At 57.6% G+C, this 57,356-nt stretch carries 55 protein-coding genes, 1 pseudogene and 1 riboswitch (2 of these 57 only partly in view); of the genes and pseudogenes, 12 read left to right on the top strand and 44 right to left on the bottom strand.

Annotated elements, in window-relative coordinates; genetic code table 11:
• The 8 genes from ahpF to BLV11_RS08035 form a co-directional block, all read right to left on the bottom strand.
• Positions 1–1,339, bottom strand: the 5' portion of a protein-coding gene (gene ahpF / locus BLV11_RS08070) for an alkyl hydroperoxide reductase subunit F (protein WP_091812456.1). Its footprint begins 230 nt before the window's first position; the window shows 1,339 of its 1,569 coding nt (coding positions 1–1,339); it begins with the start codon at positions 1,337–1,339; its stop codon lies off the left edge, out of view.
• 216 nt (positions 1,340–1,555) lie between these two features.
• The gene (ahpC, locus tag BLV11_RS08065; protein WP_091812455.1) at positions 1,556–2,119 is read right to left on the bottom strand and encodes an alkyl hydroperoxide reductase subunit C; all 564 of its coding nucleotides are present in this window, start codon (positions 2,117–2,119) and stop codon (positions 1,556–1,558) included.
• 195 nt (positions 2,120–2,314) lie between these two features.
• Positions 2,315–2,497 (bottom strand): hypothetical protein, encoded by a 183-nt coding sequence (locus BLV11_RS08060; RefSeq protein ID WP_091812454.1) that lies wholly within the window; start codon positions 2,495–2,497, stop codon positions 2,315–2,317.
• 114 nt (positions 2,498–2,611) lie between these two features.
• Positions 2,612–3,463, bottom strand: coding sequence for a putative RNA methyltransferase (locus BLV11_RS08055; protein ID WP_091812453.1), 852 nt, complete (start codon positions 3,461–3,463; stop codon positions 2,612–2,614).
• Between the two features lie 112 nt (positions 3,464–3,575).
• Positions 3,576–5,555 (bottom strand): alpha/beta fold hydrolase, encoded by a 1,980-nt coding sequence (locus tag BLV11_RS08050; RefSeq protein ID WP_091812452.1) that lies wholly within the window; start codon positions 5,553–5,555, stop codon positions 3,576–3,578.
• 97 nt (positions 5,556–5,652) lie between these two features.
• A complete protein-coding gene (locus BLV11_RS08045; protein WP_091812451.1) occupies positions 5,653–6,063 on the bottom strand; it encodes a DCC1-like thiol-disulfide oxidoreductase family protein in 411 nt (136 codons plus the stop codon).
• Positions 6,060–6,875, bottom strand: a complete 816-nt coding sequence (locus tag BLV11_RS08040) for a hypothetical protein (RefSeq protein ID WP_091812450.1) — start codon at positions 6,873–6,875, stop codon at positions 6,060–6,062. The genes BLV11_RS08045 and BLV11_RS08040 overlap by 4 nt, the downstream gene beginning before the upstream one ends.
• Positions 6,872–7,816: a glutathione S-transferase family protein gene (locus BLV11_RS08035; protein WP_091812449.1), complete on the bottom strand. Its 945-nt coding sequence runs from the start codon at positions 7,814–7,816 to the stop codon at positions 6,872–6,874. Before BLV11_RS08035 ends, BLV11_RS08040 begins: the two co-directional genes overlap by 4 nt.
• Positions 7,817–7,970: 154 nt before the next feature.
• Between BLV11_RS08035 and BLV11_RS08030 the strand changes: the two genes are divergently transcribed.
• A complete protein-coding gene (locus BLV11_RS08030; protein ID WP_091812448.1) occupies positions 7,971–10,016 on the top strand; it encodes a dehydrogenase in 2,046 nt (681 codons plus the stop codon).
• A gap of 74 nt (positions 10,017–10,090) precedes the next feature.
• On the opposite strand, the gene BLV11_RS08025 is transcribed toward BLV11_RS08030, so the two are convergent.
• The gene (locus BLV11_RS08025; RefSeq protein WP_091812447.1) at positions 10,091–10,495 is read right to left on the bottom strand and encodes a GFA family protein; all 405 of its coding nucleotides are present in this window, start codon (positions 10,493–10,495) and stop codon (positions 10,091–10,093) included.
• A 247-nt stretch (positions 10,496–10,742) separates the two neighbouring features.
• Between BLV11_RS08025 and BLV11_RS08020 the strand changes: the two genes are divergently transcribed.
• On the top strand, positions 10,743–12,767 hold the full coding sequence (locus BLV11_RS08020; protein WP_091812446.1) for a PA domain-containing protein: 2,025 nt from the start codon (positions 10,743–10,745) through the stop codon (positions 12,765–12,767).
• 55 nt (positions 12,768–12,822) lie between these two features.
• Here the strand turns inward: BLV11_RS08020 and BLV11_RS08015 are convergent, their stop codons facing one another.
• The 5 genes from BLV11_RS08015 to BLV11_RS07995 form a co-directional block, all read right to left on the bottom strand.
• Positions 12,823–13,203: a phosphopantetheine adenylyltransferase gene (locus BLV11_RS08015; protein ID WP_091812445.1), complete on the bottom strand. Its 381-nt coding sequence runs from the start codon at positions 13,201–13,203 to the stop codon at positions 12,823–12,825.
• A 40-nt stretch (positions 13,204–13,243) separates the two neighbouring features.
• A complete protein-coding gene (locus BLV11_RS08010; RefSeq protein WP_091812444.1) occupies positions 13,244–13,639 on the bottom strand; it encodes a VOC family protein in 396 nt (131 codons plus the stop codon).
• A 93-nt stretch (positions 13,640–13,732) separates the two neighbouring features.
• Entirely contained in the window at positions 13,733–14,272 is a 540-nt protein-coding gene (locus BLV11_RS08005) for a redoxin domain-containing protein (RefSeq protein ID WP_175528309.1), read from the bottom strand.
• Positions 14,273–14,350: 78 nt separating this feature from the next.
• On the bottom strand, positions 14,351–14,506 hold the full coding sequence (locus BLV11_RS18300; protein ID WP_175528308.1) for a hypothetical protein: 156 nt from the start codon (positions 14,504–14,506) through the stop codon (positions 14,351–14,353).
• A gap of 38 nt (positions 14,507–14,544) precedes the next feature.
• Positions 14,545–14,970: a helix-turn-helix domain-containing protein gene (locus BLV11_RS07995; RefSeq protein WP_091812441.1), complete on the bottom strand. Its 426-nt coding sequence runs from the start codon at positions 14,968–14,970 to the stop codon at positions 14,545–14,547.
• A 78-nt stretch (positions 14,971–15,048) separates the two neighbouring features.
• Here BLV11_RS07995 and BLV11_RS07990 point away from each other — a divergent pair, with 78 nt between their 5' ends.
• Both BLV11_RS07990 and BLV11_RS07985 read left to right on the top strand, forming a co-directional pair.
• Positions 15,049–15,540: a DUF2938 domain-containing protein gene (locus BLV11_RS07990; RefSeq protein WP_091812440.1), complete on the top strand. Its 492-nt coding sequence runs from the start codon at positions 15,049–15,051 to the stop codon at positions 15,538–15,540.
• A gap of 36 nt (positions 15,541–15,576) precedes the next feature.
• On the top strand, positions 15,577–15,801 hold the full coding sequence (locus BLV11_RS07985; RefSeq protein ID WP_281242758.1) for a DUF2798 domain-containing protein: 225 nt from the start codon (positions 15,577–15,579) through the stop codon (positions 15,799–15,801).
• 149 nt (positions 15,802–15,950) lie between these two features.
• Here BLV11_RS07985 and BLV11_RS07980 read toward each other — a convergent pair whose 3' ends face one another.
• The 9 genes and pseudogenes from BLV11_RS07980 to BLV11_RS07930 form a co-directional block, all read right to left on the bottom strand.
• On the bottom strand, positions 15,951–16,289 hold the full coding sequence (locus BLV11_RS07980; protein WP_091812439.1) for a DUF2834 domain-containing protein: 339 nt from the start codon (positions 16,287–16,289) through the stop codon (positions 15,951–15,953).
• A gap of 173 nt (positions 16,290–16,462) precedes the next feature.
• On the bottom strand, positions 16,463–16,669 hold the full coding sequence (gene merF, locus BLV11_RS07975; protein ID WP_091812584.1) for a mercury resistance system transport protein MerF: 207 nt from the start codon (positions 16,667–16,669) through the stop codon (positions 16,463–16,465).
• A 101-nt stretch (positions 16,670–16,770) separates the two neighbouring features.
• Positions 16,771–17,469 (bottom strand): glutathione S-transferase family protein, encoded by a 699-nt coding sequence (locus BLV11_RS07970; RefSeq protein WP_091812438.1) that lies wholly within the window; start codon positions 17,467–17,469, stop codon positions 16,771–16,773.
• A gap of 477 nt (positions 17,470–17,946) precedes the next feature.
• Entirely contained in the window at positions 17,947–18,378 is a 432-nt protein-coding gene (locus BLV11_RS07960; protein WP_091812436.1) for a VOC family protein, read from the bottom strand.
• Between the two features lie 593 nt (positions 18,379–18,971).
• On the bottom strand, positions 18,972–19,316 hold the full coding sequence (locus BLV11_RS07950) for an excalibur calcium-binding domain-containing protein (protein ID WP_342707423.1): 345 nt from the start codon (positions 19,314–19,316) through the stop codon (positions 18,972–18,974).
• Positions 19,298–19,558, bottom strand: a pseudogene (locus BLV11_RS07945) (GFA family protein); the annotation flags it as partial. The pseudogene BLV11_RS07945 and the gene BLV11_RS07950, both read right to left, overlap by 19 nt.
• Before the next feature lie 190 nt (positions 19,559–19,748).
• A complete protein-coding gene (locus BLV11_RS07940; protein WP_091812433.1) occupies positions 19,749–19,958 on the bottom strand; it encodes a DUF3565 domain-containing protein in 210 nt (69 codons plus the stop codon).
• Positions 19,959–20,073: 115 nt separating this feature from the next.
• The gene (locus tag BLV11_RS07935) at positions 20,074–20,346 is read right to left on the bottom strand and encodes a hypothetical protein (RefSeq protein ID WP_091812432.1); all 273 of its coding nucleotides are present in this window, start codon (positions 20,344–20,346) and stop codon (positions 20,074–20,076) included.
• Positions 20,347–20,436: 90 nt separating this feature from the next.
• Positions 20,437–21,306, bottom strand: a complete 870-nt coding sequence (locus BLV11_RS07930; protein ID WP_091812431.1) for a LysR family transcriptional regulator — start codon at positions 21,304–21,306, stop codon at positions 20,437–20,439.
• Between the two features lie 93 nt (positions 21,307–21,399).
• Here BLV11_RS07930 and BLV11_RS07925 point away from each other — a divergent pair, with 93 nt between their 5' ends.
• Both BLV11_RS07925 and BLV11_RS07920 read left to right on the top strand, forming a co-directional pair.
• Positions 21,400–21,900: a lactoylglutathione lyase family protein gene (locus tag BLV11_RS07925; protein WP_091812430.1), complete on the top strand. Its 501-nt coding sequence runs from the start codon at positions 21,400–21,402 to the stop codon at positions 21,898–21,900.
• 307 nt (positions 21,901–22,207) lie between these two features.
• Complete coding sequence (locus BLV11_RS07920) at positions 22,208–23,335, top strand: zinc-binding dehydrogenase (RefSeq protein WP_091812429.1); 1,128 nt, start codon at positions 22,208–22,210, stop codon at positions 23,333–23,335.
• 350 nt (positions 23,336–23,685) lie between these two features.
• Here the strand turns inward: BLV11_RS07920 and BLV11_RS07915 are convergent, their stop codons facing one another.
• The 14 genes from BLV11_RS07915 to BLV11_RS07835 form a co-directional block, all read right to left on the bottom strand.
• Positions 23,686–24,126 carry a hypothetical protein gene (locus BLV11_RS07915; RefSeq protein ID WP_091812428.1) on the bottom strand — a complete coding sequence of 147 codons (441 nt, stop codon included), beginning with the start codon at positions 24,124–24,126 and terminating at the stop codon, positions 23,686–23,688.
• Between the two features lie 325 nt (positions 24,127–24,451).
• Positions 24,452–25,675: a DUF7151 family protein gene (locus BLV11_RS07910; protein WP_091812427.1), complete on the bottom strand. Its 1,224-nt coding sequence runs from the start codon at positions 25,673–25,675 to the stop codon at positions 24,452–24,454.
• A gap of 740 nt (positions 25,676–26,415) precedes the next feature.
• On the bottom strand, positions 26,416–26,799 hold the full coding sequence (locus tag BLV11_RS07905; RefSeq protein WP_091812426.1) for a hypothetical protein: 384 nt from the start codon (positions 26,797–26,799) through the stop codon (positions 26,416–26,418).
• Between the two features lie 831 nt (positions 26,800–27,630).
• On the bottom strand, positions 27,631–27,891 hold the full coding sequence (locus BLV11_RS07895) for a hypothetical protein (RefSeq protein ID WP_091812424.1): 261 nt from the start codon (positions 27,889–27,891) through the stop codon (positions 27,631–27,633).
• 94 nt (positions 27,892–27,985) lie between these two features.
• The gene (locus BLV11_RS07890) at positions 27,986–28,378 is read right to left on the bottom strand and encodes a VOC family protein (protein ID WP_091812423.1); all 393 of its coding nucleotides are present in this window, start codon (positions 28,376–28,378) and stop codon (positions 27,986–27,988) included.
• 153 nt (positions 28,379–28,531) lie between these two features.
• Positions 28,532–28,954, bottom strand: coding sequence for an MAPEG family protein (locus tag BLV11_RS07885; RefSeq protein ID WP_091812422.1), 423 nt, complete (start codon positions 28,952–28,954; stop codon positions 28,532–28,534).
• Between the two features lie 222 nt (positions 28,955–29,176).
• Positions 29,177–29,479 (bottom strand): type II toxin-antitoxin system RelE/ParE family toxin, encoded by a 303-nt coding sequence (locus tag BLV11_RS07875; protein ID WP_091812421.1) that lies wholly within the window; start codon positions 29,477–29,479, stop codon positions 29,177–29,179.
• A complete protein-coding gene (locus tag BLV11_RS07870) occupies positions 29,467–29,724 on the bottom strand; it encodes a type II toxin-antitoxin system Phd/YefM family antitoxin (RefSeq protein WP_091812420.1) in 258 nt (85 codons plus the stop codon). Before BLV11_RS07870 ends, BLV11_RS07875 begins: the two co-directional genes overlap by 13 nt.
• A 135-nt stretch (positions 29,725–29,859) precedes the next feature.
• On the bottom strand, positions 29,860–30,153 hold the full coding sequence (locus tag BLV11_RS07865) for a type II toxin-antitoxin system RelE/ParE family toxin (RefSeq protein WP_091812419.1): 294 nt from the start codon (positions 30,151–30,153) through the stop codon (positions 29,860–29,862).
• A complete protein-coding gene (locus tag BLV11_RS07860) occupies positions 30,150–30,374 on the bottom strand; it encodes an addiction module protein (RefSeq protein WP_091812418.1) in 225 nt (74 codons plus the stop codon). The genes BLV11_RS07865 and BLV11_RS07860 overlap by 4 nt, the downstream gene beginning before the upstream one ends.
• Before the next feature lie 136 nt (positions 30,375–30,510).
• Positions 30,511–31,041, bottom strand: coding sequence for a phospholipase D-like domain-containing protein (locus BLV11_RS07855; RefSeq protein ID WP_217634551.1), 531 nt, complete (start codon positions 31,039–31,041; stop codon positions 30,511–30,513).
• Positions 31,038–31,610: a hypothetical protein gene (locus BLV11_RS07850; RefSeq protein WP_091812417.1), complete on the bottom strand. Its 573-nt coding sequence runs from the start codon at positions 31,608–31,610 to the stop codon at positions 31,038–31,040. Before BLV11_RS07850 ends, BLV11_RS07855 begins: the two co-directional genes overlap by 4 nt.
• A 399-nt stretch (positions 31,611–32,009) precedes the next feature.
• Entirely contained in the window at positions 32,010–33,071 is a 1,062-nt protein-coding gene (locus BLV11_RS07840; RefSeq protein WP_091812416.1) for a ribonucleotide-diphosphate reductase subunit beta, read from the bottom strand.
• A gap of 140 nt (positions 33,072–33,211) precedes the next feature.
• Complete coding sequence (locus BLV11_RS07835; protein WP_091812415.1) at positions 33,212–35,971, bottom strand: ribonucleoside-diphosphate reductase subunit alpha; 2,760 nt, start codon at positions 35,969–35,971, stop codon at positions 33,212–33,214.
• A 164-nt stretch (positions 35,972–36,135) separates the two neighbouring features.
• Positions 36,136–36,350, bottom strand: a riboswitch (cobalamin riboswitch).
• Positions 36,351–36,478: 128 nt separating this feature from the next.
• Between BLV11_RS07835 and BLV11_RS07830 the strand changes: the two genes are divergently transcribed.
• Positions 36,479–37,219: a DUF3047 domain-containing protein gene (locus BLV11_RS07830; RefSeq protein WP_091812414.1), complete on the top strand. Its 741-nt coding sequence runs from the start codon at positions 36,479–36,481 to the stop codon at positions 37,217–37,219.
• Here BLV11_RS07830 and BLV11_RS07825 read toward each other — a convergent pair.
• The 4 genes from BLV11_RS07825 to nhaB form a co-directional block, all read right to left on the bottom strand.
• Positions 37,213–37,995 carry a substrate-binding periplasmic protein gene (locus tag BLV11_RS07825; protein ID WP_175528307.1) on the bottom strand — a complete coding sequence of 261 codons (783 nt, stop codon included), beginning with the start codon at positions 37,993–37,995 and terminating at the stop codon, positions 37,213–37,215. The two genes, BLV11_RS07830 and BLV11_RS07825, sit on opposite strands and share 7 nt — an antisense overlap.
• 233 nt (positions 37,996–38,228) lie before the next feature.
• Positions 38,229–39,080, bottom strand: coding sequence for a universal stress protein (locus BLV11_RS07820; protein WP_091812412.1), 852 nt, complete (start codon positions 39,078–39,080; stop codon positions 38,229–38,231).
• Between the two features lie 54 nt (positions 39,081–39,134).
• Complete coding sequence (locus tag BLV11_RS07815; protein WP_091812411.1) at positions 39,135–40,622, bottom strand: SulP family inorganic anion transporter; 1,488 nt, start codon at positions 40,620–40,622, stop codon at positions 39,135–39,137.
• A 91-nt stretch (positions 40,623–40,713) separates the two neighbouring features.
• The gene (gene nhaB, locus BLV11_RS07810) at positions 40,714–42,219 is read right to left on the bottom strand and encodes a sodium/proton antiporter NhaB (protein WP_091812410.1); all 1,506 of its coding nucleotides are present in this window, start codon (positions 42,217–42,219) and stop codon (positions 40,714–40,716) included.
• 322 nt (positions 42,220–42,541) lie between these two features.
• On the opposite strand from nhaB, the gene BLV11_RS07805 reads away from it, so the two are divergent.
• The 5 genes from BLV11_RS07805 to BLV11_RS07785 all read left to right on the top strand — a co-directional run bounded on the left by BLV11_RS07805 (position 42,542) and on the right by BLV11_RS07785 (position 52,311).
• Complete coding sequence (locus tag BLV11_RS07805; protein WP_217634550.1) at positions 42,542–43,441, top strand: diguanylate cyclase; 900 nt, start codon at positions 42,542–42,544, stop codon at positions 43,439–43,441.
• Positions 43,442–43,507: 66 nt separating this feature from the next.
• On the top strand, positions 43,508–47,581 hold the full coding sequence (locus tag BLV11_RS07800) for a response regulator (protein WP_091812408.1): 4,074 nt from the start codon (positions 43,508–43,510) through the stop codon (positions 47,579–47,581).
• A 152-nt stretch (positions 47,582–47,733) separates the two neighbouring features.
• Positions 47,734–49,362 (top strand): AMP-binding protein, encoded by a 1,629-nt coding sequence (locus BLV11_RS07795; protein WP_091812407.1) that lies wholly within the window; start codon positions 47,734–47,736, stop codon positions 49,360–49,362.
• A 220-nt stretch (positions 49,363–49,582) separates the two neighbouring features.
• Entirely contained in the window at positions 49,583–50,104 is a 522-nt protein-coding gene (locus BLV11_RS07790) for a response regulator (protein WP_091812406.1), read from the top strand.
• 8 nt (positions 50,105–50,112) lie between these two features.
• Positions 50,113–52,311 carry a two-component system response regulator gene (locus tag BLV11_RS07785; RefSeq protein ID WP_091812405.1) on the top strand — a complete coding sequence of 733 codons (2,199 nt, stop codon included), beginning with the start codon at positions 50,113–50,115 and terminating at the stop codon, positions 52,309–52,311.
• A gap of 74 nt (positions 52,312–52,385) precedes the next feature.
• Here the strand turns inward: BLV11_RS07785 and BLV11_RS07780 are convergent, their stop codons facing one another.
• The 3 genes from BLV11_RS07780 to glmU all read right to left on the bottom strand — a co-directional run.
• Positions 52,386–54,266, bottom strand: a complete 1,881-nt coding sequence (locus tag BLV11_RS07780; RefSeq protein WP_091812404.1) for an LTA synthase family protein — start codon at positions 54,264–54,266, stop codon at positions 52,386–52,388.
• Between the two features lie 241 nt (positions 54,267–54,507).
• Positions 54,508–56,340, bottom strand: a complete 1,833-nt coding sequence (gene glmS, locus BLV11_RS07775; protein ID WP_091812403.1) for a glutamine--fructose-6-phosphate transaminase (isomerizing) — start codon at positions 56,338–56,340, stop codon at positions 54,508–54,510.
• Between the two features lie 49 nt (positions 56,341–56,389).
• Positions 56,390–57,356, bottom strand: partial view of a bifunctional UDP-N-acetylglucosamine diphosphorylase/glucosamine-1-phosphate N-acetyltransferase GlmU gene (glmU, locus tag BLV11_RS07770; RefSeq protein WP_091812402.1) — the 3' portion only. Its footprint extends 401 nt past the window's final position; the window shows 967 of its 1,368 coding nt (coding positions 402–1,368); its start codon lies off the right edge, out of view; its stop codon occupies positions 56,390–56,392.

Here is a 57,356-nt window from a genome sequence, read left to right as displayed (position 1 = left end):
CAAACACCCCTTCCAGATCGAGCTGATGGCTCTCACCACTGATGCGGTCGGTGTAGGTCAGGCCGCTGACCTTGCCGTCGGCCCCCAGCACTTCGGTGGTCTGGGCCGAGACCCGGATATCCACGTTCGGCAGGCTGCGCAGCTTCTTCTGCAGTACGTCATCGGCCCGCATCTGGTCACCGAACTCAATCAGGGTGACATGGCCGACAATACCGGCCAGGTCGATGGCCGCTTCAACGCCGGAGTTACCGCCACCGATCACCGCCACGCGCTTGCCCTTGAACAGCGGACCATCACAATGCGGGCAGTAAGCCACACCTTTGTTACGGTACTCGGCTTCACCGGGCACCCCCAGCTGGCGCCAGCGGGCACCGGTGGACAGGATCACGCTGCGGGCCTTGAGTGAGGCCCCGTTGGCCAGACGGATTTCGTGGTAGCCGCCGGCCTCGGCAGCCGGAATCAGCTTCTCGGCGCGCTGCAGGTTCATCACATCGACCTCATACTCGCCGACGTGCTGTTCCATCGCCGCCACCAGTTTGGGGCCTTCGGTGTACGGCACCGAAATCAGGTTCTCGATCCCCATGGTGTCGCTCACCTGACCGCCAAAACGCTCGGCGGCGATGCCGGTGGCGATGCCCTTGCGGGCGGCGTAGATCGCGGCCGCTGAACCTGCAGGGCCACCACCGATCACCAGCACCTCAAACGGGGCTTTCTGGTTGATTTTCTCCGCGTCGCGGGCTCCGGCGTTGGTGTCAATCTTGGCCACGATTTCTTCCAGGGTCATGCGGCCGGAACCCCAGGGCTCACCATTAAGGTAAACACTCGGCACCGCCATCACTTCCCGCCGCTCAACTTCGTCCTGGAACAGTGCACCGTCGATGGCGGTGTGTTTGATGTTCGGGTTGAGCACGCTCATCAGGTTCAACGCCTGAACCACGTCCGGACAGTTCTGACAGGACAGGGAAAAATAGGTCTCAAACTCGAAGTCGCCGTCCAGGCTCTGAATCTGATCAATCACCTCCTGAGCGGCCTTGGAGGGATGACCACCAACCTGCAGCAGCGCCAATACCAGTGAGGTGAACTCATGCCCCATAGGGATACCGGCAAAACGGACACCGATATCGCTGCCCACCCGGTTGATGGCAAAGGAGGGACGGCGCACATCGGATTCGCCCTCTTCACGCAGGCTGATCTGCTCAGACAGCCCTGCGATTTCGGTCAGCAAGTCGTGTAACTCACGGGCCTTCGCAGTGTCGTCCAGCGCTGCCACCAGTTCGATCGGCTGCTTGACGTTTTCGAGGTAGGCTTTCAGCTGCTGCTTGAGATTGGCGTCCAACATACTCTGTTCCCTTAAATAAAAGCGTGTCTTTAGATTCTTCCGTAACAAGGAATCTCTGTTAATTGCTGTCTACGATAAGTGGCAACCGGCAAAAGCTCAAATTGATTGATATTAAACTAACTATAGCTACTAGCTATTAACTGAAAGTGTATCGGGCACAGACAAAAAAGGCCCGCAGAGCGGGCCTTTCGATCAGGGTTTGCCATGAGGCAAAACTTAGATCTTGCCAACCAGATCCAGGGACGGAGCCAGAGTTGCCTCACCTTCCTTCCACTTGGCCGGGCAAACTTCACCTGGGTTGTTGCGAACGTACTGGGCCGCTTTTACCTTGCGCAGCAGGTCGTCAGCGTCACGGCCAATGCCTTCCGCAGTGATTTCAACCGCCTGGATGATGCCGTCCGGATCGATCAGGAAAGTGGCACGATCGGCCAGGCCCAGGCCTTCACGCATCACACCGAAGTTGTTGGTGATGGTGCCGGTCTGGTCGCCAACCATGAAGTAGTTGATCTTGCCGATGGTCTCGGAAGTGTCGTGCCACGCCTTGTGAGTGAAGTGGGTGTCGGTGGACACAGCGAACACTTCAACGCCCAGCTTCTGCAGCTCTTCGTACTTGTCAGCCACGTCGCCCAGCTCGGTCGGGCAAACGAAGGTGAAGTCGGCCGGGTAGAAGAAGAATACTGACCACTTGCCTTTAACATCGGCTTCAGAGATTTCAACAAACTCGCCCTGTTTGAAAGCAGTGGCGTTAAACGGTTTGATTTCGCTGTTTACAATTCCCATTTGAATAGCTCCAGAGAATGAATTTGAACGCCTAAGGTAGGCGATACGATAAAAATGCTCAAATTGATTGTTTTAAGACTAGCAATAGGATGGTTCTATTGGAGACCCCGGAAAAGGAAGCGCCCAACCAGATCATCACTGAAAACCAATAGCCGCAACCAATCGCCTGATACTACCCGATAGCTTGAAGGCCAGCTAGGGCGATTCGTCCGGCCAGGAATCCGGACCGTACTTGAGGCACTGCACATAAGCCTGGGGATCGGTCTGGAAGCGACACTGGTATCTCCGCTGTTCGTCAGCGAGGCTGGCGACCTCCGCAGAGACACACCCCGCAAGCACCAATGGCACCAAACACCCGCATAGCGTCTGCAGGATCATCACCGGCCTCCCCAGATTCCGTTACAGCCCTTCCGACTCTACCGACACGGCCCCCATTCCACCATAGCTTTTCTACCCTTTCCAGATGACGCTCAGGTTGCACCCGCAGTTACGTCAGTGGCTCCCGGTGATCCGGCCAAAACTCTGCACAACAACCTCAACCGTGACCGTCAGCGTCTTCAGCCCGGCGGCCCGTGTCCGTCCCTCCGCGCTCGCCCGGTACAGATGTGGCGTCATTGCCAGCAGGTCAGCGATTGCCTCCGGCTCCTGCAGGGCCAGCTCAAACCTCACCGTCTCACTGGTCAGACGCTCAAAGCCCGGAGGTACCGGCTTCTGGCCCTGATCCCGGGGCTTCAGGGACGGATAGACAATTTCCCTCAGTTGCCGCAAATGATCCGCACCCGCATCCACCTGAATCAGCTTACCGCCGGGTTTCAGCACCCGCGCGAACTCGTCATAGACCGGAAAACCAAACAGGCACAGCAGCCGGTCCAGAGAGTCGCTGGCCACCGGCAGGTTGGCGTTGCTGCCCACCACCCAGCAGACGCGGCGATCCTGTTTCGCCGCCGCCAGCACCGCCCATTTGGAGATATCCAGCCCCATCAATGCCAGGGTGCCGTCACCTTCTGTCTCCGCCAGCTGCCGCAGGTAGTAGCCCTCGCCACTGCCGGCATCGAGACAGGCCAGCGGCAGGTCCTGCGGATCATCCGCCAACACCTGACGGCTGACCGCCTCGGCAATGGGGCGGTAATAGCCGCCGTTCAGGAAGCGTTGCCGCGCCGCCACCATGTCCTTGCTGTCGCCCGGGTCTTTTGAGCGCTTGTTCTGAACCGGCAACAGGTGGGTGTAGCCCTGGCGGGCCGAGTCGTAACAGTGGCCGGCACTGCAGCGCCAGCTTCGGTCAGCAAGGGCAAGCGGAAGGCCATCGAGGGGACAGCACAGGTGTTGGAAGGGAATTATGTTCATCGGGCGCCGGTTTACAGGAAATGGGCCCTAAAAATACCGGAACCGGTGTCGCTTTGTAACTCTGCAACGCAAGGAAGCACGCCCCGTCCAGAGGACGGGGCGATTGACCCTGTTACAGGGCAGGCTCACTCAGGGTGCCCGAGAGCACCGGCAACTGAACGGTACCGGTCACATTGACCGAGGGGATCGCGGCATCCCGGGACCAGCTTTCCGGATACTGGGGGTGGAAGCCATACACCAGCAAGGCCACCTCGTCCCCGGCATTGAGCTGCTCGGCAATGCCCACCAGTTCAACATTGGCGTCCTGCTTCACGCCCCGCACCGGGGTGATCTGGTCGTCGACCAGCGACCACAGGCTCTCACCCTCGCCACGTTTGCCGATACCGACAAAGATAATCGGGTCACAGCCAGGGCTATACGGCAACGCGTCGACACAGGTATTCAGCGGGTTTATGGCATCCGTGACACTCAGACGGGCACTTGGAATACCCCCAATCACCGCACCCTCGGCACCCACCGTGCCCAGAGGCAAGACCGCAGGCGGCGCAGCAGGCGTTGCCGCGGCCAGAGCACCCGAGGTAATGGGCAGCCCGTTGGCAACTGACCGCTCGACCATGAACGGTCCGGTCAGCAGCTCACCCGTGGTGGCCGGAGCGGGGAATCCATCCATCGGCACCTGAACCGACTGGCCATCCGCCAGCGACAGGCAGACCTGATCTTCGCTGCCATCGAAATACCCCGGCAACGCGTCACCCAGCAGTTTATGACGCAACCAGTCGAGGGTAGCTCGGGCAATGGAGACCTCGCCGCAAGCAAAGGCGCCGGCGGCTTCCTGGAACGATGGAATCTGCAGAATCTGCGCCGTGGGGTCTACGTAATTGGCTGGTTGCAGCTCATCCGGGGCCGCCACTGGCAGGATGTGACCGCTCTGATGGGTCATCAGCCGCACATCACCGCCCAGAGCACTCAGGCACTGGTAGTTACGCCAGGCTTCGTTGAAGTTGAACAGGGTGTCTTTCATGCCCTGGGTCAGCAGCACATCCACGGGTTTGAATGCCTCCGGCGGCACGTCGTAGGCCGGTGGATTGATCTGGTAGGTGATCAGGCTGATGTCTTCGCGAGGCTCAATGGGCACGCCGGCGCAGCGGTAAAGCGGGCTGTGGTAGTAGATGAAATCCAGACCTTCCGCCGGGAACTGGTTGAGACTCAACCCCTGCAACAGGATCTCACGGATGATCGGATCGAGACCGTCGTTCTGGTTAGTCATCGAACCCGATTCCCCGCCAGCAACCAGCACCAGGTCCCAGCCGGACTTGATGACATCGCCCGGGTTCAGGCTGTAACGCAGATCATGCCAGGTGATGTCCGGCACCATCGCGTCCATACGCTGCTTCGGATCCAGGCCGTGCAACAAGATCTGATAACCGCCACCATAACTGCCCCCGATCGCGCCCACCACCAGGTTCGGGTTGAGCTCCGGCGGCAGGGCCGGGTCCTGCTGTTTTCTCAGGTAATCGAGATTGTCCTCGGCCCAGTCGAGAATCTGTACCAGATCCTCACCTTCAAATTCCGGGTCCATCACCCGCACGGTGCCGGTACTTTCGCCAAAGCCACGCTGATCAATGGAGATCACCGTGAAGCCTGCCTCCAGGTAATCATCGAAGCCGGACAGCGAACGGGATCCCCCGAAACCGTGACCATGGAGCACCAGCGGATGGCCCTGATTACAGTCAATGCCCCCGCTGGGCTCGAACACCTGGAAAGCGATGGTTTCGTCACTGGCAGACGTCAGGTAGACCGGGTAATTGCGCCCCCCTTCCAGAGCCTGGTCCTCGGAGCAGGAGGCCTGTGGCTGAGGGATGGTCGGCTCCGGTACGCTGTCGTCGCGACACTCGGCGCCCTGGCCGCCACCGGGGTTGCCGGAGGTATCGTCACAGGCTTGCGCCTGGTCACGAGAGGCGGAATCTCCGGCCACCGCTGACTGTTCCGAGGCAGAATCACTGCCACACGCAACCAGGGTGCCCGAAATCAGCAGTACGGCAGATAACTGACCGGCGCGGGCCAGCCAGGACATACGATCATGAGATGTCATGGGTAAGTATCCATCTTGTTGTTGTTTTCCCTTACCCACACGCACAAACCCTGATCAAAGTTCCATCAATCTGACGGGTTATTACGTTTTTCTGGCGTCAGAACCGCTCCCGCCCCGGCACCTCCAGATTGTTGATCCGGGTTTTACCCAGCCATTTCAGCAACAGGTTGCGGCACCACCGCAGCAGCGGATAGCTCACCGCCGACAGGCGCCGGGAGCGGAACAGCCAGAAGTTCAGCCGGTTGAAAAAACCGGAGCGGCTGCTGATCAGCGCCAGGGCATGAATGGCATCAGCGCCGTAATAGAGCTGACCATCCAGCTTCAGCACCATGCCCTGGTCGATGTCGAGGCCCTGGCCGGTGATCTCCGCCATCACCTCACTGTGCTCACGGGCATCCACCAGCTTCAGTTCACCGAGATCACGGCGGATACGCACCATACGGCAGTAGTTGTCACAGGCCGGGCATTCGCGATCATAGACCAGCAGGATTTCCCGGGTAACGGTCATGAGTCGGGCTCCGCATAAGTGTCCAGCCGGGCCAGCCAGCCCGGCAGCCAACGCTCGCGCTCAATCGGCCTGGCGGCATTGTGGGCCCGCCGTGTCAGGACCTCGGCGGCGGCGTCACGGAAGCGGTCCAGGGCCGGTATCTGTGGTTCTGTCGACATTGCCAGCAACACCTGCAACAACCCCCAGCCCTCGCCCTGATAGGCTTCATCCGGGGACAGTCCTTCGCCCTTGAAATTAACGTAGTCCATCAGTGCGTAGACCCCACCAGGGGTGGCCGACAAGGCGGCCAGGGCGTCGCGGACATCAGCGCGACGGGCGTCCGGTGCCGCTGCGACGACGTCCGCCAGCGAGCCCTCGGCGCGCTGGTAGATAAACGCCACCTGCTCACCCCGGGTACGATTGAGAAACTGCCGCAGCGAAGTCACCTCGTCGCTGCCCTGCTCGGTCATAAACGTCGCCCGGTCCGGCCACGGGGCGTCCAGGGACTCAAGGCTCGCCAGCCACTCCGGCAGTGCCACCGAACGGCTCTCCATGAACGCGACCAGCGCCGGAAAACTTTCCACAAAGCGCCCCTCGACACCGCTGGGGTACCAGATGAAATGGCCGATACCGAGGGACGGAAAGGCCTCCCCCTCGTTCCAGTGCACCAGGCATTCCACGCGGCCACTGCACTCATTGCGGAAAATCTGCTGCCCCACCCAATCCTGCTGGTCAGCCGTGAGCGTCAGCCCGGCTTCCGGGGCCTGGCCATCGCAGCCATTCAACAGCAACAGCCCCAAGACCAGCAACGTACTCCGCCACAACGCCTTCATGATGACGGATGCTCATCTGGCCAGAGCTCCGCCAGGGTGTAGCCCGCGGTGGGCAGGTGCACATGCAGGCGGCCAAGCATCGCTTCTTGCCGCTCCAGCACCCAGCACTCCGGGCCATGGCCGACCAGTACTCCGCCGGTGGGCGCCTGACCATAATCGCTGGGCGCAATACTGACCTCCCGGCCGACCAGGCGGCCGTGGCGCCAGTCGTGGGGAATCGGCCGCGGCTCCGCGTCCGTTGCCATCGCCAGCGCCTGCCCGGAGGTCAGCGGCTGCTCGCGACCATGACCGAACTCACGGATGCGGGCCATCCAGGCCTGCAGGTGTTTGAACCCCTCAAGCTGACGGGACTCTGCCAGGTCCCGCATGAACCAAAGTGAGTGATAGGTGGAGAAATCCGCGTGGCAAGGGCGATCCCCGAACAGGAAATCCTGATGCTGCAGGCGCTCGTCGGTGGCCCGCAGGTGCTCCCGTACCCTGGCCCGGGCATGACCAATACCGCGCACTTTCACCCGGGCCTTGCGCCCCATGTTGATCCGGTCCCACAGCAACCGGGCCACATCCGTCAGCGACATCGACGCCAGCACCTTGCGGCCCAGTTTCCAGGACCCGCTGGCCAGCAGGCAGCAGACGAACAGCTCCCGGTCAACATCGTCAACATAGGCCTGGACCTCCTCATCGCACTGGGCCAGATCCAGCTCCGGTTTGCCCGACAGCGCCGCAATTTCTGCGGCAATGGTGCGGGTATCGCAAAACACATCGGCGCCGATCTGGGCCACAGGAATCTTGCGGTAACCCCCGGCCAGCTGTTCCAGCTCGGGCCTGGGCGGCATTTCCCGGGTCAGCACGGAGTACCAGTCGAGGCCCGCATAGCCGAGCATGGCGCGGATTTTTTCGGAGAATGGCGACATTGGATAGTGATACAGAATCAGATCGGGCATTTCAGCTTCCTGCAGGATTGGCGGATAGAGCTCGGGCCGGGTCAGCGGCCCCAGGGCCCGCTCAAGCAGGTCAGAAATTGACCTGAAATAAGGCGGGCGGGCAAGTCTTATCTTACTCTGATAACAAGAGTAACTGCGATCATGGGGACGACAGATGAAAACGGTCTTCAGTATCAGCCTCGGGGCCAGCGACGACGATTACCGATTTGAGACAGACTTTCTTGATCAGAGCCTGCGGATCATCCGCATTGGCGTCAATGGTGACCTCAACCAGGCCGAGTCCCTGCTGCAGTCGGTGCGTGCCCAGGCAAACGCCATTGGCCTGAGTCTTAGCCATGATCACTACCGGGTGGGACCAGAGCAGCGCGAACACCCCGATACCATCCGCCTCAAGGCCTCGGTTCCGGACATCCCGGTCACCACCGGCACCACCCTGAGGGGGATCCTGCAGGAGTGGGCCGTGCGCCATATCCAGGCTACCCTCGGCCACTTCTTCGACAATGCCCGGGTGCTGTTCCTCAACGGCCAGGCCGGCTACCGCATTGCCCGGGCCCTCAGCGAGCACACAGACAACCTCTACTTTGCCGACCCCTATACCGATTTTGGTATCCCCCGCCTGCTGACCTCGCTGAAACAGCTCGACAGCTACACCAGCCTGACCGCCCCCATTACCGTTCAGCCGCTGGCCAGCCGGGTTATCGATTCGGTGCTGCACAGCCCGCTGTATCGGCTGGGCGAAGGTCTGGTCAAGGGGTCGCTCCATCATTCGGTGGCGGACTCCCACGTCATTGTTGGTTCGATCGAAGATCTGGAACCGTTTAGCCAGCACGAACTGGATGGCAAGACCGTCATCACCACCCGGGTGACCGAGGCCGCGCTGGCCTCGTTGGCCGAACGCCGGGTTGCCATGGTGGTGGATTACAGCCCCTGGTTTGAAGGCCGCCCCCTGGGTGTGAACGTGCTGGAGGCAATGATCAGCGCCAGCCTCTCCCGCAACCCGGAGCAGCTGAGCCCGGACGATTACCTGACAGTGATCGAGCGTCTTGGTATCGAACCACGGGTGCTCTATCCCAACGGATACCGGCGGGTGAACCGCTTTGCCTTTGTGATCCATCCGCTGTCGCAACAGTACCTGACCAAGACGCCACCGCTGGACTGGATTGCTCAGGTGTCACCACCGGCGGTGATGAACCTGGTGGAGAAGGCGGTGGCCTATACCCCGCCCTTTGTCTATTCGAAGGTCTCCGGCATCCGCTCCCCCACCGGCGACGAGGTCGAAGGCTGGCTGATTACCGTTGGCGGCACCCCGCGGGAAATCATGGCCCATGGCCCCGAGTTCACCTACAGCCGGCTGCTGGCCGCGGCAAAGCTGGCAAAAAAGCTCGGCGCCCAGATCATGGGGCTGGGCGCCTTCACCAAGGTGGTGGGGGATGCGGGCATCACGGTGGCCAAACGGTCGCCGCTGCCCATCACCACCGGTAACAGTTACAGTGCGTCCGGTGCCTTGTGGGCCGCTCACGATGCGGTACAGAAGATAGGCCGGGTACAGATCGGCAGCCGTGGCAAGATGACTGGCAAGGCCATGGTCGTGGGCGCCACCGGGGCCATTGGCTCGGTCTGCGCACGGCTGTTGGCCAAGGCCGTCGAGGAAATCTATCTGGCGGCACCGGAACCCGCCAAGCTGCTGGCGCTGAAGGAAAGCATCGAGCTCGAAACCCCGGGGGCCATCGTCCATATTGCCGGCTCCGCCGACCGCGATGTCGCCGCCATGGACATGATCGTCACCGCCACCTCCGGTGCCGGCAAACGCATCCTCGACATCACCAAAGTGAAGCCCGGCTGTGTCATCACCGACGTCGCCCGCCCCCTCGACATCCCAGCCGACGATGTCGCCAAACGCCCGGATGTACTGGTGATCGAATCCGGCGAAATCCAGCTACCCGGAGAAGCCCGCATGAAGGACATTGGCCTGCCCACCGGCATCGCCTACGCCTGCCTGGCAGAAACCATTGTGCTGGCGCTGGAGGGCCGCTTCGAGAACTTCACCCTGGGCCGCAACATCGAGTGGGAGAAGGTACGGGAGATCTACAAGCTGGGCCTGAAACACGGCATGAAGCTGGCCGCCATCTCCGGGGTCAACGGCGTGTTCAGCACGGAGGACTTTGAGCGGGTCAGGACGCTGTCCTCCGCCAGCGGGTAGGTTCAGGCTGCCACCGCCAGCGGCGGCACCCGGCTCAGAGCCCGGCCGTTCATCAAGTCGCGCCAGACGCGCTCTCAGGAGCGCGGCAACCCGTCAAAGGCCGGCACCTGCTCCAGGTCTTCGTCCCAGCCGGCCTTGCTGGCAACGAACAAATGTGCCGTCGGGCGCAGACGGATGTCGTCATCGAGACAGCCAGCCGGCACCACAAGAACCTTGAGTTCAGGCTGCTCCGTGGGTACCGCCGAGCCACACACCGAACAGAAACTTTTCACATGGCGGGTGGCAGGCAACTGGTAACGGCGCACCGTGTCAGCCCCCGCCAACCAACGCAGGCTTGCCGTGCCCGAGAACAGGTTGGCAGCGTGTGCCGAGCCGGTGTCCTTGCGGCAATGGGTGCAATGGCAGAGATAGAAACTCTCGAAATCGCCGTCGATTTCAAAACGAACCTGGCCACACAGGCAGGAACCTCGGGTTGTCATGGGACGGGCCTCCGGTAGTCGACTGTTCCAAACGATGGATTTATACCAAACAAGTATGACCGGAATTCAGAAGCAACCAAATGAACTAAGGCACATTGGCAAACCCTGCTATGTTTTTCACGGGTATGGCTGTTCGCTGTCATACCGGATGCAGCGAATACCAACGACAACAGGACGGTCATTGCACTGATAAAACCAGAAGCCGTGTCAAATCAGGGATGACACTTCCAAGAACAAGGATTGCATCATGGCCTTATTTCACGCTTGGCGTTCACTGGCAGTGATCGCCTTATCCACCACACTGACGACCCACACCCTGGCTGATCAGGAATTTGAATCAGACGGCGCGAAAGCCGACAACAAACACCTGCTGCACGATACCCCTCTTCCGGACGGACATGTGCCAGCCAATGTGAACTACGGCTTCAATGTCGTCGGCCGCGATACCCTCGGCGGCATTTCCAGCGGCCTGTACACCGATGTGTGGGCGCATGATGGCTACGCCTATATCGGCACCTTCCAGGAACCGGACTGTACCCGCTCCGGCGTCTACATTTCAGACATCCATGACCCGGCCAACCCGGTCACCATCGGCATGATCAAGTCGCCCCCGCAAACCCGGATCAATGACGTCAAGGTCACCCGGATCGGCGACCGGGATGTGCTGATCCATTCGCTTGAACCCTGCGGACCGCTGGTCGGTAATGGCCTGGCACGGGGTGGCGGCAATGGTGGCCACCAACAGGGGCAGCTCGGGATCTCCCTGTGGGATGTCAGCGACCCCGCCAAGCCCCAGGCGTTAAAGCAGAATTTTCTCGATTTCCCGGTTCACAACACCTTTGCCTGGACCACGGCCGGCGGCCAGACCTATCTGCTGATCGTTGACGACGTCGCCCTCAACGACCTGAAAATCGCCGATATCACCAAGCCACAATCCCCCAAACTGATCACCACCACCGGCATTGAGTCCTGGCTTGCAACCAACCCGGAAATCGCCAGCGACGGCCAGCTGTTCATGGGCAGTTTTGCCGCGCCGTTGCTGCACGATATCTGGGTCAACGACATGGACCCGGGACCCGGCGAAAACTGGCAGGCCGTGCTGTCGTACTGGGATGCCGGGTTTATCACCCTCGACATCAACGACCCGTACAACCCGATCCTGCTGGGCGATTCCACCTACCCGGAACCCGATCCGGTCCATGGCCTGTCAACGCCTGAAGGCAATGCCCATGCGGCGGTCTTTGCCGGCCCCGGCTTCGACAAGATCTATGGCGGCGACGAGGACTTCGACTCACTCTTCTCCGCCGTCACTGCCGGGGGTGAACGCTATCCCGCCAGCCAGGGCAGTGACGTCCCACAGATCGGTCCGGGTGCCGATATACCGGAAGTGGTGGGCCAGACCGCCTTTGTCGGCCAGGCCTGCGGCGACAACCTAGCCCCCGCCGCCGATGTCGGCGCCGGTATTGCCCTGATTGAGCGTGGCGGCTGCCCGTTCACCCTGAAAGCCCAAACCGTCGAAGCCGCCGGCTACAGCGCAGGCATTGTGTTTAACTCTGCGGTTCCGGGTAACTGCGAAGCCTCGGTTTCGATGCTGGTGGAAGCCGGTATTCCCATGTTGTTCGTGCCGCGCTCCTCAGGCTTTGCGATTCTGGGTATTGATGGCTACGACCCGGCCCTGTGCCCCGATGGTGAGGGCTCAAACCCTGCCCTGCCCGCGCCAGCCTCACTGGGGCTGGTGGCTACGCTGGGGGCCGTGTTCGATGGCTGGGGCTATCTCCACGCCCTCAACAACACCGCAAGTCAGGTCACGGTACAACGGGGCATGGGCCCAGATGCCCAGAGCGTCACCGTGGATTACCTGGGGGAGATGGGTTACTACGCCCCGGCCGAAACCACCGATCCGGCCCTGGCCACCGGTGCCGGGGATCTGACCATGCACAATCTGGAAATCGACCCGACCAATCCTAACCGGACCTTCATCAGCTGGTATTCCCTGGGCATGCGTGCGGTGGAGTGGCGCGAAGGGCACCTGCACGACAACAGCAAGGGGGAAGGCGTGGTGTCCTGGAACATGCATGAAGTCGGACGCTTTATTGCCGGCGAGGATTACGGCGACGCAGAAGGCTCGAATTTCTGGGGCGTCCATGTCACGGACGTGAACGGTGAACAGTACATTCTGGGCACCGACCGCAACACCGGGCTGTGGATATTCCAATGGACCTGTGAAGACGCCAATGATGTGCTCTACTGCAACGGTCCCGCAGGGCCCTAACCACGAATGACCCCGGGCGGCCCGATGTCGCCCGGGGAGTTCACCTACAGACAGGCTAACTCTGGTTGCGGCCGATAAGATGGATGGCCGCTGCGGCACTCAGGGCCACTATCGCAACAACATCGACAACCACCACCTTGCGGATAGCACCGTTGTAGCCGCCAACCGACCAGGCAAGGGCGATGAAGGAGACCACGCTGACGAAGCCGGCAATGATCGCCAGTGCTTGCAGCGACGGCGTGAACGCGGCATACACCAGGAAAAGCCCCAGAAGTCCAAACAGCACCGCCCGGTGCCGCATCAGGATTTCAAGATTCGGTTCACTGACTGAAACGCCATACAGGGCAGCCAGGCGTTCGACACCCAGCAATCCCGAAATCGGCAGCAGGTGGATGATGCCCACCAGAATGAGCAGGCCGGTTAGCACTTTCTCCATAATGACGAGCCCTCTGTGATAAGACGGTAAAGACCTGGCCCTAACTGGCCGCTGGCTGATGGAATTCGATGACATTTCTATCGGGGTCTCGTATGAAGAAGAACTTTGCCCCTTCAAACTCAACCTCACCGGTAATTTCAATGCCCAAGGCTTTTACTGACCTTAAGGCAGATTCAGCGCTCGTCACCTCTAAGGCAACATGGGTGTATCCGGTATGTTTTACGTCGACATCCATGAGTATATTTGACGAGCAGCCTGGGTCCGCATTCAGAATGAAATTGATATTAACGCCTGACGGATGTTCCATGATGGCCACTGGCTCAGGCCCGACGGGTCCCTTAATAAAGACAAACCCAAGTTTCTCGTAAAATGCTCTGGATGTATCCAGATTTTTGACCCTCAGCCCCAGATGATTGATTCGGGTTATCTCGTTCATTGTGTATCTACGCTCCCTGTGTCTACAGCTAACGCCGGCTCACTGACCAGCTTATTGATCGTAAGAGTGAATGCCTTTCAGGCGGCGCCTTTCCTACAAACTTTTCCGGGCTGGCAACAGACCAAGAACATCGTCAACCGACCATTGATCATCGGCATGAGTTCCATAGTTAACGGCCAGAATGTTGCCTGTCTCGTCCAGCAAGAAATCAGCGGGCAAACCAAGCTCCGCCTCTAAGCTTTGCGGGGGTTTTACGCCAAACTTTCGTATCCCTTTGATCGCTTTTTTGACGACATCACAACTGAACAGTGCTTTCCAGGAACTTTCTACGCCGAAATTTTTATAAAGCGTCCTGGACGGGTCAGCAATCAGATCGAAAGGAACATCGATCACGCTTTCAAGCATGCTCCGTTTGCTCGCATGGAACACAATGACTTCATGGACATTGTTTGCTTTCAGCTCATCTTCACGCCTAAAAAACGATTGCAGGTGAAGGTTACATACCGGGCAGCCTGCAAAGCGGCGAAACTGCAGATGTGTGTACTTCCCATCCTGCGGAATACTGACAGGTTGGTCATTTATGTTGATCAGGCCAGCCAGGGAAACGTTTTCGCCAATCGCCTTCCGCATCATTCTCATCCTTCCACAGGTTCTCAAAAACCCTATCATATCAGTCTGTTTTGCGTATTCTGCGTCAGCACTAACAAGCTGCTAGCCAGATACGGCCCACCCCAGAATCTCTCCAGTAGCCCCGCCGACCACAAGGCCGACCGCGACGCCTTCCTCACCGAAGCCGAAAAGAAAGCCGAGTATGCCACCCGCCAGGCCGCCAACTCCGCCACCAACCAGAAAAGCCTTTTTATGCACAGCCGCCTCCTCTGGCTGGAAACAGGCAATCTGACCGATCACCTCCGTCTTGGTCGTTTACCGGAGCCTTCGCCCTTGATCGCTCCAGCGGCGGCTAAGCCGAGCAGACGACGAAACGTTGGGCACTCCATGTGGTTGGGTGCAGAACAAACCGCTGCATGGCGAAGGCCCTCACGCATTGCCATCAGCGTTTGAATGGTCTTATCCAGTTCATCCGCCTTCTTTTCCAGCAACGCTCTATCAATATTGGGTTTTCCGTCAGACCCCAGCATATGGGCTATTTCATCCAGAGAGAACCCGGCAACACGCCCCAGAGCAATCAAGGCGAGCCTTTCTAAAATATCGCCCCCAAAAACCCGGCGTAACCCCTGCCTGCCCACTGAGCGGATCAGACCTTTTTCCTCATAAAATCGCAACGTGGAGGCGGGAACTCCAGAGCGCTTGGCCACCTCACCGATATCCATACTTTCCCTTGACTTAAAGTTGACTTGAAGTTGTACCGTAGCGTCAGTTCGACATCGAAACAAGCTACGGAGAGAGTCATGAACGATCTTTTGTTTATCGTGTTCACGGGTATTGGAGCAACGCTGGCCATGGACTTATGGTGCATCTTGAGAAAACCACTGCTTGGTCTTCCCCGCCCAAATTATGGAATGGTCGGGCGTTGGATCGCTTACATGACGCGAGGAAAGTTTCGTCATGACTCCATTGCAGCTTCTGCCCCGGTGCGGGGAGAGCACATGATCGGTTGGGTGACCCACTACCTGACAGGTATGACCTTTGCCGCCTTACTCGTCGGTATCTGGGGCACCGCCTGGATTCAGAGCCCAACCGTTGGTCCTGCGCTGGCTGTTGGCATCGGTACCGTTGCAGCACCCTTCCTGTTGATGCAGCCCGGCATGGGTGCTGGTATTGCCGCCTCCCGAACACCCAAACCAGGCTCAGCTCGACTGCAGAGCCTCATCACGCATGCGGTGTTTGGGCTCGGTTTATATGCATCCGCCCTGGTCGCCACACGTGCACTCTCAATCTAAACGTTGCTCTCAGAGCACTACACTCAGGAGAATAAAATGCGTATTCCCGCCCGTTTTGCCCCAATACTGTTCAGCGCCCTGCTTTCGGCCATCATGGTCTGCATCGTATCCGCCTTCGTTCTTGCCATCTCACAGGGGATTCATCCAGGATTCGCGAGACAGTGGGTCACAAGCTGTCTAACAACGTGGCCGGTGGCGTTTCCTACCGTTGCCATTGTGGCCCCGCTGGTCAGGAAAGCCGTTGCGAGAATGACGGCCTAAGCGCGGAGGGGCGCAAAACACAGCACGAGGATGGCAACTGAGACTGACCCAAAAGCGACTTTTAATGCGTTCTGCCCGGCACAGCGGTCATCCAGTTGCCTTTTTAGCTCGTCTCTCACAGCCGTGCCTTCATTCAGATCCCCCGATCGTTAGCCATCACGCCTGACCACCCTGATTTGTTTTGCGCGCAGCAGCAAATACAGAGCCAACCCGACTGCAACGCCCGGGACAATGCCAAGCAGCAGACACACCCACCCCTTGCGGACTGAGTACGCCTTCGCTTCGTAAACCACCCAGACCGCAAGAATGGCCCAGCAAACAAGGACGTCCATCGAATAGCCGCTGGAATATGGGTTTACAAACCCTGCGGTGAATGCGCCCCATACATCGGGGTTCTCAATCAGCGGAGGTAAGACAATCGCAGCAAAGAAGCCCGTAAAGAAAAGAGCAGCGACAACCAATATCGACTTAAAGACGGATTCTGACATTTAGCGATTCTCTCTGTGGCTAGGTATAACGACTGGTACATGCGCCGGTTTGGAGTGGTCAATCGGCGAAGCAATCATGGTCACTTCCCCAGGCGTCTGGTTGAGTAAGTGGCAACACCTGCCGACAGTTCGACGAGCCAAAAGTCGGCAGGGGCTGAACGTTGATCGCTTTGTTATTCTTTGTTTTCTCTCGCACTTTTTACGATGCCGATGAGCAGCAGCAAGACAAAAACCCCGAGCATCGGGAATAGGACAACATCCAGATAGCCGACCATAGCCGACAGGCCAAGAGCAGCAAACAGCCATACAAGCACGGGCGTAAAGCAACATAGTGCGGTTACAACGCTGCCGATCAGACCGGTTTTAGTGAGCTTATTCATCGGTTGCGCCAAGGCTTCAGCTGGAAAAAACAACGGCCACGTTCAGGTGCATTTGCAACCTGCTGTTAACCGCCGATTTTTCCAGACCGGTCAGTGTCACTTCAACCCGAAAATTTCTTCATTCGGTCTTTGTTTGGGACTTCAGGCGAGAAGTCACGGGCATCTTCAAACGCCTTCAGAAAGGCCGGACGTTTCGAAAGCCGGGACAGGTACCCGCGAAAAATGTCATCCTGGCACAGTTTGTAGCCCCGCGCCCAAGTTACATTATGGCCAATGACGATATCCGCGCCGGAAAATTCCTCCCCACAGATGAAGGCGTTCCGATCCAGCCTTTCCTTGAGCTGCGGCTCTACTTCTTCAACGAATTTTTGTCGGTATCGTTCGATGGTGCGCGAGTCAGCCTGTGCTGAAGGCAAAACGTGTTCGTGTATCCGAATCTGCCACAGCATCATATCCATCCAAGTACCTCCGAAATGCAGCATTTGGAGATAATCGGCTCGCTCAAGCGACAGCCCGGTGGGTGGCGAAAGACGCTGTTCGGGAAAGGCGTCGATAAGCCATTCCACCATCGCAACGCTTTCCAGCATTCGATGGACAGAACCATCTTCCATACTGATTTCAAGCAACGGCACGTTGTGATTCGGGTTTTTCAGCAAATAATCATCGCGATATTGCTCCCCGCTATACAGCTGCACAGTCTGAACCTCAAAATCATCGCCAACCGTTTCGTGCAAGGCCCATCGAACCCGTGCACTGCGAGTGGCTGGAAAATGATACAGCTTTAGTTTCTTGATCTTCATAAGGTCCAAACCTCGCAAGTCGATTATTTTTGACGGCTAACGCAGGGCATAGCGGCGGCTTGAATGAATGGTTAAAGCGCAGTCTCAGCACCTGAAGAAAAAATTCACAAACCCTAGAGCGAATCCGCCGAGCCACACGAGTACCATCCCAGCAAATCCGATGGTGATAACGATAGATCGAGAGACCCAAGGTTTGCCGCGCGAACGTCGGATGATGTAAGCGAAAAGCAGAATGCCAACGATGATACCTGTTGCGACAACAAGCCAACCCAGCACCTCGGTGAGAGGCTCCTTCTGGCCGAAATCCAGCGGGCACTGACTCGTCGCGTGTGCAGATGCGGAGTACATCAGCAGTGCTGCAAGGAGCGCACCCCCTTTTGAGCGAAGCCAAGAAATTCCCATGCGCCTTAATCCCTCTCACAGCGACTTGAGTTTACGAGCGTCCGGCAGCCGGAGGCTGCGTCGTGTTGCGCGTGGTTATGTGTTGATGCTGCCAACACCCGGGTTCGACAGATTGAGCTGCCAGGAAACGCCATACCGATCATTCAACCATCCAAATTTTTGGCTAAAACCGTAGTCATCCAAAGGCATCAGCTCTGAGCCACCGTCGGCGAGGGCCCGAAATGCCCTCTCTATTTCGCTCATTGATTCACACTCAACGTACAATGACATCGAAGGTGTAAAGGTAAATCGGTGGTCAAGATGGCTGTCCAGCGCCATAAACTCGGTGCCGTTTATCGTAAACCTGGCCATCTTGATAGAGCCTTCCGGTTCATGCTCGCCCGCTTCGTAGCGCTGAAGATCAATAATCTCTGAACCAGGGAATAGAGAGGTATAAAGCTTGATCGCCTCCTCGGCTTTTCCAGCCTGTTCCCCGACAAACATGAGCGAGGTCTTAATGGACTTCATCAGTTCCTCCTTTCTGTCTTGCACACATAACGCTGAGGTAACCGACGCCGGAGCGCCAGCGGAGGGACCCCAAAGCGCCACGCTTTTGGGATTCGGCTGACCGTCTGGTTATGTGGCACTTCGGTGCCTTGGATTGTGATGAGATATCACTGCGCCACACCATTTATTAATGGTTTTGCGATCCTCGAGACCAGGGTCATACTCAAGATCATGTGAAGGTGATGTGAGCATCTCGTCTCTGATATCGTTGTACTCTTCTTCTGTAATCTCGAAAGGCTTCCAGTAACAACCACCACTCATTCCCTGATCCGTGCCGCCTGAAAGCAGCTCCTCGTTCAAAATATGGAAAGGGGGGAATTGTTTAATGAGTGAGACAGACGTTGCCAGACGTGGCGAATAATGTACGAGAAATTCGTCAAAATTTACGATCTCCCACTTTCCGGCTGGGCTACCCACGCCGGACAAGATTTTGATCTTAATTTGCCTCATGATTTCATCTACACATAACGCAGAGCACGGCGGCGCGAGTTAACGAGCGTCCGGCGGTCATTTTATGGCCGTACGAGTGCCGTGACTTGGTATACCTGTCGCTATTAGAACCGGGAGTCGTTTTCACAAGGGATCCCGTCGCGATCACCATCCATTTTTGTGTTTGGACAGTTTCTGGTGAAAAACTCAGCTTCGGCTCTGGACGTCATTTGACTGCAATGCTGGCGCCCGTCACAGCTGAAATGAGGTTGGGAATGATCAATAGGCGCTTCGTTGGGAACCTCAGCCTCCCCAGACCAGCGGATCGTAGGGCTAGCCGCAGAATTTAGGTTATTTGTGTAGTAGTGCCACGCACCGAAACCTACCACAGCCAGAAGAAGAATCTTTTTCACACTCACGTCCCTGAATTGATTGCGCGATAACGCCAAAATTAAATGTCTTCTCGCCATTCTCGATGCTTACAGACGGTATCGTACTCAAGCCATGGCACGTCGTGCGACGCCCAAATATGAGCCTCTGGTCGTAAACCCGGATCATCGTCCAACGTGGCTGCCCGAACAATGACGTGCGGCTGCACAGGTCTCTCCGCGACCAAATGAGAACCGCAGCGTTTGCAAAAATGGCGCAATTTTCCAGGGGATGATTCGAACGTAGCGATAGAACTCATGCCACTGAGCCAACGGGAATTCTCGCTATTTCGTAACTTATCTCGCCACACAAACAGCTTCCCTTCAGTCCCACAGGGGATCTCCTTCTGTACACTTAACAACAAGGTTCATTTGCCGAGCTGAACGGCGGCTGAAAGCCGTCCAGAAAAGGCCGCCAGGCCGCGAACGCACGTAAGCGACTTGTCAGGTGGGCATGACACGTTGCGGGATGATCTAACCTCTCTCATCAGGTGGAGCGCCTTCCTTGCACTTCATGCAGTTTAGTCGATATCCGAGCATCTCATGTCGTGTTTCCAGCGTCTCTACCCAAGGCCGATTCTGCCAGGGAGGGTCGTGCCTTACGTGTTGAAAATGGCCGCAAGCTAATTCTGCAACCCAATCGTCGAATTCATCTTTGTGGAACCCCGAGATCGGTTGTTTCATAACCACCTAACGCCGAAAATAAGCAACAGCCTTGACAGAGCAACGCGGCGACAAGGCTGCCCGGTGCAGGGCCATCCTGTCCGAATCGAACTTGATTGACTGGCTATACACAAGGCTACCAGCCCCACCAACGCTCGATCTTGAGAATGCCACGCCAGATGCCCCCAAGAATCGATGGAAATAACTGTGGGAGCAGCAACGCCAATACTGCAAAGACGATGATAGTGGTGGCCAGATAGGTGCTGCCGAGAAACCCGCCCCAATATGCCAGTTCTTTGTTGACCCCAAGCCAGATGAAAACTGCGGTGGGAATGGAGAAAAACAGCGAAGCAAAGAGGCCGATCAACCTTGATTCAATTGGCCCGCCCTGGCCGCGATTCCTTGCCATAGTCTGTGACTACTCCTTGTGTAGAAAGCCAAAAGCAGCGGCGCACTTTAGTGCGTCCGAGTGACGCGTTTTAGTAAATTTCAGTCCAGCTTAGAGCCATCGCCTGGCTTCGGCAATGACCGTTTCGATTCTCCTCTGAAACGCCTTCTTCCGCAGGGCGCAAAGATATAGCGTCTCGCTGACCGGGCGAGCAAGTCGGTGTGCTTTTATCTGCTCAGGCCTTTGGAAGGCTTCAACCGCATGTGCCGGTAAGACGGTAAACCCCAACCCCATGCTTACGGGCTCCAAAATCAAGCCGATCTGATTGGAGAATCCCTTCCTGGGAAACAGGTTACTGTGCTGGAATTCAGGGTAATTGGCACCGAGAAGCAGGTTGGCATGATGACTTCCGTCGGGGTGGTCGATAAAGCCCAGCGTCATCAACGTGTCCCACTCCGGCTCTTCGACTGAAGCAGGCGTTACCAATAGCAGCGACTCTTGCGCGACCGGCGTGCAACTTACGTCGGCCAGGGTGGATTTCGACGTCATGAACCCGATATCAACGGCAGACTCAGCGATTGCATTTTCCACGTCAGTATTTGGCGCAAACCGAAAATCGATAATGAGCTTCGGGTGCTCGCTCTGCAACGCCAGCAAATGCGAATAAAGTTTAAGCCCAACACTTCCCGGAGACATCAGCCGCACAGCCCCCTCATAGGGTGAGTCCTCCCCGACGCTCTGCTCCAGATTCGACAACGCCAGCAGAATGTCCTGCGCGCTGGCATAAAGCTTTTCGCCGGTATCCGAGAGCGAAAATTTTTTGCCCTGCCGCACAAGCAGCTCGGCGCCGAGCTGCTCCTCTAGCTTTCGCACGTGCTGACTAACCCCCGACTGCGTCATATGGAGCCGCTCAGCCGTACGCGTGAAATGGCCAACTTCAACCAGTGTGCAAAAGCTGCGTAACCAGGTCGTATTTATCATTACAAACCGTGTTTTATTGAATTCCAAACCATAATTTTACGTAATCATAAGCGCTATGTAACCTTTTCTCACTTTATTGGAGGAGGACAAGCAATGAGCAACGTTTACCCAAGAAATTTTTCACACATTGGCCTATCCGTAACGGACCTTGAGCGCGCCGTTAAATTCTATACAGACGTCTTGGGTTGGTATCTGATTATGAAACCAACCAAGATCGAAGAGGACGACAGCGCCATCGGGGAGATGTGCACAGATGTATTCGGCGCAGGCTGGGGAAGCTTCCGTATCGCTCACCTATCAACCGGAGATCGAATTGGCGTGGAGCTTTTTCAGTTCACAAACCAGACTAGCCCCGAGGACAATTTCGAGTATTGGAAAACCGGCGTTTTTCACTTCTGCGTGCAAGACCCGAACGTCGAGGAGCTGGCAGAACGCATTGTGGCTGCTGGTGGTAAAAAGCGTATGGAGAAGCCGCGCTACTACTATCCGGGCGAGAAGCCTTACCGCATGATTTATATGGAAGATCCGTTTGGGAACATCTTAGAAATCTATAGCCACAGCTACGAGTTGATATACAGCCAGGGTGCCTACTGAAGAATGACCGTCAAAAATTCGGGGCGCTTTCTGAGATTGGAGGCCCCTGAATCTATGCTTTGACCTGTGAGGCGACGACCTGCCGGGCGACGTCCTCTTGATGGAAGGGTTAGGCGGTTTCGCGGACGATGGCCTGCCGTTCTCAGGGGCACTGACCGGATAAGTCAGCTACTCTAAACCCAGTGATCACCACGATCAGACAGCACACCGACACGGATCACACAGGCGCTACGGGCTTGCCCCGCCTTTCATGTGGTAACACCGGTTAGCAACGTACCAGACCACTTAACTTTCGCAGGAGAAAAAAGTGTCAGATACCAACATCGAGCTTACTTCAACCATTAGCGAAGACAACAGGCTTGAGCTTGCACTGCACGAGATCGAGATCCCGCAGCCGGGCGAAAACCAAGTGGTCATCCGCATCGAAGCCGCCCCAATCAACCCGTCTGACCTGGGCGTGATGTTCAGCGCGGCCGATATGACGACTGCCAGCCAATCCGGTAGTGCCGATCGTCCGGTCATCAGTGCCGATGTCCCGGCCAGGTTCATGAGCGCTGTTAAGAAGCGGGTTGGCAAGCCTGTACCCGTCGGCAACGAAGGCGCCGGAACAGTCGTTGCTGCTGGCTCATCAGCCGCCGCGCAAAGCCTGATGGGCAAAACCGTTGCGGTCGTTGGCGGTGGTAGCTACCGCAAATATCTCTGCGCCAATGTTCAAAGCTGTCTGGAACTGGAGCCAGGTACGACGGCCGCCGAAGGCGCTTCAAGCTTTGTTAATCCGCTGACGGCATTGGCCATGGTAGAAACCATGCGAGCAGAAGGCCACAAAGCTATCGTTCACGCGGCCGCCGCCTCTAACCTCGGACAAATGCTCAACCGCATCTGCATCGCCGACGGCATCGACCTGGTCAATATCGTCCGCAAGCCGGAACAGGAAACATTGCTGCGTGATATGGGCGCCAAATATGTGGTCAACTCCAGTAGCGACAGCTTTATGGCAGACCTGACCGAAGCCCTTATTGAAACCGGCGCTACCATCGCCTTCGACCCTATCGGTGGCGGCAGATTGGCCAGTGATATTCTCACCTGCATGGAAGTCGCGGTCTCTCGCAACATGACGGAATACAGCGTGTATGGATCCGACATCTACAAGCAGGTGTATATCTATGGCGGCCTTGATCGCGGCCCAATCACGCTGAACCGCACGTTTGGGTTTGCCTGGGGTGTGAGCGGCTTTTTATTGTTTAATGTATTAGGAAAACTGGGCAAGGAAACCCACCACGCCATGCGCCAACGCATAGCCGCCGAGATCAAGACCACGTTCGCCAGTCACTACACTCACGAAGTATCCCTGGCCGGTGCGTTACAACTGGATGCGATCTCGGTTTACGGTAAACAGGCGACCGGAGAGAAGTTCCTGATCAAACCACAGAGCTAACGTTTAGGGTCGGGCGGCAAGGCCATTCCAGGGCGCTGGAGTCAGGCCGGTTCTTCTCGATAAAGGCACGAATCACTGCCGGTGATTCGCCAGTCCAACGGCCCGAAGCTTGAACGTCAGGGTATAACGGTCATGGATGACCCCATTCCCGCTTCGGTCAGGACATGGCCTTTCTCAGGATCGTCCGGTGACGACCCGTAGTCCAGATCCGGGCTCATGATACGTTTGAGCCGAGCGTACATCTGTGATTGCTTGCTAGTTAACGCCGCAATAAGCTGCCGGAGCAAAGTGGCGGTTTTTTTGCCCCGCAAAAAAAGTGACAGTTTGCGGAGGTCCGCTTGATTGCCTTGTTAGGCATTTTTGCTTGCTCTGAATGTAGGAATTAGCGCTAGATAAGCGCCAGCCATTTTTACATTATTTTTACTAATTAAATTATTGAACAATATAATGGCCTCTTGCCTATTTTGACCAGACCAAAACTCGAAGCTAGGAATTGTAATTGTTTTAGATGAAGAAATTACCTTTAAGTTTCCACCTCCAATTGCTAGCTTCTCTATTTCGGACCACTCCATTTTATATTCACCAAATGGATATTTAGCAACCAAACATTGATTAGACATTTTAATTTTGGCGCAGAATAAATATAGGTAAAGTACTGGTAGCCCAAATATTAATGTAAGTATCAGAGCTATCATAATTTCACCATCTTTGGCTGCGAGAAAAACTAAGGGAAAAATGAATAGTGCTAACCCAATTGCTAACCATCGAATTCTTCCAGTTTGAAACTCCATAGTTTAAATTGCCTTATTGCCTAACAGCAATTAGACCGCGTTCCGCGATATTGCGAAAAAGCCGATTCCAGATAACTCCGGATCAAAGCGACTCCAGAAAATCGGTAAGTCCCCGATAAACAGTAGGTTAGCCTACCCGAAGCAATCGCTCCATGTAATATCTCGGATTCTTCTTTTTACTCAGCCAATACTAGTGCCCCCTTCCACGGCCCAGTATCGACGAACCACCGCTCCTGGTAGATCTCATCCTTTAAATAAATCAGTCCCGGTTTTCCACATAAAAAAGCCCCGCAATCGCGGGGCTTTTGACATCCCGCCATGCGGGTTACTGAAGCGACAGTGGCGGCGTTATGGTTGCCGGCAAACCGATAGAGGTGGCAGACATAAGAGTAGCAGCCCACATATCTTCTGAACCGGTTAGTTCAGTACAATTCCCCGCCTCCCAGAAGCTTTCATAACTGAGAGACTGATTGGCAATCGAGCCTGTGCCATTGGGCACCATGAACTGCCCTTCCTTTCCCGCCCAAAACGCACTCTTCGCAGGAATACTTACATTGGGAGTACCATCAATATAGATATGGGCGTCGCCCGTACAACCAGCGGCAGAGTAAACGGTGAACTTGTCCAGGAAGCTTCCATCCCAAGCAATGTTGAGCAGATAATTGTAAGGATCCGGCGTACGCAGAGTGATCTCAGTCAGGGTCGCGCCCAACACGGAACCGAGCACCGCACCGTTACTGTCCACCAACTGGGATCCGCCGCCCCCCTGATCGCCGTTACACACATGATGGGTGTAATCCACCTCACCGCTCTCCAGCACGGCGTTGCTGGCGGTACCGCCACCGTCACCGTTATCCAGACCAGAGGTAACGGTCACACCGCCATACGGGCAGTCGGTTATGGATGGTGTATCCTGCTTGACCAAGGTGGTCTGGCCATCAGAACCGCTGGCACCGTCCGTGCCACTGCAGATATAACCCGTGGAATCGATTTCCCCGGTTTGCAGGGTGCCATCACGGGCAGTACCGGAGTTGTCGCCGTTATCCAGACCAATATCCAGACGCTGGCCGCCGTCCGGGCAGCTTGCCGGTGCTGCTGCAGTTAATGTGGTGAGTACTGTAAAGCCATCAACACCGTGACACACATAGCTCGTCGTATCGACTTCGCCAGCCTCGAGCAGACTATTACCCGCAGTGCCGCCGCCATCACCATTATCCAGACCGGTATCCACGCGGTAGCCGCCAGCCTCGCAATTGCCTCCGGCCAGCTCCGCCGTCAGATTGACCAGGGCGTTGGTGCCATTCGCACCGTCCTCACCATTACAGACAACCTTGGTTTCGGTGATTTCATCATCGGAGAGCTCGCCATCCCCATTGGAATCAAAGCCCATCCCGAACTCAACACCACCGTTGGCGCAGACCGGCCCCGGCGCCAGATCAAGGACGCGCGTGTGCGCACCATCCTGTCCATCATCGCCGTCACAGCCCACCGCCGTCAGCCCAAATATGGCAATCAATGAAGCCATCCCTGCTTTCGATACGTAATTCATATCCCAACTTTCCTGTGTAATTGATCTTGTGGTGTCAGTCAGTAAGCACGCCAGCCTAAGTCAGCAGTGCACAAATGACTACAAGAGCTTTTTATCACTTTCGGGTTTTATGTCATTTTCGGATTTTTTATCACTTCCGGCTTTTCTCTTAAGAACTGATCATTCGGCACCGACAGAACGCCGCGGCCAGTAATACGCCGTTAGTAACGAAGGGCATGGAAAGCCGCCGATCTGGGGCGGCAGCGGGAAATCAGTCGGCTTGATTCACTGGCTATCTGAGTTCAGATAACCCAGTAATCTCACAATTTCTTGCCGTTCTTTATATGGCTTGAGCGCACCGGGCAACTTCGACAACCAATGAAGATGCTGACGGCCTTTTCCCAGCCAGGATCGTTCCGTTAAGGAACGGGTTGTTGGTAAATGTCTTTGGGACAGAACATCGATGCAGTGCTCCAGCTCCGCCGTGCTTGAAAAGGAGAGCTCATACCCTTTGACCTCAACCTTATAGACACGATAACCCTTTCCGATGTCAGGCGCCGGGAGAGGAGGGTCAAACTGAGTCGCGCCAGACCAATACTCACAATCCAACGGTCGGTGGACCACAACACTTACCGGGCTGGGGCAATATTCCTGTACGTATTCAACCCAATATTTGGACATTCAGTTGCCCCTGGCTTCTTACACATAACGCCAAGCTAAGCAGCCGTGCGGCGGCCGCAGCCCACGTACGGATGCGCCTTTTATGCATTTTCCAGCTTTTCGGCCGCTTCCTGGGGTGTCAGCTCCTTCCCCAGCCAGATCTCAACTTTATGAGCACCCGTGCCAAGAGCGATTTCCCGTAGAATTTTTTCTTCCACCTCAGATAAGCCACCCTCGATCATCTCAAGGGGATGCATAAGTATTTCTGGGCTCTTCTTTAAAAACTGCTTCGGCAACACTTTCTTAATGCCATCGGATAAATGGCGTTCAGCTAAGCGAAACTCCCCTATCAGAAGCCTTGATGTACTGAAGGGTTCTGCAGGTGAAACAACTTCAACAGCAAGATCACCTGAAACCTTCATGATCTCAAACCGGTTGCGCGTGATCTTCACGTAGAGCTTTTCTGTGAACAGTTTCTTAATCAACGTCGTATCCTACGCATAACGCAAAAACCAAACGGCGCGTCTCACGCGTCCGCCTCCGTGACTTGTTGAAAGGCTAGCAGCCTCCACCCCCGTCGCCCCCGCCGCCCCCGCCGCCACAGGAGTCACCACCACCAAAAAAACCACCGGTGCCGACGCCACCGGCGTCACCGGATGACGAAGAGGGGTGCTTAATGATTTTGCCAGCGAGCCACACCAGACATGCTATCAGCACGAAAGCAAAGGCCAGGGGAGCAACAGCGCTTTGTAAGACGGTATCCCCCTCCAAATCAATCGCATGCCACAAGCCAAATAACATCGCTGTATAGATTAGAAACCACTTCATACTTCTCCCCCTGGAATCCGTTTCCTGTCACTTTCAACGCTTTGCGCAGCGGCGAGTTAAATGAGTCCAGCCCAGGTTCTTTGTGGGTGGTACTCACCCAAGTTTCCCGCACCTAGCCCAATGCTCCTCGGTTACGATAGTGAGAGGGATACCCTTGTCTCTATACTCCACGGCTTTTTGCGATTTTGCGCCCGTAACCGCAATACCACCGAGAGCTTCAGTTGCCTGAAAACACGCCTTTCTGGTGCCAAAGGCACATGTGCCATGTGAATAGGAACGAATTGCCTTCGCAACTCTAGTTCGGGAGCGGGTTCATCAACAGGCAACGTTGACGTTTTTGCCAGCTCTCCAATTTCTGATGATTCGCCACGAATCTTGTTTAGTTGCTTAGCAGTTCAACGGATTCGTCTTGATCGAGAATTCCATCCTCCAACATGGCTGACACCTGCCTTTTTTGTTTTATGCCTAGCGCTGAGCTGAGCGGCTTGTTAACCCACCTCGTTACTCTGTTTTTTACCGAAAATTTTGGCTAATGCGGCGACTGCAATCATTATGAAAAAATAGTATTGCCCGGAAGCCGCAGCGACCTTGGTATCACCGGAGAGCGAACTGGCAATCAAAAGACCAAATACGATCGAACCGATCTGTGCTGAACCTCGCCAGTATTTATTCTTAATTCGACCGCTCAGAAAGTATGCAATCGTGGAGAGAACGGCTCCAATGGCAGCGATGATAACTGGTGACGTCATAACTTCTCCTTGTTTATGCATAACGCCATGCGAAGCGGCCGGTTTCGAGGCGCAACCGCGCGGGAAAGCGGTCCGCTTACGCTACTGGTTATGGTTATACGGTTTCATCATAGTTGGAAATTTCCAACAGGTTCCCGTCGGGGTCCCTGAAGTAGATGGAGGTAATTGGGCCTTTGGCCCCTGTTCGTGAAACAGGCCCCTCCAATACGTTTACATCTAATTGCTTGAGGTGTTGAAGCACATCCCGAATGGGAACTGATGCCACGAAACACAAATCACTTGAACCAGGTACGGGAATCTTCGCGTGCGGCTCAAACTCCTGACCATAGTGATGCAGGTTTATCTTTTGAGCACCGAACTCCAGTGCCTTTCGGCCACCACCAAATGTGACGATTTTCATGCCCAATATCTTGGAATAAAAGGCACAACTCACGTCTATGTCAGCGACCGTCAGAACGATGTGGTCAATCGAATCTATGATGCTCAAATTGTCTGCTTCCTTGCGTTTCCCGGTGCTCGATTCTAACGGGAAGTGCCGTATTCTCGATCGATCTTCTTTCCGTATAGCGCTTTGGTTTAGGCGCGCCCTGCCAAGGGCGTCCGGTGTGGGACGAAGGCCGGAACGCACTGCAACTATTTGTTAGGGAAGTGCCGCGAGAATCTGAATGGTCATGACGAACATGCAAACTACCCCAACGGCATACGCCACTGTTCGCCACGGCTGAATCCCGCACAGATAAAAGAAAGTATGGAGATAGCGTGCTGCCGTGAAGACGAGGAAAAGCCAAACTGCCATACCTGAGGCTGCACCGACCCAAACGTAGGCAATTCCCAGCGCGAGAAAAATGGGAATGTTCTCAAGGTCATTCAACCAAGCGCGAGCCGCTCTCTGAACCTGGGGTAACTCCTCCTTGGCGGGCTCGCGCCCGACGAAGGCAGCATCCTCAGGAGTCTTGAAGGTGCCCTTTCCGATTCGATGGAACCCCTGATAGAGGGAGATAGCAAACATTTTGAAGAACAGCAGCACTGAAGCTACCGCGTACCAATACTCTGCCTGATCCATGGTGTTTCCTCACTCCCTAACGCTTAAAAAAGCGGCAGCCCGACAGGGGCGTCCGGTGGAGGCCGCAGACCGGAACGAACTTGATTGACTGGTTACAAAGCAAGAGCCCCCGGTTACCCCCGCGGCTCTGGTGAAAACTGATGCTCGATGACCTCATAGTGCTGCACTGAAAGGGCAGGCTCAAGCTCATAAACGTCATCTTCCGGGTACAAACGCGCCTGGTTAGCTGCTTCCAAGCATGTACGCTCGAAGCTGCCGCTCCTCTCGCATGACATAGAGGATGAGAACCCGCTTCTCATCCTCACGATAAAAAATACGACACGGTGGAACCACTACCTCCCTGTATACCGAATTGGGGAGTTCGGGAGGAATCCGCCCGGATTGAGGAAAGTTTTCCAAGCGCTCGGTCTTATCGAAAACCTGTTGGACCAGATCGCTTGCGGCAGCAGGATTGTCTAGAGCAATGTACTCAGCGATGGCATCCAGTTCTTGAAGGGCGGGCTCTGTCCAGATTACTTCAGCCATTTACTCATTTTCTCCCTGGCCTCACTTTGGCTGTACGTTCTTCCCTCAAGTACAGCTCGCTCTCCTCGTGAGAGCCCCTCAAGCAGCTCAAGTCGGCGCTGCATAAACTCGTAATCCTGCACATCAACAAGATAAGCCGATGGCTGGCCATGTTCCGTAATCAGTACCGGCTCTTTAGACACGTGCAGATCTGCCAAGATTTTTGTGGCTTGGCGCTTAAGGTTTGTAACAAGCTCAACTTTCATGGGCTCACCCTGATCCAAATTGATAGTGATACTATAGTATCACTTTGCGGGTGAGGCAATCACAGCTAACGCCCGGCTCACGCGCCGGTTTGAAGCCGCGAAGTGGCGGAAAATCGGTCGCTGAGCAGCCGATTGTTAAAGCCTGCCCAGCCAATAGTGCGGACGCCGCCGTTCATGGGCAACAGCCAGAATCTGGAAGCCATCAGGCCTCTCTCGATAAACGATAGATAGGGGAAATCTGTGAAGGGACGCTCTACGAATATCAGGAGGCAATTCGACTTGCCAGGCTTTTGGTGACTCGCCAACTAAATTGGCCAGGGCCTCAAATTCCTCTATGAAGGCACCACCCAATCCCGGAACTTCTGATTCGTAATAACCAACTGACTCCAGGAACTCGGCTTCCGCTGCCGGGTGAAAAAAATAGTTCATTTGATCAGTGCTCTGGCCTTCCTCATGACATCTTCACCAGACACAGCCTGAACAGTGCCATTGTCGAGCTCTTCGCCTCTACGTCGGGCCTCAAGCAACCAATCGGATTTGAGCTCCTCTTCTGACGGAGACTCCAGGCTCAGAACCAGTCGCTGGATCAATTGCGCTCGCTCTTCTTTGGGCAGATGGAGCGCCTCATCTTCAATTTTCTGGAGATTCATGGACAAAACCTCTCGTTCACGTATCGCCCAATTTTGACACGGATGGGTATCAGGTGCCACGACTCGGATTTCCCGCTGTAACACCAAAACGAAGCGGCGCGCCCCGCGCGTCCGCCTTGCGTGATTGGTTAGAGCCTTATTGTAGTTGGCTCACCAAATCATCGAGGTAACTCTTAATCTCTTCATGAAAATCATGTTCGACCGTGCCTGATATCTTAAGGCTAGCTTCGTCACTAGACACCAGGCCGCCCTCCGTGATGTTCGCTGATCCGACGATAGCAATGAACCTCTTTCCGGTACGGAAATAGTAGACTTTTGAGTGTAATGTTCTGGCATCTTTCTTCGTCATAAAGTGCCGGACGCATGGCCACTTTTTGATCAGATTTGCGGCACGTTTATGTGTGTGAGCAGCATTGGAAATAATTGATACTGAGAAATTCTTGTTAACGGCCTTTCGTATAGAAGGCTCCAGATGCCTCACACCCTCAACCTTCAACCAGCCAGAACAGAGAATTGATTCCTCAGAACTCTCTACCAACGAGGAAAGTAAACGCCGATGGTCCTGATTTTCAGTATTTAAACTTAGCTCAATGGTCATAAATAGCTCTAACGCTAAGCGAAGCGGCGGCTGAAAGCCGTCCGCCTTGCGCGCCTGGTTAAGTCTCAAAGCGTAGAATCAATTTTATCCACATAATCGGTGCATTTTTTGAACACGTTTTCAACTTCATCCCAAAATTCTTCATTCAAGACTATTTTCTGGTGGCCACCCGAGAAATAGCTGAGTAAAACGCCACCTTTTGTATCGAATTTCAGAGTTCCATGGGCGAAAGCATTTCGCCAAGTCATGATTTTTTTGAGGAAACCCTGAAGCTTGCTCGACTCTTTACCTTTTAATACCCCGGTTTCTTTGATGATCGTGCTAATAAGGCTCTTTTTAAACGAAAACTGAAAAGATGAGGATTGCAATACTTCATTTACAAACACATTTCGGCGACTTGTCGGATAGTTCGTTTTTCCAAAAAAGAAGTCCGTAATCGTATCTTCGAGCTTTTTTTCTAGGCAAACCGTAGACCAGATGATATGCATTCCGTTCTCTCTTGCACTATCAAGCATAGAGATTTCATCGGAGCCTATTGCCCCCAAATGAACCTCTCCATTTTCATCGGCCTCTGTACTACCATCCAACGGAATAGATATAGAAACGGTATTAGTGGCGGGTAAAGAAATTTTTCTCATTTAAATGACCTAACAGCAATTAGACCGCGTTCCGCGATATTGCGAAAAAGCCGATTCTAGATAACTCCGCATTTCACACATCCCGGCACAGGCTTAAGTTTCCGATTAAACAACAGCTTAGCCCAATATTCGGCGGACCACTATGTAATCGCTTGACTTCCACATTTTACGCACCCAATACTACTGTATATAAATACAGCCAATCTTGGAGAGCCAACATGGACGGCCATCAGGTACAGCAACCGCGCTTACGGGATCAGTTTCGAGCGGTTTTTCCCGTCAACCGGTACAGGAGTTACTTGGCCACGCCGATCTGCGCACCACCCAGATCTACACCCATGTGTTGGGCCAGGGTTTCGCCGGAGTGCGCAGCCCCTTGAGTTGACGGTCAGTAAGCGCTTACCACTCCAGCGACGCCCCGGTCTGGTACTCGATCACCCGGGTCTCGAAGAAGTTCTTCTCCTTGCGCATGGTGGCCTGCTCGTCCAGCCAGGGTGAGACGTTCCTGGCGCCGGGGAACGGTTCTTCCAGGCCGACGGTGCGGGCGCGGCGGTTGGCGACGAAGCGGAACTGCTCGCTGTGGTACTCGGCGGAGTAACCGAGGATCGGATCACGCAGGATATAGTCGGCGTAGGCCTGCTCGGCGGCTTCGGATTCGTCCCACATCTCGCGCACGGCGTTCGGGTCGAGCGTGATGTTTTCCTCTTCCAGGATCTGGTTCACCACCTTCAGCCCAAACGAGAAGTGCATCGCTTCGTCCCGCAGGATGTACTGCAACTGCTCACCGGTGCCCCGCATCAGGCCCCGCCGCTGCAGGGCGAAGATGGGGCTGAAACCGTTGTAGAACCAGCAGCCTTCAAACACCGCCGCGAAGAACAGGTAGGACATGATGAACTCCTGCAGGTCGTCTGGGTTGCGCAGGTTCATGTCGGACCGCATGGCGGCGTCGAGGCGGCGATTGGCCACCTGGATTTTCTGGTTGATCTGGGGCACCACGCGGTAGCGGTTGTAGATTTCGCTCTGGTCAAGGTTGAGGGTCTCGATGCAGTGCTGGTAGGTCCAGGTGTGCAGGGCTTCCTCGTACACCTGGCGGGCCTGGTAGATCTGCAGTTCCGGCGCACTCATTTTCTCCATCACCGCCAGGCCGATGTTACGCATGGCGAGGATATCGGAGGTGGTGAGGTAGGCCAGCACGTTCTCGTAAACGTGCTTCTCCGACGGGGTCAGCCGGTGGTGATAGTCGTGGACGTCCTGGGCCATGTTGATGTCCAGGGGGGTCCAGTGGTTCTTGTTGGCGTTCATGAAGTACTCCCAGGCCCAGGGGTACTTGAACGGTGCCAGCTGGTTGATGTCGGTTTCCCCGTTGATCACGCGCTTGTCGTCAACGTTGACCGGTCGCGGGCCTTCCGGATTGCTGGTTTGGGGTTGTTTGGGGGTGGCGTCGTCGTCCCAATCGAGCATGGTGGTGTCCTCGGCTCGTGGCGGGGACAGATGTCACATCTGTCCCCTGGTGAATACGGAGTTGGGGACAGGTTTCAACCTGTCCCCGGAATCTTGCGTAAGGGGACAGACTTGCATTCTGTCCCCAATCAGGCCGGGCCTTACTGGCACGCCTCACAGTCCGGATTGTCGATGGAGCACACCTGCGGCGCCGGGGCGGCCTGTACCGGGGCACTCTTTTCGGCACCGGTAGCGCCCAGGGAGCGCAGGTAGTAGGTGGTTTTCAGGCCGCGCTCCCAGGCCAGCTGGTAGAGGGCATCCAGCTTCTTGCCGGAGGGTTCGGCCATGTACAGGTTGAGGCTCTGGGCCTGATCGAGCCACTTCTGGCGACGGGCCCCAGCCTCTACCAGCCAGCGGGCATCCATCTCAAAGGCGGTGGCGTAGCGGGCCTTGATCTCGGCGGGAATCCGTTCGATCTGCTGCACGGAACCGTCGAAGTATTTGAGGTCGTTGACCATGACGTTGTCCCACAGCCCTTCGGCTTTCAGTTCCGCCACCAGCGACGGGTTAACCACCGTGAACTCACCGGAGAGGTTCGATTTCACAAACAGGTTCTGGTACGCCGGCTCAATCGACTGAGACACGCCGACAATGTTGGAGATGGTGGCCGTGGGGGCGATGGCCATGACGTTGGAGTTACGCATGCCGTGCTTCGCCACCAGCTCCCGCACCGGGGTCCAGTCCAGCCTGGCCTCGGTGTTGACGCTGAGGTCACCGTCCTGGCGGGCGTCCGCCAGGAGCTGGATGGAGTCGATGGGCAGGATGCCCTGATCCCACAGCGAGCCTTCGTACGTCGGGTAGGCACCGCGCTCAGCCGCCAGCTCGGCGGAGGCGCGAATGGCGAAGTAGCTGATCTGCTCCATGGCGAGGTCGGCAAATTCCACCGCTTCCGGGCTGGAGTAGGCCAGTTTGAGCTGGTACAGGGCATCCTGGAAACCCATCAGGCCCATGCCGACCGGGCGATGGCGCAGGTTGGATTCGCGGGCCTGGGGAACGGCGTAGAAGTTGATGTCGATGACGTTATCGAGCATGCGCACCGCCGTGTTCACGGTGCGCTCCAGCCGCTGTACATCGAGTTCACCGCCGTTGATGTGGGCAGCCAGGTTCACCGAACCCAGGTTACAGACGGCGATTTCCTCAGCGCTGGTGTTGAGGGTGATCTCTGTGCAGAGGTTGGAGGAATGCACCACACCCACGTGCTGCTGGGGCGAGCGCAGATTGCAGGGGTCCTTGAAGGTAATCCAGGGATGGCCGGTCTCGAACAGCACGGTCAGCATCTTGCGCCACAGCTGCTTGGCAGGGACGGTCTTGTGCAGCGGCAGCTCGCCACGGGCGGCCCTGGCCTCGTATTCCTCGTAGCGGGTGCGGAAGTCGTTGCCGTACAGGTCGTGCAGGTCGGGTACGTCGCTGGGGGAAAACAGGGTCCAGTCCTGGTCCCGGCGCATGCGCTCGATCAGCAGGTCAGGCACCCAGTTCGCGGTGTTCATGTCGTGGGTGCGGCGGCGCTCATCGCCGGTGTTCTTGCGCAGTTCGAGGAATTCCTCAATGTCCAGGTGCCAGCTTTCCAGGTAGGCGCACACCGCGCCCTTACGCTTGCCCCCCTGGTTGACGGCGACCGCGGTGTCGTTAACGACCTTGAGGAACGGCACCACGCCCTGACTGTTGCCGTTGGTGCCCTTGATGTGGGAACCCAGTGCCCGCACCGGGGTCCAGTCGTTACCCAGGCCCCCCGCCCATTTCGACAGCAGGGCGTTGTCGCGGATCGCGCCGTAGATCTCTTCCAGGTCGTCGCCCACGGTGGTGAGGTAGCAGGACGACAGCTGGGAGTGGCGGGTGCCGCTGTTGAACAGGGTCGGCGTCGATGCCATGTAGTCGAACGACGACAGCAGGTTGTAGAACTCGATGGCACGGGCGTTGGGGTCGTCTTCCCGCAGGGCCAGGCCCATGGCGACGCGCATGAAGAAAACCTGGGGCAGTTCGAGGCGCGCACCCTGCCAGTGCAGGAAGTAACGGTCGTACAGGGTCTGCAGGCCGAGGAAGCCAAACTGGCCGTCACGCTCCGGTTTCAGGGCAGCGCCCAGGCGTTCAAGATCAAAGGCCGCCAGCGCCTCATCCAGCAGTTCGTAGCGAATACCGGCGTGAACGAACGCGGTCAGGGCCTGGGGATAAACGCTGGGCAGGGATGCCTGCAGCGGCAGTGCCAGTGCCCCGGCGGCCTCCATCCGTAACTGCTCCAGCAGCAAGCGGGCGGTGACCTGGCTGTAACCCGGCTCCTGCTCGATGCGGCCACGGGCGGTCATCACCAGCGCAGACAGAACATCAGCCTCAGGGATGCCGTCGTAGAGCCCTTTCAGGGCTTCGTTCACCACCGCGGCGGCGTCAACACCGTCCACACCTCCGCAGGCCTGTTCCACCTGGAACTTCATCAGCCCCAGATCCAGCGGGGCCACCTGACCGTTACGCTGTTTCACCGTCAAGCTGGGGTGGGCTTCCACCGGCGCGGCGCGGCTGGCCCGCTCCTGAGCGTGGGCTTCCCGGTACAGTACGTAGGCCCGCGCGACCTTCTGTTCTTCGGCCCGCATCAACGCCAGTTCCACCTGATCCTGGATGTCTTCGATATGCACCTTGCCCCCCGCCTTGAGGCGCCGGCTGATGGCCTGCACCACTTGCTCTGTTACCCGTGCCACGCTGTCGTGAATGCGGGCGGAGCCGGAAACCTGATCCCCTTCGACAGCAAGAAAAGCCTTGGTAACGGCGACGGTGATCTTGGCCGGGTCAAAACTGACCAGGGTGCCGTTGCGTTTGATGACCTGCAGGGATGAAGCCGGAGATTGAGGTTCGGCCAGAGCAGCGGTGGACATGTGGTGTCTCCTGAATACGCGTAAGTGATCAAGACCATCGCGTAAACAGGCGAGAAGCAGAAACGGTGGCGGGGGCAGCCACCGTGCTGGGGACAGATGCCAGATCTGTCCCCCAAGGCGCAACCCCCTGCTGAATCCTGTCCTGCTCACCTGTAACGCGAAGGTGCAGTTAAATAGCCTTGGCAGGTCTTCGGACTCAGGGGTTCGGTTCGTTTTCAGAACCACCTCGCTTGGCGACTTCCCAACCGTGTCCGGTCAGTGTCTGGTGCCTGGCACCGTGCCTCGCTCGTTCCCCAATACCGCTGCGCGTCAGTTCCGGAGTCTCACCGGATTCCCGATACCGCAGCAACCGGCGGTGATTGTGGCGAATTGTTCGCCACATTGATCACCCTGCGATCACTACATCTGGTATATAACCAAGGTTTTCGACACTATATACACCGAAGAGAGCATCAACAAGGCACTTTTTTAACGACCGGCGGTCTCTATCCCCATCAAGGAGGGTGTATGACATCAAAACGTTTCCGGTATTCCTGTGCGCTGACGGCAGCACTGGCAGCTTTTGCGCTCACTGGCGTTGCTGACAGCCTGGCGCCCAAGCCATTTTCCGCGCTGACCAGCCTGAATGACGGCTGGGAACCCCTGGAGTTTCCCAAGATCGACCGCCACAGTGAGTACCGTCTGGTCACTGAAGACGATACCCAGGTGGTCATGGCACAGGCAGACAACAGTGCTTCCGGGCTGATTGCCCGTCTGTCAGTCACCCCGGGGGAACAGCTGTTACTGCGCTGGCGCTGGAAAGTGTCGAATGTGTATGAGGGTGGGAACGCCCGCGAGAAAGCCGGCGATGACTACCCGGCGCGAATCTACGTCGCCTTTGAATTTGAGGAGGAGCAAGCCGGTTTCTTCGAGCGCCTCAAGCGGGGCACGGTGAAAGCGCTGTTTGGCGAGGAACTGCCGGGCAATGCGCTCAACTATATCTGGGCCAACCAGCTGCCAGAGGGTGAATTTGTGGCCAACCCCTACGCCGAGGAAACGGTGATGGTCGCGGTCAACAGCGGCGCCGACATGGCGGGCCTGTGGATGACGGTGGAACGGGATATTGTCGCCGATTACCGGCGCGCCTTTGGCCAGGCTCCCCCCGCGATTGTCGGGATCGGCATCATGTCGGATGCCGACAACACCGGCGAAGCCGCCACCGCCTGGTACGGTGATATCGAACTGCTGTCCCCTGCCGCGGTTCAGTGATCCAGCGGCAGTCCCGGCAGCACATAATGCTGGCTGCGGTCCTGTTCGGCGGCCACGTCGCCCCTCGCCACCAGCCGCCGGTAAGCCTGGTCAAAGGCATCTCGCAGGGCGCTGCTGTTGGGGTTCTGGCGGGTAAACAGCCAGGAGGTATAACGGGTGCGGACCGGTTGTTCCCGAACCTCGTCAAAGGCTTCCTGTCTGAGGGTTTCACGTACCGGGAACTGGTAATCCAGCAGGTAATGGCCCCGGTTGCGCTCCAGCATCCTGAGTGCGGCGAGATGGTTGGGGGCGAAGGTCAGGCTGACATTGTCGAGTGCTTCAAGCTGGTATAGCAGGCCGCCGTAGGTGTACCCGGAGATCAGGATCAGGATGCGGTCCTGAAAGCTCTCGTAGCGGGTGACCGGGGACGTGTCAGGCATCGACCAGACCGACAGCGTGGCAGCAAGCGGGCTGACCTCGCTTTCCAGCACATAGCCTTCGAGGGCGGGAATTCCCGTCAGTCCCATCCACATGTCCACCACACCACTGCGCAGATAGAAGTAGGTTCGGCTGATCGGCAGGTAGATAAACTTCAGGTCGAGGCCGGCTTCCTCGGCCACTTTGCGGGTCAGATCAACAAACTCACCCGCGGGCTGGCCCGCATCGTCCATGTACTCCAGCGGAGGGAATTCGACGTAGGCCACGGTCAGCTCCGGGCGGGGCGATGCCACCATCGACAAGCCGCTCCCCGGCGCAGCCTGGCCCGGGCTGAGAATCGCCAGAAGGGTGCACAGCACAAGAAGCTGCGTCCAGAGCCTGCCACCCGAGTTCTCGTCTCGCGCCCATGGGCTCTGACGGCCGGGCCTGTGCTGCCAACGTCCTTTTTCCCGGGCTTCGTTCATCCTGAAGATCACGCATTACCCCGTTTATCATTGTTATGGTGCAATGAGGAAAGAGTAACAGATCAGGTCTGCAAAGCATCCAACCAGGTCATGTTTGGCGCACAAAGGCACACCGCGTCTACCCGCTGTCAGCGCAGGATGATCAGTGGCGTCGCCGACGTCTTGAGCATGTGGGTGGTGGTGCTGCCCACCAGGAACTGGCGGATGCGGGAATGGCCATAGGCCCCCATGATCAGCAGGTCGATGCCCTGCTCCTGCTGATATCGGTGCAGGGCCGTTTCGACATCGCCGGCGCAGATCTCCAGATGGATGTCCGAATCCAGCGCCGCCAGCGCCCGTTCGGCCTCCTTGAGCTGTTCATGACGATCGCCGGTGTCGGCGCCAATCATCACTACATGTACCGGAAGGCCTTTCAGGATGGGGCTCTGGGCCAGCATCTCCAGCGCCTTGAGGGTGGTCGGGCTGCCGTCAAAAGCGAACAGTGCGCTGCGCGGTTCGGTGAATTCATCCGGCACCAGCATCACCGGCCGGTGCACACTGCGAATAACGGTTTCGAGCTGGCTGCCGATGTGAATGTCGCGGTCGCTGCTGCTTTCGCCGTGCAGCCCCATCACCAGCAGGCGGGTGCTGTCCTCAATCGCCAGCAGGGAATCCGTGAGATCGCCGTGGCGCTGGCGCAGGTGGACATCGCTCACGCCCTGCTCCCGCACCCGCTGTTCGGCGGCTTCGAGCATGTGACGGCCCTGCTCCATGGCCACCCGGCTGCGGCGCTGGTCCAGCTCCGCCAGTTCCTGCAACAGGTGTTCGCGGCTGCCCAGACCGATGCTGCCAGCGAGGTCGGTCTCTGCCGGATAACGCTCCTGATCCAGCACGTGGAACAGTGTCAGCGGTGTCTCCAGCCGCTGGCAGGCCCACGCTGCGTAGTCGCACACGGCGGTGGCAGCCCGTGATCCGTCAATGCATCCAACCACTTGTCTCATGGAAACCTCGTTACCTGGCTTGTCCGTTTATTGTTATCGATTACCGGCCGCTTGTCAGTGCCCCATCAGCTGGTCCACGCCTTCGGGCTTGTCGTGTACCCCGAAACGGTCAACGATGGTGGCACTGGCTTCGTTCAGGCCGATAACCTCAACGTCGGCGCCCTCGCGGCGGAATTTGAGCACCGCCTTATCCAGCGCACCCACCGCCGTGATGTCCCAGAAGTGAGCCCGGCTCAGGTCTATGACAACACGATCCAGCGCTTCCTTGAAGTCAAAAGACGCAGTGAATTTTTCTGAGGAGCTGAAAAACACCTGCCCCACCACCCGATAGGTCCGGGTGCGGGTCCCTTCATCCAGCTCGGAGTTGATCAGCATGAAGTGGCCCACCTTGTTGGCGAAGAACATCGCCGCCAGCAACACCCCGGCGAAGACCCCGAAGGCCAGGTTGTGGGTGGCCACCACGACCACCACGGTGACGATCATCACGATGTTGGTGGACAGCGGGTGCTTGCGCAGGTTGACGAACGACTCCCAGCTGAAGGTACCGATGGACACCATGATCATCACCGCCACCAGCGCCGCCATGGGAATCTGCACCAACACCTCATCCAGCACCAGCACCATGATCAGCAGTACCACCCCGGCGGTCAGGGTGGACAGCCGCACCCGGCCACCGGATTTCACGTTGATGATGGACTGGCCGATCATCGCACAGCCGGCCATGCCACCGATCAGCCCGGCGCCGATGTTGGCAATGCCCTGGCCACGACACTCACGGTTACGATTGCTGGTGGTGTCGGTGAGATCGTCCACGATGGTGGCGGTCATCAGCGATTCCAGCAGGCCCACCACCGCCATGGAGGCGGAGTAAGGCAGGATGATCCACAGGGTGTCCAGGGTCATCGGTACGTCTGGCCACAGGAACACCGGCAGGGTGGTCGGCAGCTCACCCAGATCACCCACGGTACGGATGTCCAGGTTGGTCAGATAGGCAAACACGGTCAGCACGATGATGCACACCAGCGGCGACGGCAGCACCTTGCCCACCCCCGGCAACAGCGGGAACAGGTAGATGATGCCCAGGCCGGCAGCGGTCATGGCGTAGACATGCCAGGTGACGTCAGTCAGCTCCGGCAACTGGGCCATGAAAATCAGGATCGCGAGGGCGTTGACGAAACCGGTCACCACCGAGCGTGACACAAAGCGCATCAACTCCCCCAGTCGCAGGTACCCGGCGATGATCTGCAACACCCCGGTAAGCACGGTTGCCGCCAGCAGATACTGCAGGCCGTGATCTTTCACCAGCGTCACCATCAGCAGGGCCATGGCAGCGGTGGCGGCGGAGATCATGCCCGGACGACCGCCGACAAACGCGATGATCACCGCGATACAAAACGAGGCGTACAGGCCCACCTTGGGGTCGACACCGGCAATGGTGGAGAAGGCAATGGCTTCGGGAATCAGCGCCAGGGCCACCACAATGCCTGAGAGCAGGTCACCACGAATATTGGAGAACCACTCGTTTTTAAGGGTTTTCAGCATAACCAGTTCCGGGAATTTCTGGGGGACACAACGAACAATGCCCACCAGTGGTCATAGTTTAACCAGTGGCGGGCATTCAGAGGGCGGGATTTTAACTCAACTGGAGCACACTAAACAGGCCAACCGATCCCATTACCACGGTATAAGGCAGCGCCATGATGACCATGCGGCCGTAGGACAACCGCACCAGCGGCGCGACGGCGGAGGTCAGCAGGAACAGGAAGGCGGCCTGGCCATTGGGGGTGGCCACACTGGGCAGGTTGGTGCCGGTGTTGATGGCCACCGCCAGGGTGCGGAAGTGGTCTGCGCTGATTTCGCCGGCATCCAGCGCCGCCTTCACTTCACTGATGTACACCGTGGCCACGAAGACGTTGTCGCTGATCATCGACAACACCCCGTTGGCGATGAAGAACCAGCCCGGCTGCGACTCCTGGGGCAGGCTCAGCACCGCCTCGATGATCGGTTTGAACAGGTGCTGCTCGTGAATAATGGCCACGATGGCAAAGAACACCACCAGCAGCGAGGTAAACGGTAGTGATTCCTGGAAGGCCTTGCCGATCTGGTGCTCATCGGTCACCCCGGCAAAGGAGGTGATGAGGATGATCACCAGCAGGCCGATCAGCCCCACTTCAGCCAGGTGGAACGCCAGCCCGACCACCAGGATCACCGCTGCCAGCGCCTGGATCCACAGTGCGGCCTGATCGGCCTTGGTGCGTTTGGCCCGTTCATTGTCGGCGAACTCTTCCAGCACCTGACGGACCGGTTTGGGCAGGCGGGTGCCATAGCCAAACCAGCGCAGTTTCTCCAGCAGCCAGCAGGTGGCCAGCCCGGCCGCCAGCACCGGCAGGCTGACCGGCGCCATGGCCTGGAAGAAGCTGGCAAAATCCCAGCCGACGACCTTGGCGACCAGCAGGTTCTGGGGCTCACCCACCATGGTGGCCACGCCGCCGAGGGCGGTGCCGATGGCACCGTGCATCAGCAGGCTGCGCAGGAAGGCGCGAAAGTCTTCCAGATCTTCCCGGTGCAGCTCAATCACGTGATCATCACTCTGGGCGTTGTGATCCGCGTGATGGTAACCCTTGCCGGACGCCACCTTGTGGTAGACCGAGTAGAAACCCACCGCCACACTGATGATCACCGCGGTGACCGTCAGCGCATCGAGGAAGGCGGATAGCAGCGCCGCAGCCACACTGAACAGCAGCGACAGTGCGCTCTTGGACTTAACTCCTACCAGAATCTGGGTAAAGGTGACCAGCAGCAGGTCTTTCATGAAGTAGATGCCCGCCACCATGAACATCAGCAGCAGGATCACCGGAAAATTGTTGAGCACCTCGTGGTACACCGCGTCCGGCGAGGTCATGCCGATCAGCAGCGCTTCCACCGCCAGCAGACCGCCCGGCAGCAGCGGGTAACATTTCAGGGCCATGGCGAGGGTGAAGATGAATTCCGCCACCAGCAGCCAGCCGGCAACGCCGGGGCCGAAGGTCCAGACCACCAGCGGGTTGGCAATCAGGAACAGGATAATAATCTGCTTGTACCAGACGGGCGCGTTGCCCATGAAGTTGTGGGCGAAGCCGCCCATGACAGTCGATGGCATGGCTAGGTCACTTGAACAATGAGATCGTAGGGAGCCCGAAGGCGCGGGCATGGTAGCAGATTCGCTGTGCATTTTGTCGCCATCTCACGTCAAGTCACGCCAAAAGAACTAACAACTTCCACTTTCGTAGTGGAACTTCCGCGCTCAGGGTAGCGCATGGCCGGGATACTGCATTGATATTGGTCAACGGGCTTTCCGGGCCAGCAACCACCACGACTTTGTAAAAAGTTGGCAATACAGTGCAAAATTTCGATAAATTGAACCCTGAGCACCTTCCGGTATGGGTATTACGAGTGAGGTTAGAAATGAGGCAGAAAGTTTGGTGAGCGGTACTATCCTGGTAATCGATGACAGCCCGGAGCTGCTCTTGTCGATCGGCGCAACCCTGGAGACTACCTACGACGTTCATGTCGCCACCTCGGGCGAGGCCGGCCTGAAGCTGGCGAAAGAATTGCACCCGAGCCTGATTCTCCTGGACATCATAATGCCCGGCCTGAATGGCTTCGAGACCTGCCGGCGCTTGCGGCAAAATGAGGACACCAGGGACATTCCCGTCATCTTCCTGACTTCAAAGGACAACCAGGACGACGAGGTTCGCAGTTTTGAAGTGGGCGGCGTCGATTTCATCACCAAACCCTTCTCACCGGTTGTTCTCCGGGCCCGGGTCGATACCCATGTGCGTTTGAAAAAACAGGCCGATACCCTGAATTACCTGGCAATTCGTGACAGCCTGACCGGATTGTTTAACCGCCGTGAATTTGACGACCGCTTTGAGCGGGAATGCCGGGCCTGCCTGCGAGCCCACAAGCCGCTCTCGGTGATGATGATCGATATCGACTATTTCAAACACTACAACGATAGCTATGGCCACCAGAAGGGCGATAACTGCCTGCAAGCGGTGGCCGATACCATCAGCAAGCAGTTGCAGCGGGGCCGTGACCTGGTGGCACGGTATGGCGGCGAGGAGTTCGCCTGCCTGCTGCCAGAAGCCGACAGTGACAGTGCCAGGGTAGTGGCCGAGAAAATCCGTGCGGCCGTGGTGGCACTGGCCATTCCCCACCAGATGTCGCAGGTATCCGACACCGTCACGATCAGTATCGGTATTGCCAGCACCCACAACTGTGAAGGTCGCCGACAGGAGCTCTTGCAACAGGCGGATGCCAGCCTGTACCGTGCCAAGAATACCGGCCGGAACCGGGTGGCTTACCTGCTTGAACAGTGAGAGCCAGACGGTGGCCGCCCCACCTCTAACCACGTGTATGTCAAACCGGACAAACGAGCCCCAGCCATGATGAATGAACTGTCGCCGAAGTTCCTGCGCAGCTGGCTGACCTGGTTCAGCCTGACCCTGGCTGTTGTCACTGCCCTGATACTACCCTTAATACTGCAGTATGAAGACGAACGCCTGCTCGCCATCAAGGAGCAGGAAAGCGGCACGCTTATTCGGGCCGAGCAGCTGGTTAACTCGCTGTTCCAGGAGCGTCTCGGCGATATTCGCCTGCTGGCTGAGTCGCCAACGATCCGCCGCTTTCTCAATGACGGCAACGAAAGCGCACGCGCCGAATCCGCCTCGGTATTGAAGGCATTCTGCACAGCCTATGGCCAGTACGACCAGCTGCGGATTATTGGCCCCGACGGGCAGGAGCTGATCCGGGTCGACTATGACGAAGGGCAATGCCGGGAGGTGAGCAGGGCCGAGCTGCAAAACAAGTCTGACCGGTACTATTTTAAGGAAAGCCTGACTCTCGCGGCCGGTGAGGTTTTTGTTTCTCCGCTGGACCTCAATGTCGAGCAGGGCAAAGTCGAGGTCCCCCACAAACCCGTGATCCGTTTTGCAATGCCGGTGATTGACCCGACGGGTACGCTCCAAGCGGTCGTGGTCTCGAACTACCGGGCCCGGCACACCCTGGACCAGTTGTTTCCCCGCCAGGACACGGGGCAAGGCGCCGTCAGCGATAACGTCAGTTTTCTGCTTGATTACCAGGGCTATTACCTCAAGTCACCGGCCAGTACTGAGCGGGAGTTTGCGTTCATGTTCAACCGTGAACAGGACCGCTTCAGCCTCGACTATCCGGCGGTCTGGCAGGCCATCCAGAACAACGAAACCACGGTCAGCACCCGGCACGGCCTGTTCCTCATCAAACCCCTGCCGGTGCCAGTCTCCCTGCCCTCTGTCACTTCACCGGATGGCGACGATACCCCTGACCCGACCCATTGGTATGCGGTGCGCCTGGTTACTGACACCAGGCTGTTGCATGCGTCCATTCTGTATGGCAGGTACAACTGGCTGATAGGCGGAATCTACCTGCTGGCACTTGCCTACATCAGCCTGCTCTGGACAGCCTTCAAGCAGCGCAGGGATGAGATGATTTCGTCGGGCCAGATGGTCAAGGCCCTTTTCGATATGACCCCGGCAGGCATTATCTGTGTCGATGAAACAGGCCTTATTGTCACGGCCAACGCCCGAACCTGCCAAATGTTTGGCTACCAGCGTGACGAACTGCTCGGCCAGTCCGTCGATATCCTGGTACCCCAGAAGAATCGTCATGCCCATGTCGGTGCCAGGGCAAGCTACATGCGCCACCCCGATAACCGGGAAATGTCCATGCGCAGCGACCTGTGTGGGCAACGCAAGGACGGTTCAGAGTTTCCGGTCAACATCAGTCTCAGCCCAGCCGCCGGGAAACACGGCAATCTGGTGATCTGCAGCATTCTTGATGTTACCCGGCGCAAATCTGCCGAAGAGCAGCGCCAGCTCGCCCTCAACATGATCGAGAAATCCAACGACTGCTTCTACCATGTGGACCTGGACGATGGCATACGCCTGATCGATTTCAACGAAGCAACCCGGTCACACTTCGGCGCATCCCGGGAAACCATGACCGGCTGGCATCTGCCCGACTGGGCCCCCAACTGCAATGAGCAGAGTGTTCATCCCCTGATTGAACAGATCAAGGGTGCCGACCACATGCTGCTCGAGAGTACCCACCGCCTGGCAAACGGAAACATTGTGCCTGTTGAGGTATCGGTCAACCATTACACGGACGCCAACGGCAGGAATTTTGCCTACGGCTGGTTCCGGGATATCTCCGAGCGCCAGGAAGTCGCCCGTCTTCAGCAGGAGGCCCGAAACAGCGCGGAGGCGGCCAACCAGGCAAAAACAGATTTCATCGCCAATATCAGCCACGAAATCCGCACCCCGCTGAACAGTGTGATCGGCCTCACCGACATGCTCGAACGTCGGAAGGATATCAATGACGAGGTATGTCAGGAAATCGGCCGGATCAAAGTCGCCGGCAAACTGCTGCTCGCGCTCATCAACGATGTTCTGGATTACAGCAAGATCGAAGCCGGCGAGATCAACCTTGAAATGGCCCCGGTACAGCTCGAGGCGGTGCTCGCTGATATTGAGTCACTGATGAGGCCAATCGCCGAGCAGAAAGGCCTCGAACTGACATTCAGTGGACTTCCCGCTGAAGCCAGCGGCCATGTGATCGGTGATTCAACCCGGTTGCAACAGGTGTTCCTCAACCTGATCAGTAATGCCATCAAGTTTACCCGCAGTGGCCACGTCACACTGACCGTCGAGCTGGCCGAAAAGGCTACAGCCAGCGACGACGGTCAGCAGCAACAACGCCTGAGGTTTGTGGTTGAAGACACCGGCATCGGCATTCCGCCAGATGTCCTGCCGAGACTGTTCCGGCCATTCCAGCAGGCCGACAATTCGGTCACCCGGAACTTCGGTGGCACGGGCCTCGGCCTGGTCATTGTCAGGCAGCTGTGCGAAGAAATGGGGGGCAGTGTTACGGTGGCAAGCACACCGGGTAAAGGCAGCCGCTTTACCGTCGAGCTTCCTCTACGCATTGTCAGCGACCACGACATGCAGGAAGCGGGCTTCGGCAGACAACGGCTGCGGGTCCTGCTGGCCGACGACAACCCCGCCGACCGGGAAGTACTGGTCGCGATGTGCCAAAGCCTGGGCTGGCAGGTGGACAGCGTCGGGGGTGGCAAGGAGCTGCTGGCACGCTATAACGAACTGGAGCAGGCGGGCCAGCCTGTAGATTGTCTGATTATTGACTGGATGATGCCCGAGCTCGATGGCCTGAAAGCCCTTCAGCGGCTCCACCAGACTCACGCCCCCGAACAACTCCCGGGCTCGTTGATGATTACCGGGCACGAAGTGGAACGACTCCAACGCTCGCCCCTGTCAAACCTTCCAGATGCCATTCTGACCAAGCCCATCGACATGTCGGAGCTGTTCAACCAGGTCAACGCGGCGTTCCAGAACCACTTCAACGACGTCAACTACCTGCTCAGCAGTTCTGAAATAAACCAGGATCAGCTGGACTGGCTGCACGGAGTGCGGGTTCTGGTGGTGGACGACAGCCCCATGAACCTCTATGTCGTCACCCAAATGCTGACCAACGAGGGGGCTACCGTCAGCACCTGTGAGAATGGTGCCGAGGCATTGGCCTGGCTGCAAACAGCGGGGCACCATGTGGATCTCGTGCTGATGGACATCCAGATGCCAGTGATGGATGGCACTGCGGCGGTTCGCGAAATCCGTCGCATCGACGCCCTGAAACAGTTGCCGGTGGTCGCGTTGACTGCCTCGGCCATGGCCAGTGAACATCAGAAGGCTCTCCGTGCCGGTATGAACGACTACCTCACCAAACCGGTCGAGCGGGATCGCCTGGTTCACGCCGTCCGCCGCTATGTCGAAGCCAGCAGGGGCAAGCCGGTACCGGTTGTTACCAAGACAAACCGTCAGGATCCGGCCAGGACCTGGCCGTCGCTTGAGGGAATTGATGTCAACCAGGCCCGCGCTCAAGCAGGCAATGACGTTGCCATGTTCATGCGACTGCTTCGGCACTTCATCAACAACAACCGGGATCTTGAGCAACCCGCTTCCATGCCTTCCAATGAGCAGGCGCGTGACGACCTGCGGGCGCGGATCCACAAGTTTGTCGGTAGTGCCGGGGTGATTGGTGCCGATGCCGCCCGCAGGCTTGCCAGGAACATCGAAATGGATCTGTGCGACAACCGGCTTGAGCATATGCCCGGGCAACTGGCTGAACTTGCGGAACATTACCGCAGGCTGCAGCAAGCCATCACTCCGGTATTACAGCAATACGAGGAGGAACCGCAAGGTTCTGCCAGAGAGGTTCCGCCCCTGGCGCGGGAAACGTTGGCGGAGCTGCGTGAAGCCCTTGAGCGGAACCGGTTTGCAGCGGTGGAACTCTACCAGCAACTGGCACCTTCGTTACGTCAGCAGTTGCCGGCGGACCGCTTCAGGACACTGGATGAGGCCATGGCAAAGATGGACTTTGCCCGGGCCATCGAGCTGCTGCCTACCCGTTGAACGGGTTCGGGCAGCCCCGTTGTATGAGCCACACCGCGCGCTTTGGCAATTGTCATCTCATTGACAGTATTTCGGATTTTCGCTGATTAGACTCGGACGCTACCGTAACCCTGTCTCCGGCAGACACACTCAACCATCAGCGAGTTCCAACAATGACAAAACCGTGGCTCACCCACTACCCGGAAGCGATTCCTCACACCATCAATCCGGATGCGTTTTCATCCGTGGCTGAACTGTTCCAGCAGGCCTATCGCAAGTTTCCGGATCACACGGCCCTGGAGTGCTTTGGTCTCACCCTGAGCTACCGTGATCTCGACCGTCTGTCCGACGCTCTCGCCAACGCCCTGCAGCAGGAGTTTGGTATCCGCAAGGGTGATCGCGTTGCGGTGATGCTGCCCAACCTGTTCGCCTATCCAATCGTGATGGCCGCCATCCTCAAGGTTGGCGCGGTACAGGTGAACGTCAACCCGCTGTATACGGCGCGGGAACTGGAGCACCAACTCAACGATTCCGGCGCTTCGGTGATTTTCGCCTATAACGGCTCTACCCCGGCACTGGCCGAAGTTCGCAGTAAAACCGGTATCCGTCAGGTGGTCACCGTGGCTCCGGGTGATGGTACCGACGCACCGATCCCGGCCGGCCCGATCGCCGACACCCTGGGTGACCATGCCAGCCTTGCGGACCTGCTGAAGAACCACGACGGCAGCCAGCCGGACGCTGTCGCCATAGCCGGCGACGACGTACTGTTCCTGCAGTACACCGGCGGTACCACGGGTCCATCCAAAGGCGCCACCCTGACCAACCGCAACCTGATTGCCAACTCCGAGCAGTTCCGCGCCTTCGTGCCCAGCGCCAACGAAGAGGGCAAGGAAATCCTGGTGGTGTCGCTGCCGATGTACCACATCTTCGGCCTGATGATTTACATTGCCTATGCTGCCATTGGCGCCAAGGCCATCCTCATCCCCAACCCGCGGGATATGGAAGCCTACCTCAACGCCATCAAGGACTCGAAGTTCTCGGTGATTGGCGGCGTCAACACCCTGTACGCCGGCATGACCATGCATCCGCTGTTCAAGGAGGTGGATTTCTCCAACTACAAGGTTGCCTTCGGCGGCGGCGCCAAGATCTTCCCCAGCACCTCGGAGCGCTGGAAAGACGTCACCGGTTCCCACATTCTGGAGGGCTTCGGGCTGTCGGAAACCGCGCCCATCCTCACCCTCAACCCCTTGGGCCAGGACAGCTTCTCCAGCACCGTCGGCTTCCCGGTGCCGTCCACCGACATCAAGATTCTCGGTGACGACAACCAGCCACTGGGCGTTGATCAGCCTGGCGAGCTCTGCGCCAAAGGCCCGCAGGTGATGCAGGGCTACTGGAACCGTCCCGACGCCACCGCCGAGGCCTTCACCGACGATGGCTACTTCCGTACCGGCGATATCGCCGTGATGCACGCCAACGGCATGTTTGAGATTGTCGACCGCAAGAAAGACATGCTCATCGTCTCCGGCTTCAACGTCTACCCCAACGAGGTCGAGGCCGTGGCCTGCGAACTCGACACCGTCGCCGAGGCGGCCTGTGTTGGCGCCCCCGATGAAAAGACCGGCGAGCGTATCCGCCTGTTCGTGGCCCCGTCCGGCAAGGGCGAACTGACCACCGAGGCGGTACAGGCCTACTGCCGCGACAACCTGGCCGCGTACAAGGTCCCCAAAGACGTGATCATTCTGGATGAGCTGCCCAAGTCCAACGTGGGCAAGATTCTGAGAAAAGACCTGCGGACCGCCTGAACGGCGTCGCACCTCACCGCCTGGGTTATGACCGCAGTCAGGGCCCGGGCGGTGCCCCCAATAAGCAGTCAGCGCCCCCCAAAGCCGAGCCATTCCCCATTTAAATAGTTTTCATTCCTACCAACTGTTGCAAAACGCCCAATAGCGACCATGCTTACGGACGAACCTGGCCGCATGCCGACAATGGATTGACCCTGGACTCACGCAAGGAGGCTTTGCGATGTTAAAGGGGGTGAATCAGCAGACCTTGCCACAAATACTGCTGCTGTGTATTCCGGTACTGATACTGATACTTTTAATTACCTGGCAGGTTTACCAGCAGTCCCGACAACAATCGGAGCTGGAGGCAAACCATACCGCCTCTCGCCTGCTGGCCGAGAGCCGGGCTCACCTGCAGGATGCCCTTTCCGTTCCGCTTCTGGAACTGTCAGGTGTCGCCAGATCACCGTTGCTGCAAGCCGCGATCAATGAGCCAGACCCGCAACGCAAACGAGAGCAGCTCACCCAGGCACTGTACCTGCTGGCCAAGCTGAGCCTGTCGGCAGACACCGCCGCTAATGGCGAAGAAGCCCTGAAACTGGTGCAGCAACAGGACTACGACCTGATCCTGATGGATCTGCATATGCCAGACATGGACGGGTTCGAAGCCTGTCACCAGCTTCGCAAACGCTACTCCTATCGTGACCTGCCGATCATTGCCATGACCGCCGCCGTGATGGTTGTACACTTGTACACCTTGTGAGGTTTCCCATGGACGGATCCAAATTTCCCGATAAACCGCTGATCCTGTTGGTTGATGACGAGCCCAACAATCTTCGTATTCTTTCCGATACATTACGCTTCGACTTTGAACTGGCCGTTGCCACCAGCGGTGCCCGGGCCCTTCAGTTCGTTGAGAGTGACTCGATACCGGACCTGATCCTGCTGGATGTCATGATGCCCGGCATGGACGGATATGAGGTGTGCGGGACCCTGAAAAAAAATCCGCAGTTCCGGCACATCCCGATCATCTTCGTGACGGCCGCCACCGACAGCGAGTCCGAGGAAAAGGGGTTCCGTCTCGGCGCCGTGGATTATATCCACAAGCCATTCAACCGCTCCGTGGTGATGGCCCGAATCCGCTCCCACCTGTCGGTACACGGCATGATGGACCGCCTGTCCCATACCGCCTCGAAGCTGGATGCCTCGATTGCTACTGAGGTACAGACCGGACGGGACGGCGCCGACGGGCCTATCTTCAGCCCTCAGGGCATGCTACTCGACGCGGTCTTCAGCCAGTCGATGGAGGGCATCACCGTGACCGATGCCGCCGGCATCATCAAGGCGGTCAACCCTGCCTTCACCCGCATAACCGGTTACAGGGCCGAAGAAGTCGTCAACCGAAACCAGGCCGAGCTTCGCAACACCCTGAAGCGGGCCGAGCTATCGACGGAGATCTGGAAGCGCATCCAGAAAACCGGGTATTGGCAAGGCGAGCTGATCAACCAGCGCAAGGGCGGCGAAACCTACCCCGAGCTGCGGACCATTCGAGCCGTGTCTGATAGCGAAGGCCGAATATCGCACTACGTCTCGGTGTTCAGTGATATTTCCACCAACAAGCAAAACCAGAGCACCATCGATTTCCTGACCTGGTACGATTCCCTGACCTCCCTGCCCAACCGGATGCTGTTTCTGCAACGGCTGGAAGCCACCGTACAGCTGTGCGCTGAAGGCGAAGCGGTGGCAGCCGCCATTATTGTCGATATCGACCGTTTCAAAGCCATCAATGAGTCTCTGGGCCTGGAAGCCGGGGACCAGGTATTAACGGAAGTGTCCAATCGACTGGCGAACGGCATGTCCAACAATGAAACCATCGCCCGAATCGCCGGCGACAAATTTGCCATCCTGTTGGCGCCGCGGCGCTGCGACGACCAGCTCAAGGCAAACCGCGCCCTGGCACTGTCCACCCGGATACAGGAGCAACTGTGCGAGCCGATGGTCATCGCCGATCAAATACTGAACCTGAGCGTTACCCAGGGGGTAACCCTGATTCCAGGCACCCTTCCGGAAAGCGCCAAGGATGTCCTCAGAAATGCTGAAATGGCTCACGCCAAGGCCAAGCGGGAAAAAATGGGGGATATCGTTTTTTTCAACGAGCGCATGGGCCACGAGGCCATGGAACAGTTTCGTCTCAGCCAGGCCCTGCACAACGCCATTCCTCGGCAGGAGCTGACGGTCTACCTGCAGTCCCAGCATGATATCAACGGCCAGGTCGTTGGCGCCGAAGCCCTGTTGCGCTGGCAGCACCCCGAACTTGGTATGGTCTCACCCGCCGCGTTCATCCCCCTGGCGGAATCCGAAGGCAACATCAGTGAGCTCGACCGCTGGGTTCTGGACCAGGTTTTGATGATCATCAGAAACCACCAGAAGCAGCTGGGCTCACTGCGGCTGGCCATCAACATCAGCCCCAGCCACTTTGCCCGGGATGATTTCATCAGCCACATCATCAGCAGCCTTCGCAAGCACCGCATTGGTGGCCATCATCTCACTCTGGAGCTGACCGAAAGTCTGATGATCCAGGAGCTCACAGCGGTGGTCAGCAAGCTCCATGCGCTCGCGGGGCTGGGCATTGAAGTGTCAATCGACGATTTCGGCACCGGTTATTCCAGTTTGAGTTACCTCCAGCAACTGCCCATTCAGGAACTCAAGATTGATCGCTCGTTCACCCAGACCATCAACGGCGATCGCAGTGGCCGCTCCATCGTATCCATGATTCACAACATGGCCGCCGAACTGGGCCTGAGGACAGTGGTCGAGGGTGTGGAAACCTCAACACAGTTACAGTACTTACAGCACTTCCCTAACACCGTGATCCAGGGTTACTACTTCAGCAAGCCGATACCTGCCGAGCAGTGGTTGGACGAATGCTTTACGCCCAGAAGCAACCAGGCGCCAGGGCTACAGGCCTGACGCAGGCACCAATGAGCCGGTTGCCCGGTCTCTGAAACCGCCCGACTCTTTGCATGATGTCGTCCATCCTGTCGTTAATTCGTCATACCCGCTGTACTGTACCAGTCATGGCGATACGCCAGGCTTGGCCAGAGCGCGTGCGCCAGGGCCTGATCCAGCAGTGGCTGCTGGACCGCCAGCGGTAATAGCCCGGCGCTGGTCACCTGGAACTGCTCCGGCTGTTCTCCTGGTCTCAGTGCCAGCATCTGATCCCCCTGACGATAGCCAAAGGTATTGCCGTACTGCATCAGCGCCCGGTTGGGGCTGCGGACGTTCAGGTCCTGACCCAGCATCGGATGGCTACCGCTGATGCCCATCAGTGACAACAGGGTTGGCGGCAGGTCCACCTGGCTCACCAGACGATCATCCAGCCGTGGCTGCACCCCTGGCCCGAGGATCAGTGCGGGAATTCTGAAATGCTCCACCGGGACCGCCGATGCCCCATAGACCCGTGAGTCGTGGTCCGCGACCACCAGGAACAGGGTGTTTTGCCAATAGGAAGACGCTTTTGCCTTGGCAAAAAACTGGCCCAGCGCCCAATCGGCGTAACGGATAGCATTTTCTACGCACGCCGGTTCACCAACGGGCTGGATCCGCCCCTCGGGGTATTCCCAGGGGCTGTGGTTGCTGACCGAGAAGGCGACGGTGAGGGTCGGGCTGGTATCCTGGCTGAGCAGGCGATGGAGTTCGTTGAACATGTCTTCATCGCTCGCGCCCCAGGAACCCACGAAGGCCGGATCCGTGAAATCCGGCAAGTCGTGAACCTCATCGAAGCCATTGCCCAGGAAGAATCCTTTCATGTTGTCGAAGTGCGATTCCCCTCCATAGACAAAGCGGCTGTGATACCCCTGGCTGCCCAGGTAGGAGGCCAGGGTGAAGAAGCCATGCTGCGCCCGCGGCAGTTTCAGCACCGCCCGCGCCGGCGTTGGGAAGAAACCGGTGGTCAGCGCTTCCAGGCCCCGGATCGAGCGGGTGCCGGTGGCATACGCCTGGGAAAACAGCCAGCCCTGGGTAGCCAGCTTGTCGAGTTCCGGTGTGAGGCCTTCGCCAGCCAGCGCTCCCACATACTGGGCACCGAGGGACTCTTCGACAATGATCACCAGGTTAAGGGGGCGGTCCGGATGGAAGGCTGCCTGCTGGAAGTGGTAACTGGGCTGACCGGGATCGGCCGAGGACGCCGACACGCCAGCCGCGTTGCGAACCAGGCTGATCACCTCCTGATCGGGCATGTCACCGTATTGCTCGGAGGCATTACTCTCGTGCTTGAGCTGGTAGGCCGCGTAGGCCGTGCTATAGAACGAATTCAGCGCCAGTGAGTTGACCAGGTTATCGTCGCTGAAGGCAACCAGTGCCGGATTGATTGGCCGGTGGTCCAGGGTGCCCCTGGCGGCAAGGAAACACAGCAGGAGCGCTGCGACACTATAGACCGGGCGTTTCCACCACCGCAGCGGCTTGTCCGGTTGCGTTGGCAGCAGACGTTTTACTCCCCATACCGCGACCAGCAATACCCCCAGAACCGAAGACACGGCAAGCTTATAGCCCTCAAACAGCATGGCACTGACTTCTTTCGGGTTGACCAGGTACTCGAAAAACAGGCGGTGGGGACGGGCGTCGTATTCCGCGATGAACTGCGGGGTTGCCAGCTCCATAAACAGCAGCAGTACCCACCAGAACCGGTACCACCAGGCGGTCAAGTTCGCACAGAGTGGCCGGTGGCCCAGCCAGGGTGCCAACAAGAGCGGGATTGCGGAAATCATTGCGATGATACTGAGGTCGATGCGTAACCCACCCAGCATGACCTGGAGGAATGAGCTGGAATCGCCAATCCGGTCGAATTGCCAGACAGCCAACCCAAGCCGCCAGGCCGTTAACGTCACCAACGCGATGACAATGAAGCGAAAGGAATGTTTCAACATAGAAAGAGAGCTGCTGGATGGGTAATGGGGTGCTGGATGCTCAGCGGATACTACGTCCATGTAACCATGTAATCTATATTAATCACAATATGAAATATGTAAAAAGTTGTGTGAGCGACCTATGTGGCTGCTACCGACACAAAAAAGCCAACCTTGACGGCGCCGCTCAGGGCGTGATCAAGGTTGGCTGGATGATGAGATGGGGTGTTTCACCTGATGCGGCCGGGGGCGGCCAGAAGGCTTATTCCACGGTTACGCTTTTCGCCAGGTTGCGCGGCTGGTCGACGTCGGTGCCCTTGAGCACGGCGACGTGGTAGGACAGCAACTGCAATGGCAGGGTGTAAACAATCGGCGCAGTAATCGCGTGGACGGCCGGAATCTGCAATACATGGATACCGGGCTGCTCCTGCAGCTCGGCGTCGCCGTCGGCGAACACGAACAGCTCGCCACCACGGGCCCGCACTTCTTCCAGGTTGGACTTCAGTTTTTCCAGCAGCTCGTTATTGGGCGCGACGGTGACCACCGGCATTTCGCTGTCCACCAGCGCCAGCGGGCCATGCTTGAGCTCACCGGCCGGGTAGGCTTCGGCGTGGATGTAGGAGATTTCCTTGAGCTTCAGCGCCCCTTCCATCGCCACCGGGTACATCGCGCCACGACCGAGGAACAGGCTGTGGTTCTTGTCCATGAACGCCTTGCTCAACTCGGCGATCTTGCCATCGAGGGCCAGCGCATCGTCGATCTGACCCGGCAACTGGCGTAGGGCGGCGACGATGTCGGCTTCGCGTGCTTCACTCAGGCCATTGTGACGGGCCAGGGCCAGGGTAAAGATCAGCAGGGACACCAGCTGGGTGGTGAAGGCCTTGGTGGAGGCCACCCCGATCTCGGGGCCGGCGTGGGTCATGATCACCAGGTCGGATTCGCGCACCAGCGAACTGCCGGGCACGTTACAGATCGCCAGGGCGGCACGGAAGCCGGCCTGCTTGGCCTGGCGCAGGGCCGCCAGGGTATCGGCAGTCTCACCAGACTGGGAAATACACAGGAACAGGGTGTCTGGCTGGATCACGTGTTTGCGGTAACGGTACTCGGAGGCCACTTCCACCGAACAGGCGATGCCGGCCAGCTCTTCGATCCAGTAGCGTGCCACCATGCCGGCGTGGTAACTGGTACCGCAGGCAATGATCTGGACGTGGCGGACATTGGCCAGCAGATCGGCGGCGCCGGTACCCAGTGCCTGTTCCAGCACCCGGCTATCGGTGACCCGGCCTTCCATGGTGGCCTTGATGACTTTTGGTTGCTCGTAGATTTCCTTGAGCATGTAGTGGCGGAATTCGCCCTTGTCGGCCGAATCCATACCGTGTTCGAAACGGGTAACCCCCCGTTCGACCGGCGCCCCGGAGCGATCCCAGATCGACACGCCGTCGCGGCGGATATCCGCCAGGTCGCCTTCCTCGAGGAACATGAACCGGTCCGTCACCGGCAGCAGTGCGAGCTGGTCCGATGCAATGAAGTGTTCACCGATGCCAACACCGATCACCAGCGGGCTGCCTTCCCTGCACACCACCAGATGGTCGGGCTCATCCGCGTGCAGCACCGCCAGGGCATAGGCACCACGGAGCTGGGCAATGGCGGCACGCACCGCCTGCAGGACATTACCGGCAACCCGGTACTCTTTCTCGATCAGGTGGGCAACGACTTCGGTGTCGGTCTGGGAGGTGAACTCGTAGCCTTCGGCGATCAGGGCCTGGCGCAGCTCCTGATAGTTCTCGATGATGCCATTGTGGACGATGGCCAGACGGTCACCGGACATGTGCGGATGGGCATTGAGCTGTGAAGGCTCGCCGTGGGTCGCCCAGCGGGTGTGGGCGATACCCAGCGGTCCCTTGCAGGGGTTCTGCTCGACGTAATCGGCCAGTGCCGAGACCTTGCCCACCTCGCGGGCCCGGTTGATCTCGCCATTACTCTGGCGCACCGCCATGCCCGCGGAGTCATACCCCCGGTATTCGAGCCGTCGCAGGCCCTCCAGCAGAATGCCGTGAACGTCCCTTTCCGATACCGCGCCTACAATGCCACACATGGGGTGTTACCTGCCTTTCAATAAACCAGTCTTGATGGATACGATGCTATCACGCTTTCTTTTCGGGCCGCTGCCAGTTCTGGACATTACGCTGACGACCACGGGCAACCGCGAGTTCCCCGGCCTCAATCGGCCTGGTGATGGTAGACCCCGCCCCGATGGTGGCGTTGCTGTCCACTGTAACAGGTGCCACCAGTGAGGTGTTGGACCCTACAAAAACTTCATCACCAATGACCGTCTGGTGCTTGTTGACGCCATCGTAGTTACAGGTGATGGTGCCGGCGCCAACATTGACGTGACGCCCCAGGGTGGCGTCGCCGACATAACTCAGATGGTTGATCTTGCTGCCTTCACCAACCACTGCCTTTTTCGTCTCAACAAAGTTGCCGATTTTGGTGTCAGCGGCCAGACGGGTGCCGGGACGCAGGCGGGCAAAAGGCCCGATCTTGGCGTTGTTACCGACTTCGGCTCCGTCGATCAGTGAATGGGCCTCAATCACCGCGCCGTCACCAATCACGGTATTCCGGATCACACAGCCGGGACCGATACTGACGTTGTTGCCAAGGGTGACGTCCCCTTCAAACACCACATTCACGTCGATCAGAATGTCATTGCCGATCTGCAGGTTGCCGCGCACATCCACCCGCGCCGGATCCGCCAGGGTAGCGCCCTCGGTCATCAGTCGGTCGGCCTGACGGCGCTGGTACCAACGCTCAAGTTCCGCCAGTTGCAGTCGATTATTGACGCCCTGTACCTCAAACTCGTTGTCCGGCTGGGCCACGTTGACGGCAACGCCGTTGGTCACCGCCATGGCAATAATGTCGGTCAGGTAATATTCGCCCTGGGCATTGTTATTGGACAGCTTGGGCAACCAGTCCTTCAACAGCCGCGCGGGCACGGCCAGGATGCCGGTATTGACCTCGGTGATACGATGCTGGTGCTCGCTGGCGTCTTTCTGCTCGACAATCGCCAGTACCTTGTCGCCCTGATCACGGATGATCCGGCCGTAACCGTGG

It is taken from the genome of Marinobacter mobilis (assembly GCF_900106945.1).
GTDB lineage: Bacteria > Pseudomonadota > Gammaproteobacteria > Pseudomonadales > Oleiphilaceae > Marinobacter > Marinobacter mobilis.
Note: the sequence above shows the minus strand (reverse complement) of the source record. Positions and strands in the feature narration are given on the sequence as shown.

Excerpts from the sequence above, each read along its gene's own strand:
- BLV11_RS08025 (WP_091812447.1), bottom strand. The coding sequence starts at position 10,495 with ATGACAACCCGAGGTTCCTGCCTGTGTGGCCAGGTTCGTTTTGAAATC.
- BLV11_RS07815 (WP_091812411.1), bottom strand. The coding sequence starts at position 40,622 with ATGCTGAAAACCCTTAAAAACGAGTGGTTCTCCAATATTCGTGGTGAC.
- BLV11_RS08045 (WP_091812451.1), bottom strand. The coding sequence starts at position 6,063 with ATGACCGTTACCCGGGAAATCCTGCTGGTCTATGATCGCGAATGCCCG.
- BLV11_RS07940 (WP_091812433.1), bottom strand. The coding sequence starts at position 19,958 with ATGAAACAACCGATCTCGGGGTTCCACAAAGATGAATTCGACGATTGG.
- BLV11_RS07780 (WP_091812404.1), bottom strand. The coding sequence starts at position 54,266 with ATGTTGAAACATTCCTTTCGCTTCATTGTCATCGCGTTGGTGACGTTA.
- BLV11_RS07990 (WP_091812440.1), top strand. The coding sequence starts at position 15,049 with ATGAACGATCTTTTGTTTATCGTGTTCACGGGTATTGGAGCAACGCTG.
- glmS (WP_091812403.1), bottom strand. The coding sequence starts at position 56,340 with ATGTGTGGCATTGTAGGCGCGGTATCGGAAAGGGACGTTCACGGCATT.
- BLV11_RS07910 (WP_091812427.1), bottom strand. The coding sequence starts at position 25,675 with ATGAATTACGTATCGAAAGCAGGGATGGCTTCATTGATTGCCATATTT.
- BLV11_RS07935 (WP_091812432.1), bottom strand. The coding sequence starts at position 20,346 with ATGGCAAGGAATCGCGGCCAGGGCGGGCCAATTGAATCAAGGTTGATC.
- BLV11_RS07860 (WP_091812418.1), bottom strand. The coding sequence starts at position 30,374 with ATGAATCTCCAGAAAATTGAAGATGAGGCGCTCCATCTGCCCAAAGAA.
- BLV11_RS07870 (WP_091812420.1), bottom strand. The coding sequence starts at position 29,724 with ATGAAAGTTGAGCTTGTTACAAACCTTAAGCGCCAAGCCACAAAAATC.
- BLV11_RS07930 (WP_091812431.1), bottom strand. The coding sequence starts at position 21,306 with ATGATAAATACGACCTGGTTACGCAGCTTTTGCACACTGGTTGAAGTT.
- ahpC (WP_091812455.1), bottom strand. The coding sequence starts at position 2,119 with ATGGGAATTGTAAACAGCGAAATCAAACCGTTTAACGCCACTGCTTTC.
- BLV11_RS07995 (WP_091812441.1), bottom strand. The coding sequence starts at position 14,970 with ATGGATATCGGTGAGGTGGCCAAGCGCTCTGGAGTTCCCGCCTCCACG.
- BLV11_RS07820 (WP_091812412.1), bottom strand. The coding sequence starts at position 39,080 with ATGAGACAAGTGGTTGGATGCATTGACGGATCACGGGCTGCCACCGCC.
- BLV11_RS07925 (WP_091812430.1), top strand. The coding sequence starts at position 21,400 with ATGAGCAACGTTTACCCAAGAAATTTTTCACACATTGGCCTATCCGTA.
- BLV11_RS07835 (WP_091812415.1), bottom strand. The coding sequence starts at position 35,971 with ATGTCCACCGCTGCTCTGGCCGAACCTCAATCTCCGGCTTCATCCCTG.
- BLV11_RS07875 (WP_091812421.1), bottom strand. The coding sequence starts at position 29,479 with ATGGCTGAAGTAATCTGGACAGAGCCCGCCCTTCAAGAACTGGATGCC.
- BLV11_RS07785 (WP_091812405.1), top strand. The coding sequence starts at position 50,113 with ATGGACGGATCCAAATTTCCCGATAAACCGCTGATCCTGTTGGTTGAT.
- BLV11_RS07980 (WP_091812439.1), bottom strand. The coding sequence starts at position 16,289 with ATGTCAGAATCCGTCTTTAAGTCGATATTGGTTGTCGCTGCTCTTTTC.
- BLV11_RS07985 (WP_281242758.1), top strand. The coding sequence starts at position 15,577 with ATGCGTATTCCCGCCCGTTTTGCCCCAATACTGTTCAGCGCCCTGCTT.
- BLV11_RS07850 (WP_091812417.1), bottom strand. The coding sequence starts at position 31,610 with ATGAGAAAAATTTCTTTACCCGCCACTAATACCGTTTCTATATCTATT.
- BLV11_RS08020 (WP_091812446.1), top strand. The coding sequence starts at position 10,743 with ATGGCCTTATTTCACGCTTGGCGTTCACTGGCAGTGATCGCCTTATCC.
- nhaB (WP_091812410.1), bottom strand. The coding sequence starts at position 42,219 with ATGCCATCGACTGTCATGGGCGGCTTCGCCCACAACTTCATGGGCAAC.
- BLV11_RS07840 (WP_091812416.1), bottom strand. The coding sequence starts at position 33,071 with ATGCTCGATTGGGACGACGACGCCACCCCCAAACAACCCCAAACCAGC.
- merF (WP_091812584.1), bottom strand. The coding sequence starts at position 16,669 with ATGAATAAGCTCACTAAAACCGGTCTGATCGGCAGCGTTGTAACCGCA.
- BLV11_RS07895 (WP_091812424.1), bottom strand. The coding sequence starts at position 27,891 with ATGACGTCACCAGTTATCATCGCTGCCATTGGAGCCGTTCTCTCCACG.
- BLV11_RS07960 (WP_091812436.1), bottom strand. The coding sequence starts at position 18,378 with ATGAAGTCCATTAAGACCTCGCTCATGTTTGTCGGGGAACAGGCTGGA.
- BLV11_RS08035 (WP_091812449.1), bottom strand. The coding sequence starts at position 7,816 with ATGCCCGATCTGATTCTGTATCACTATCCAATGTCGCCATTCTCCGAA.
- BLV11_RS08030 (WP_091812448.1), top strand. The coding sequence starts at position 7,971 with ATGAAAACGGTCTTCAGTATCAGCCTCGGGGCCAGCGACGACGATTAC.
- BLV11_RS07970 (WP_091812438.1), bottom strand. The coding sequence starts at position 17,469 with ATGAAGATCAAGAAACTAAAGCTGTATCATTTTCCAGCCACTCGCAGT.
- BLV11_RS07830 (WP_091812414.1), top strand. The coding sequence starts at position 36,479 with ATGACATCAAAACGTTTCCGGTATTCCTGTGCGCTGACGGCAGCACTG.
- BLV11_RS08060 (WP_091812454.1), bottom strand. The coding sequence starts at position 2,497 with ATGATCCTGCAGACGCTATGCGGGTGTTTGGTGCCATTGGTGCTTGCG.
- BLV11_RS07865 (WP_091812419.1), bottom strand. The coding sequence starts at position 30,153 with ATGAACTATTTTTTTCACCCGGCAGCGGAAGCCGAGTTCCTGGAGTCA.
- BLV11_RS08010 (WP_091812444.1), bottom strand. The coding sequence starts at position 13,639 with ATGAACGAGATAACCCGAATCAATCATCTGGGGCTGAGGGTCAAAAAT.
- BLV11_RS08050 (WP_091812452.1), bottom strand. The coding sequence starts at position 5,555 with ATGACATCTCATGATCGTATGTCCTGGCTGGCCCGCGCCGGTCAGTTA.
- BLV11_RS08015 (WP_091812445.1), bottom strand. The coding sequence starts at position 13,203 with ATGGAGAAAGTGCTAACCGGCCTGCTCATTCTGGTGGGCATCATCCAC.
- BLV11_RS08005 (WP_175528309.1), bottom strand. The coding sequence starts at position 14,272 with ATGATGCGGAAGGCGATTGGCGAAAACGTTTCCCTGGCTGGCCTGATC.
- BLV11_RS08040 (WP_091812450.1), bottom strand. The coding sequence starts at position 6,875 with ATGAAGGCGTTGTGGCGGAGTACGTTGCTGGTCTTGGGGCTGTTGCTG.
- BLV11_RS08055 (WP_091812453.1), bottom strand. The coding sequence starts at position 3,463 with ATGAACATAATTCCCTTCCAACACCTGTGCTGTCCCCTCGATGGCCTT.
- BLV11_RS07800 (WP_091812408.1), top strand. The coding sequence starts at position 43,508 with ATGATGAATGAACTGTCGCCGAAGTTCCTGCGCAGCTGGCTGACCTGG.
- BLV11_RS07790 (WP_091812406.1), top strand. The coding sequence starts at position 49,583 with ATGTTAAAGGGGGTGAATCAGCAGACCTTGCCACAAATACTGCTGCTG.
- BLV11_RS07795 (WP_091812407.1), top strand. The coding sequence starts at position 47,734 with ATGACAAAACCGTGGCTCACCCACTACCCGGAAGCGATTCCTCACACC.
- BLV11_RS07885 (WP_091812422.1), bottom strand. The coding sequence starts at position 28,954 with ATGGATCAGGCAGAGTATTGGTACGCGGTAGCTTCAGTGCTGCTGTTC.
- BLV11_RS07915 (WP_091812428.1), bottom strand. The coding sequence starts at position 24,126 with ATGGAGTTTCAAACTGGAAGAATTCGATGGTTAGCAATTGGGTTAGCA.
- BLV11_RS07950 (WP_342707423.1), bottom strand. The coding sequence starts at position 19,316 with ATGGCGAGAAGACATTTAATTTTGGCGTTATCGCGCAATCAATTCAGG.